This window comes from Staphylococcus sp. GDY8P67P (assembly GCF_017892545.1).
In the GTDB taxonomy this organism is placed as follows: Bacteria; Bacillota; Bacilli; order Staphylococcales; family Staphylococcaceae; genus Staphylococcus; species Staphylococcus ureilyticus.
Window position 1 is genome coordinate 1 of sequence record NZ_JAESLH010000027.1, and the last position, 57671, is coordinate 57671.

The 57671-nt window shown below is 31.7% G+C and carries 57 protein-coding genes (1 of these 57 running past the window's edge); 41 read left to right on the forward strand and 16 right to left on the reverse strand.

The features are described from left to right. Positions 1-354: 354 nt before the first annotated feature. Positions 355-915 carry an HAAS signaling domain-containing protein gene (locus tag KA833_RS10320; protein WP_210139554.1) on the forward strand — a complete coding sequence of 187 codons (561 nt, stop codon included), beginning with the start codon at positions 355-357 and terminating at the stop codon, positions 913-915. Then, positions 912-1763 (forward strand): DUF4097 family beta strand repeat-containing protein, encoded by an 852-nt coding sequence (locus KA833_RS10325; protein ID WP_210128664.1) that lies wholly within the window; start codon positions 912-914, stop codon positions 1761-1763. Before KA833_RS10320 ends, KA833_RS10325 begins: the two co-directional genes overlap by 4 nt. A gap of 191 nt (positions 1764-1954) precedes the next feature. Here the strand turns inward: KA833_RS10325 and KA833_RS10330 are convergent, their stop codons facing one another. Then, positions 1955-2995 (reverse strand): C45 family autoproteolytic acyltransferase/hydrolase, encoded by a 1041-nt coding sequence (locus KA833_RS10330; RefSeq protein ID WP_107365327.1) that lies wholly within the window; start codon positions 2993-2995, stop codon positions 1955-1957. A gap of 429 nt (positions 2996-3424) precedes the next feature. Here KA833_RS10330 and KA833_RS10335 point away from each other — a divergent pair, with 429 nt between their 5' ends. Further along, on the forward strand, positions 3425-3595 hold the full coding sequence (locus KA833_RS10335; RefSeq protein ID WP_019469577.1) for a hypothetical protein: 171 nt from the start codon (positions 3425-3427) through the stop codon (positions 3593-3595). 187 nt (positions 3596-3782) lie between these two features. Here KA833_RS10335 and KA833_RS10340 read toward each other — a convergent pair whose 3' ends face one another. Further along, entirely contained in the window at positions 3783-4208 is a 426-nt protein-coding gene (locus KA833_RS10340) for a YolD-like family protein (protein ID WP_064209731.1), read from the reverse strand. A 312-nt stretch (positions 4209-4520) separates the two neighbouring features. Between KA833_RS10340 and pglS the strand changes: the two genes are divergently transcribed. Further along, complete coding sequence (pglS, locus tag KA833_RS10345) at positions 4521-5558, forward strand: 6-phosphogluconolactonase (RefSeq protein WP_046207984.1); 1038 nt, start codon at positions 4521-4523, stop codon at positions 5556-5558. Positions 5559-5618: 60 nt separating this feature from the next. Here pglS and KA833_RS10350 read toward each other — a convergent pair whose 3' ends face one another. The 3 genes from KA833_RS10350 to KA833_RS10360 all read right to left on the reverse strand — a co-directional run bounded on the left by KA833_RS10350 (position 5619) and on the right by KA833_RS10360 (position 8682). Then, entirely contained in the window at positions 5619-6998 is a 1380-nt protein-coding gene (locus KA833_RS10350; protein WP_210128663.1) for an aldehyde dehydrogenase, read from the reverse strand. Positions 6999-7148: 150 nt separating this feature from the next. Continuing rightward, entirely contained in the window at positions 7149-8075 is a 927-nt protein-coding gene (locus KA833_RS10355; RefSeq protein WP_046207982.1) for a manganese-dependent inorganic pyrophosphatase, read from the reverse strand. A gap of 55 nt (positions 8076-8130) precedes the next feature. Continuing rightward, the gene (locus tag KA833_RS10360; RefSeq protein ID WP_046207981.1) at positions 8131-8682 is read right to left on the reverse strand and encodes a cysteine hydrolase family protein; all 552 of its coding nucleotides are present in this window, start codon (positions 8680-8682) and stop codon (positions 8131-8133) included. Between the two features lie 136 nt (positions 8683-8818). On the opposite strand from KA833_RS10360, the gene KA833_RS10365 reads away from it, so the two are divergent. Together KA833_RS10365 and KA833_RS10370 are read left to right on the forward strand one after the other, a co-directional pair. Then, on the forward strand, positions 8819-9901 hold the full coding sequence (locus tag KA833_RS10365) for a glycosyl hydrolase family 28-related protein (RefSeq protein WP_107525774.1): 1083 nt from the start codon (positions 8819-8821) through the stop codon (positions 9899-9901). A gap of 132 nt (positions 9902-10033) precedes the next feature. Next, a complete protein-coding gene (locus KA833_RS10370) occupies positions 10034-11587 on the forward strand; it encodes an SLC13 family permease (protein WP_046207979.1) in 1554 nt (517 codons plus the stop codon). A gap of 95 nt (positions 11588-11682) precedes the next feature. On the opposite strand, the gene KA833_RS10375 is transcribed toward KA833_RS10370, so the two are convergent. Further along, entirely contained in the window at positions 11683-12492 is an 810-nt protein-coding gene (locus KA833_RS10375) for a prephenate dehydratase (protein ID WP_046207978.1), read from the reverse strand. Between the two features lie 33 nt (positions 12493-12525). Next, positions 12526-13593 (reverse strand): nitric oxide synthase oxygenase, encoded by a 1068-nt coding sequence (locus KA833_RS10380; protein WP_046207977.1) that lies wholly within the window; start codon positions 13591-13593, stop codon positions 12526-12528. Positions 13594-13833: 240 nt separating this feature from the next. On the opposite strand from KA833_RS10380, the gene KA833_RS10385 reads away from it, so the two are divergent. From KA833_RS10385 to KA833_RS10430, 10 genes are all read left to right on the forward strand, one after another. Then, positions 13834-15303, forward strand: a complete 1470-nt coding sequence (locus KA833_RS10385; protein WP_210128662.1) for a nicotinate phosphoribosyltransferase — start codon at positions 13834-13836, stop codon at positions 15301-15303. Beyond that, a complete protein-coding gene (nadE, locus tag KA833_RS10390) occupies positions 15296-16132 on the forward strand; it encodes an ammonia-dependent NAD(+) synthetase (protein WP_070658295.1) in 837 nt (278 codons plus the stop codon). The genes KA833_RS10385 and nadE overlap by 8 nt, the downstream gene beginning before the upstream one ends. Positions 16133-16201: 69 nt before the next feature. Beyond that, entirely contained in the window at positions 16202-16780 is a 579-nt protein-coding gene (locus KA833_RS10395) for a DUF2179 domain-containing protein (protein WP_019469590.1), read from the forward strand. After that, positions 16777-16962 carry an NETI motif-containing protein gene (locus KA833_RS10400; RefSeq protein WP_046207974.1) on the forward strand — a complete coding sequence of 62 codons (186 nt, stop codon included), beginning with the start codon at positions 16777-16779 and terminating at the stop codon, positions 16960-16962. Before KA833_RS10395 ends, KA833_RS10400 begins: the two co-directional genes overlap by 4 nt. A gap of 327 nt (positions 16963-17289) precedes the next feature. Further along, a complete protein-coding gene (purB, locus tag KA833_RS10405) occupies positions 17290-18585 on the forward strand; it encodes an adenylosuccinate lyase (RefSeq protein ID WP_064209727.1) in 1296 nt (431 codons plus the stop codon). Positions 18586-18670: 85 nt separating this feature from the next. Then, a complete protein-coding gene (locus KA833_RS10410) occupies positions 18671-18973 on the forward strand; it encodes a YerC/YecD family TrpR-related protein (protein ID WP_046207972.1) in 303 nt (100 codons plus the stop codon). 295 nt (positions 18974-19268) lie between these two features. After that, a complete protein-coding gene (gene pcrB / locus KA833_RS10415) occupies positions 19269-19961 on the forward strand; it encodes a heptaprenylglyceryl phosphate synthase (protein ID WP_210128661.1) in 693 nt (230 codons plus the stop codon). Beyond that, the gene (pcrA, locus tag KA833_RS10420) at positions 19958-22162 is read left to right on the forward strand and encodes a DNA helicase PcrA (RefSeq protein ID WP_070039289.1); all 2205 of its coding nucleotides are present in this window, start codon (positions 19958-19960) and stop codon (positions 22160-22162) included. The genes pcrB and pcrA overlap by 4 nt, the downstream gene beginning before the upstream one ends. A 3-nt stretch (positions 22163-22165) precedes the next feature. Then, entirely contained in the window at positions 22166-24169 is a 2004-nt protein-coding gene (gene ligA, locus KA833_RS10425) for an NAD-dependent DNA ligase LigA (RefSeq protein WP_046207969.1), read from the forward strand. 12 nt (positions 24170-24181) lie between these two features. Continuing rightward, a complete protein-coding gene (locus KA833_RS10430; RefSeq protein ID WP_064209724.1) occupies positions 24182-25393 on the forward strand; it encodes a CamS family sex pheromone protein in 1212 nt (403 codons plus the stop codon). Between the two features lie 98 nt (positions 25394-25491). Here the strand turns inward: KA833_RS10430 and putP are convergent, their stop codons facing one another. Beyond that, positions 25492-27027, reverse strand: a complete 1536-nt coding sequence (gene putP, locus KA833_RS10435) for a sodium/proline symporter PutP (RefSeq protein ID WP_046207967.1) — start codon at positions 27025-27027, stop codon at positions 25492-25494. Between the two features lie 381 nt (positions 27028-27408). Between putP and gatC the strand changes: the two genes are divergently transcribed. The 7 genes from gatC (at position 27409) to dinB (ending at position 35503) form a co-directional block, all read left to right on the forward strand. Continuing rightward, complete coding sequence (gene gatC / locus KA833_RS10440) at positions 27409-27711, forward strand: Asp-tRNA(Asn)/Glu-tRNA(Gln) amidotransferase subunit GatC (RefSeq protein WP_019469599.1); 303 nt, start codon at positions 27409-27411, stop codon at positions 27709-27711. Position 27712: 1 nt separating this feature from the next. After that, positions 27713-29170, forward strand: a complete 1458-nt coding sequence (gatA, locus tag KA833_RS10445; protein ID WP_210139556.1) for an Asp-tRNA(Asn)/Glu-tRNA(Gln) amidotransferase subunit GatA — start codon at positions 27713-27715, stop codon at positions 29168-29170. A 12-nt stretch (positions 29171-29182) separates the two neighbouring features. Next, on the forward strand, positions 29183-30610 hold the full coding sequence (gene gatB, locus KA833_RS10450; protein WP_046207965.1) for an Asp-tRNA(Asn)/Glu-tRNA(Gln) amidotransferase subunit GatB: 1428 nt from the start codon (positions 29183-29185) through the stop codon (positions 30608-30610). Between the two features lie 447 nt (positions 30611-31057). Next, positions 31058-31975, forward strand: coding sequence for a diacylglycerol kinase (locus KA833_RS10455; protein ID WP_046207964.1), 918 nt, complete (start codon positions 31058-31060; stop codon positions 31973-31975). A gap of 137 nt (positions 31976-32112) precedes the next feature. Continuing rightward, on the forward strand, positions 32113-33474 hold the full coding sequence (gene rlmD, locus KA833_RS10460) for a 23S rRNA (uracil(1939)-C(5))-methyltransferase RlmD (protein WP_210128660.1): 1362 nt from the start codon (positions 32113-32115) through the stop codon (positions 33472-33474). 204 nt (positions 33475-33678) lie between these two features. Continuing rightward, positions 33679-34233: a DUF3267 domain-containing protein gene (locus KA833_RS10465; protein ID WP_046207962.1), complete on the forward strand. Its 555-nt coding sequence runs from the start codon at positions 33679-33681 to the stop codon at positions 34231-34233. 199 nt (positions 34234-34432) lie between these two features. After that, complete coding sequence (gene dinB / locus KA833_RS10470; protein WP_070039292.1) at positions 34433-35503, forward strand: DNA polymerase IV; 1071 nt, start codon at positions 34433-34435, stop codon at positions 35501-35503. Between the two features lie 38 nt (positions 35504-35541). Here dinB and KA833_RS10475 read toward each other — a convergent pair whose 3' ends face one another. Both KA833_RS10475 and KA833_RS10480 read right to left on the reverse strand, forming a co-directional pair. Next, positions 35542-36096: a 3'-5' exonuclease gene (locus KA833_RS10475; RefSeq protein WP_210128659.1), complete on the reverse strand. Its 555-nt coding sequence runs from the start codon at positions 36094-36096 to the stop codon at positions 35542-35544. A gap of 215 nt (positions 36097-36311) precedes the next feature. Then, a complete protein-coding gene (locus KA833_RS10480) occupies positions 36312-36818 on the reverse strand; it encodes a ferritin (RefSeq protein WP_046207959.1) in 507 nt (168 codons plus the stop codon). 168 nt (positions 36819-36986) lie between these two features. Between KA833_RS10480 and murT the strand changes: the two genes are divergently transcribed. Both murT and gatD read left to right on the forward strand, forming a co-directional pair. Further along, a complete protein-coding gene (murT, locus tag KA833_RS10485) occupies positions 36987-38306 on the forward strand; it encodes a lipid II isoglutaminyl synthase subunit MurT (protein WP_046207958.1) in 1320 nt (439 codons plus the stop codon). Further along, positions 38303-39028 (forward strand): lipid II isoglutaminyl synthase subunit GatD, encoded by a 726-nt coding sequence (gene gatD / locus KA833_RS10490; RefSeq protein ID WP_064209718.1) that lies wholly within the window; start codon positions 38303-38305, stop codon positions 39026-39028. Before murT ends, gatD begins: the two co-directional genes overlap by 4 nt. 84 nt (positions 39029-39112) lie before the next feature. Here gatD and KA833_RS10495 read toward each other — a convergent pair whose 3' ends face one another. After that, the gene (locus KA833_RS10495; RefSeq protein ID WP_064209717.1) at positions 39113-40099 is read right to left on the reverse strand and encodes an FUSC family protein; all 987 of its coding nucleotides are present in this window, start codon (positions 40097-40099) and stop codon (positions 39113-39115) included. Between the two features lie 176 nt (positions 40100-40275). On the opposite strand from KA833_RS10495, the gene map reads away from it, so the two are divergent. The 5 genes from map to vraR all read left to right on the forward strand — a co-directional run bounded on the left by map (position 40276) and on the right by vraR (position 43896). Beyond that, on the forward strand, positions 40276-41028 hold the full coding sequence (gene map, locus KA833_RS10500) for a type I methionyl aminopeptidase (protein WP_046207955.1): 753 nt from the start codon (positions 40276-40278) through the stop codon (positions 41026-41028). Positions 41029-41132: 104 nt separating this feature from the next. After that, a complete protein-coding gene (locus KA833_RS10505) occupies positions 41133-41519 on the forward strand; it encodes a hypothetical protein (RefSeq protein WP_019469613.1) in 387 nt (128 codons plus the stop codon). A 16-nt stretch (positions 41520-41535) separates the two neighbouring features. Beyond that, positions 41536-42237, forward strand: a complete 702-nt coding sequence (gene vraT, locus KA833_RS10510; RefSeq protein WP_064209716.1) for a cell wall-active antibiotics response protein VraT — start codon at positions 41536-41538, stop codon at positions 42235-42237. Further along, a complete protein-coding gene (gene vraS, locus KA833_RS10515; RefSeq protein WP_046207953.1) occupies positions 42234-43277 on the forward strand; it encodes a sensor histidine kinase VraS in 1044 nt (347 codons plus the stop codon). The genes vraT and vraS overlap by 4 nt, the downstream gene beginning before the upstream one ends. Beyond that, positions 43267-43896, forward strand: coding sequence for a response regulator transcription factor VraR (vraR, locus tag KA833_RS10520; RefSeq protein WP_019469616.1), 630 nt, complete (start codon positions 43267-43269; stop codon positions 43894-43896). Before vraS ends, vraR begins: the two co-directional genes overlap by 11 nt. Before the next feature lie 69 nt (positions 43897-43965). Here the strand turns inward: vraR and KA833_RS10525 are convergent, their stop codons facing one another. From KA833_RS10525 to KA833_RS10535, 3 genes are all read right to left on the reverse strand, one after another. Then, complete coding sequence (locus KA833_RS10525; RefSeq protein WP_046207952.1) at positions 43966-45054, reverse strand: YihY/virulence factor BrkB family protein; 1089 nt, start codon at positions 45052-45054, stop codon at positions 43966-43968. A 303-nt stretch (positions 45055-45357) separates the two neighbouring features. Then, entirely contained in the window at positions 45358-45642 is a 285-nt protein-coding gene (locus tag KA833_RS10530) for a YtxH domain-containing protein (RefSeq protein WP_046207951.1), read from the reverse strand. A gap of 7 nt (positions 45643-45649) precedes the next feature. Continuing rightward, entirely contained in the window at positions 45650-46114 is a 465-nt protein-coding gene (locus tag KA833_RS10535; protein ID WP_046207950.1) for a low molecular weight protein-tyrosine-phosphatase, read from the reverse strand. Between the two features lie 132 nt (positions 46115-46246). On the opposite strand from KA833_RS10535, the gene KA833_RS10540 reads away from it, so the two are divergent. The 3 genes from KA833_RS10540 to KA833_RS10550 all read left to right on the forward strand — a co-directional run bounded on the left by KA833_RS10540 (position 46247) and on the right by KA833_RS10550 (position 48379). After that, entirely contained in the window at positions 46247-46450 is a 204-nt protein-coding gene (locus KA833_RS10540) for a DUF1128 family protein (protein WP_046207949.1), read from the forward strand. A 14-nt stretch (positions 46451-46464) separates the two neighbouring features. Continuing rightward, a complete protein-coding gene (locus KA833_RS10545) occupies positions 46465-47703 on the forward strand; it encodes an aminopeptidase (protein WP_064209715.1) in 1239 nt (412 codons plus the stop codon). A 154-nt stretch (positions 47704-47857) separates the two neighbouring features. Beyond that, positions 47858-48379: an acyl-CoA thioesterase gene (locus KA833_RS10550; protein ID WP_046207947.1), complete on the forward strand. Its 522-nt coding sequence runs from the start codon at positions 47858-47860 to the stop codon at positions 48377-48379. A 119-nt stretch (positions 48380-48498) separates the two neighbouring features. Here KA833_RS10550 and yfkAB read toward each other — a convergent pair whose 3' ends face one another. Then, positions 48499-49659: a radical SAM/CxCxxxxC motif protein YfkAB gene (yfkAB, locus tag KA833_RS10555; RefSeq protein ID WP_176745331.1), complete on the reverse strand. Its 1161-nt coding sequence runs from the start codon at positions 49657-49659 to the stop codon at positions 48499-48501. A 176-nt stretch (positions 49660-49835) separates the two neighbouring features. On the opposite strand from yfkAB, the gene KA833_RS10560 reads away from it, so the two are divergent. From KA833_RS10560 to KA833_RS10590, 7 genes are all read left to right on the forward strand, one after another. Further along, positions 49836-50006 (forward strand): SE1561 family protein, encoded by a 171-nt coding sequence (locus KA833_RS10560; RefSeq protein ID WP_019469624.1) that lies wholly within the window; start codon positions 49836-49838, stop codon positions 50004-50006. Positions 50007-50095: 89 nt separating this feature from the next. Further along, entirely contained in the window at positions 50096-50614 is a 519-nt protein-coding gene (locus KA833_RS10565) for a type 1 glutamine amidotransferase domain-containing protein (RefSeq protein WP_210139558.1), read from the forward strand. A gap of 320 nt (positions 50615-50934) precedes the next feature. Further along, entirely contained in the window at positions 50935-51747 is an 813-nt protein-coding gene (gene sgtB, locus KA833_RS10570; protein ID WP_046207945.1) for a monofunctional peptidoglycan glycosyltransferase SgtB, read from the forward strand. A 350-nt stretch (positions 51748-52097) separates the two neighbouring features. Next, complete coding sequence (gene recX / locus KA833_RS10575; protein ID WP_046207944.1) at positions 52098-52916, forward strand: recombination regulator RecX; 819 nt, start codon at positions 52098-52100, stop codon at positions 52914-52916. Next, positions 52894-53208 (forward strand): YfhH family protein, encoded by a 315-nt coding sequence (locus KA833_RS10580; RefSeq protein WP_046207943.1) that lies wholly within the window; start codon positions 52894-52896, stop codon positions 53206-53208. The genes recX and KA833_RS10580 overlap by 23 nt, the downstream gene beginning before the upstream one ends. Positions 53209-53223: 15 nt before the next feature. Next, positions 53224-54756: an ATP-binding cassette domain-containing protein gene (locus KA833_RS10585; RefSeq protein WP_210128658.1), complete on the forward strand. Its 1533-nt coding sequence runs from the start codon at positions 53224-53226 to the stop codon at positions 54754-54756. A 9-nt stretch (positions 54757-54765) separates the two neighbouring features. Continuing rightward, positions 54766-55614, forward strand: coding sequence for a sugar ABC transporter permease (locus tag KA833_RS10590; protein WP_046207941.1), 849 nt, complete (start codon positions 54766-54768; stop codon positions 55612-55614). 82 nt (positions 55615-55696) lie between these two features. Here the strand turns inward: KA833_RS10590 and KA833_RS10595 are convergent, their stop codons facing one another. After that, complete coding sequence (locus KA833_RS10595) at positions 55697-56674, reverse strand: metal-dependent hydrolase (protein WP_046207940.1); 978 nt, start codon at positions 56672-56674, stop codon at positions 55697-55699. 123 nt (positions 56675-56797) lie between these two features. Here KA833_RS10595 and mutY point away from each other — a divergent pair, with 123 nt between their 5' ends. Next, positions 56798-57671 carry the 5' portion of an A/G-specific adenine glycosylase gene (gene mutY / locus KA833_RS10600; RefSeq protein WP_210139560.1) on the forward strand. It continues 173 nt past the right edge of the window, so only the first 874 of its 1047 coding nucleotides appear in the window; its start codon is at positions 56798-56800; its stop codon lies beyond the right edge, outside the window.

Sequence of the window (57671 nt, forward strand, 5' to 3'; positions counted from 1 at the left end):
CAGGAGTCTGGACTTGACTATGATTATGCTATATTAATTTAGTATGAATAGTGTAAAACAACATTGGATTACATAACTTTTTGATATTAGTTTTTAACTAATAATATTTAAACATTAAATTTATTATATTTAATCATTGAATCTTTGATATGTTAGATTATGTTTACTTAATAATCTTAACGCAACATTTAGATGATGAATATATTAAAGTGTTTGTTATACATAGAAATGATGAAATTAGAGCGTTGAAATTTGTATTATTAAATTTGGTAATGACATGCCTTATCGGTTTGCCATGTTTTGAATTGAAATAGAAATAGATGAAATCTTACAATTTGAATGGCGGTAGATAACTTGGATAAAATCACATTTTTAAATGCGTTAGAACAAGAATTAGAAAACCTACCTCGAAATGAACGAGATAAAGTGATGTATGAATATGAGCAGTATTTTTTTGAACAAGAAAACAATGGGAAAAATGAATACCAAATCATTGGAGCTTTAGAATCGCCAAAGCAGATTGGTAAACAGATAATGGCAAAAAATGCTATTGTATCTGCCGAATATAGACCAAGTACTAAAAATATTGTCAGAGCAATAATGGCTTCTCTAGGTATGGGGATTTTGTCATTAGTTATTATTTTGATACCTATGGTAATATTAGCTGTATTTATGTGTGGCTTATTACTCGTTGCGTTTTTCTTAACTATTAGCCCTATATTGTTAATTGTTCATGGATTATTGAATCACATGATTAGTCTTGCGATAAGTAATTATTTTTTTGCTTTTTCTTTTACAGGGTTAGGTATTTTTTTATTTGTAATTATAGCTAAACTAGCTCAACTTGTTTATCGTTTAATTTTAAAATATTTAAGATGGAATATCCGAACAATTAAAGGAAGTGTAGATTTATGAAGCGGTTATTTTTAGGTGGATTAACTTTATTTATAACGTGCTTTCTTTTAGGAAGTGTTACATGGTTCGGTTTTGAAAAGCAAAATGAAAAATTAAATAGTGTTAATAAAGTATTAGATTCTAAAGATATTAAAAATTTGGATGTTTTAACTGAAAATTGTAAAGTTTTAATTAAAGCTGGAGATAAAACGTCAGTGAGATATAAAGGTAAAAGAAATCTTGATATTAGCAATCATGATAAAACGTTGAAAGTTAAAGAGACTGAAAAACTAGAAAACCATTATGGTTTAAATTACAATCCTTTTAGAAACTTTGAGGATAACTTAATTATCACTTTACCTAAAGAAAAATTAAATGAACTGCATGTTTCAAGTAAATATAACACTATAACGGTTAAACAATTAAATGTAAATGATGCAGATTTTTCAAAAAAGCATAAAAATGGAGGTAAGGTGTTTGTAAATGAATCTAAGTTTGAAAAGTTAAGGTATAAAGGACTAAATTCAGCTATAACGTTTAAAAATAGTGAAATAAATAATGCTAATATTAAAACTGAAAATGCCAGAATAAATAGTGAAAATACTCTTATCCAAGCGTCTGTGTTATTAGTAAATAATGGAAGCATAAACTTATCTAATACAGAAATCGATTCAAATTTTAAGGCTTCTGCTAAAAAAGGTGATATTAATATTAGTTATAAAGCGGCGCCGAAAAATACACTTCTAAAGTTATATCCATTTCATGGAGATGAAAAAGTTAACAATAAGCATTTTGTGAATCAAAAAATAGGAAATGGGGATAATATTTTAGAGTTATATACCACTGACGGAGATATAGTGATTGATTAATTACTTTTATAGAATCTGGGACATCATTGACTCGTCCCAGATTTTTTCATATTGTTAGTGAGCCTTATGTATAAGATTCAGCCCAGGCACTCATTTTGTACTTTTTTTCGATTTTAATCATCATTGCTAGGAGAGAGACAATAAAATCTTTTTAATAAAATTAGATCTCTGTTTCACTCCTTTTGTATAGTCTAATAAGTTGCAAAGGTTAATTCGGTATCTAATTGACCAAAAAGTGTGTCTGCAGATAAAGCTTGTCCATTAAGCCAGTTTGCAAAGTTTATTTTGGTCGGATGTTTATTTTCACCGATTGCAATATATGCAGTTAAAGTCTGTGGTTCATACATACTCGTATGTATTGTTCCTGACCAACTTCTAAAAAGCTTGCTATAAATGTTATATTGAGGGTTATTAAATAATTTAAAAGCTTCTGCTTTATTTAGGTGTGCTGGTTTATGTTTAATAAGCCGTTCTAAACGCGCCTCTGATTCTGCTGTATAATTTCTATTTTCATGTGTTAATAATTTAAAGTGATTCGTACAAGTTTGGTCATAGCGCACGTTAATTGAACGGGGTGTAACTTCAATAATTGCATGATCTAGATTTTTATCCATAACAATGTAGCTAAATGAACTTCTATGTGGGATTTCCTTTAATAGTTGTATTGCTTCTGGTACAGTTTTACAATACTGTAGAATAATTCTACCTATCATATAACATACAAAACCGTCTCCAGGATGTTTACGGTGCATGAAATTGTAACCCATAGACAGCCCAGCTTCGTTCATTCCATCCATTCTTCCAGTTACACGCGAAGTTGGCCCAACCTGTGCTAAACCACCATCATTTGGTTGAAATAATAAATATCGTCCATCATAAGTGGCAGGATGGTAGTCGTAATTGCGTACCATGTAATCATTTCCTAAAAAGACAGTGCAACCGCTATTTTTTAATGGTGTAAAACGGTAATGTCCGAAGTTTAATATCATTTGTTTGGTAGGGAGATTCAAAACTTCTTGCATACCTTTTATTTCTTCCCAAATTTGTGGGGCATATATTTGGAAAATTTCATATGTTTCTTTAATATTTATATCAAATCTAGGCATGCGTTTTTTCCATTCTTTTTCTCTATTTTTTAGCATTGGTGTTTGCTGCATCCATTTAGCAGTTTTGACGCCTAAATCAAAATGTGATCCTCGGTGCGTTAAAATATCTGATTGTACTTTTTGCATAAAAAAACTCCTATGTTAAGTGTAACCTTACAATAATGTTATCTCATTGTAACGTCATGTTAATTGTATTACTGTTCTGTGGAAGTTATCATAAAATTAACTTTTAAAACTAAATCTTAATTTAGTTGAATGAGGTGATGATTATGTTAAATTACTATGGACAATTAAGAGATGCTCTATCAACTTGGTGGGGTAATTAATATCTAATGATTATTTTATAGTAGTATCATGTTTACTTCAAATGGTTATTAAATTCCAATTCTTTTCAAACTATTTAAGTTATAATGGTTATTTAGTATATTTATAATGTAATTTTATATTATGAATCCTTAGAATAATTTATTTGAAAAAGGGTATATATTTATTGATGTCTTTAAGTATGCTATCATAATTGTTAGACATGTTAATAAATTATTGAGGTGAAACAGAATGTGGAATTTTATTAAAGGTTTATTTAAATTTGTATTCGGTACAATTCTTACTGTATCTTTAGCAGCAGGAATAGGTGCTGTTGTATTCGCTTATATCTTCAAAAAAGACTTTGAAGATATCGAAAATAAAACAAAAGAAATCGTTTCAGACATCGAATCTAATAATTAATTACTGATAGAACACTTTTAAGTGTTCTATTTTTTTTTAGCCTCCGTTCATCTGCCGAAAGCAGATGCTACGGAGGCTTATGCAGTCGGAAGACTGCGAACCAAAGTAAAAGAGCTGCCGAAAGCAGATGCTACGGAGGCTTATGCAGTCGAAGGACTGCGAATGACATGTGTGCAATAACTGACTTTTAGTACGATGTTGGTTGATGCTTTAGGTTTATGTTTGTGATATCAAAAAGTGATAGCTTTATTGTGTTTGAATTGGCAAGTGGATATCCCTCTAAGTACATATGAAGCATATCAATATTTTTAATTTCCAATGTGATATATTCTAGCCAACCATTCTTATAATATTCGATATCCACTGGTATATTTGCATGTAGTGCTTGATGTAGTTGAATATTAAGTTCATTTAATTGATCGTCTGATAAAATAGGACGGTCAATTTTATTTTGATCAATGATATGTTGTTGTACTGCCTCAAATTGTTCGGGTAACGTTGCAAATGGTGCCCACTTAACCATTCCGCGTCCTTGTGGAATATTAGGATTTAATTTTTCCCTAGGTATTTTTCTATAATCAGTTTCTTTATTATTATATTCATTTGAAAGCATCTAATCACCTCAATTCAATAATAGAACATTTGTTCGTATTATTGCAAGTTATTTTTCAATATTTAATAAAATGTTAGCGTAACGTCTGAAAACTGACCTGATTTATAAAAGAAAGCAGATAATAATTAAAGTGAAAGCTAGAAAATGATATGTTTAATTAAGATAAATTAGTTTAATAAAAGTAAAAGTTATTTTTGTCATATAGGTTACAATGAGATGATGTATAATCGCGTATTAGCACTAAAACCATTATATTGTCATTTAGCATTAATATTTATTAAAATGAAAGTATCATTATATGGAGGGGTTTACATGACTACAGTAGGATATATCGGTTCATATACGAAAAAAGAGGGGAAGGGCATTTACCGTTTCGAATTAGATGAACAAACAGGAACGATTGTTGAGGTAGAAACAGGTTATGAATTAGAAGCATCAACATACGTGAATCAGCATGACTCATTTTTATATGCTGTCACACGTGAAGGCGAAGACTGTGGTATCGCAAGTTTTAAAATAGACCAAGATGGCAAAATTAGCTTTATTAATAAATGTTTAGCTTCAACAAAAGGTAGCGGATGTTATGTTTCAGTTTCGCCAAATGGAAAATACATTTTTGAAGCAGTTTATGGTGCAGGACTGGCTCGTATTTATGAAGCGAATCCGACTACTGGTGAAGTTATTCGTTTAATTCAAGAGTTAACACATGATTACCCAACAGGTCCTTTAGAAAGACAAGAACAACCTCATGTCCATTACCTTGGTATAACACCAGATGAAAAATATGTGGTGGCTATGGATTTAGGGACAGATAAGATTGTAACGTATGAATTTGGAGATAATGGATACAGTGAATATGCAGTATATGACTTTGAGCCAGGAGATGGACCACGGCATATTGCTTTCCATGAAAATGGGAAAATCGCTTATGTTGTACACGAATTATCAAATATTGTAAGTGTTATGGAATACGAAAATGGTGAATTCTCAGAAATTGAGCGCCATGCAACAATACCCGAAAATTTTGAAGGTGCAACCAAGTTAGCTGCAGTAAGATTATCTCACGATCAAAAGTTCTTATATATTAGTAATAGAGGACATGATAGTATTGCTATCTTCAAACTTGGAGACAATGGCTCAACAATTTCACTCGTAGATATAGTAGCAAGTGGAGGAGCATTTCCTCGTGATTTTAATATTACTGGATCAGATGACTTCTTAGTTTGCGCCCATCAAGAGGGTGATTATGAAGTTGTTGTATTTAAGAGAGACAAAGTTACTGGAAAATTAGAGAAAGCAGATGACAACAAAAATGCACCAGAAGGTGTTTGTGTTCAGTTTTTAAAATAAAATAAATGATAAAAATCCCGAAAACTTAGCTTAGTTTTCGGGATTTACTATATTAAAATATTATTTGTTGAAGAATGCTTTAATATATTTAAATTTTCCTTTGTAAGGAGGGAACAATAGGCTTGATTCCAACCTTGTAGATTTAAAAATATATGATTTATCATGACTAAAAGTATCAAAAGAATATTTTCCATGGTATTTTCCTATACCGGAAGCACCAACACCACCAAAAGGTAAATTAGGGTTTACTAAATGCATTAAGGTATCATTGATTGCACCACCACCAAAGGATAATTCATTTAGTATTCTCTCTGAACTGTTTTCATCTTCACTAAATAAATAAAGGCTAAGTGGTTTAGGTTTAGTACGTATTAAATCAATTGCTTCGTCAAAATCATCGTAAACTATAATAGGTAAAATTGGTCCGAAAATTTCATTTTCCATAATTTTTGAATCGAAAGTAGTACCGTCTAAGATAGTAGGTGCAATAAAATTTTCATCAATATCAGTTTGACCACCAAAAGTAATCTCAGGGTGATGAATATTTAACAATTCATTTAAACGGTGATAATGTTTTTTGTTTACAATACGTCCAAAGTCTGGACTATCTTGAATATTTGTACCATAAAATTCAGTTATTGTCTTTTTTAATGCACTGATGAGCTCATCTTTTACTTTACGATTTACCAGTAAGTAATCCGGTGCAACACAAGTTTGTCCAGCATTTGTAAACTTACCAAAACAAATACGTTCACTTGCAACTTTAATATTTGCACTTTCGTCAATGATTGCAGGTGACTTTCCACCTAATTCTAAAGTTACAGGCGTTAAGTTTTTGCTTGCAGCACTATATACGATGCGTCCAACTTGCTCACTACCTGTGAAGAAAATATAATCAAAAGGTAAATGAAGTAAAGACTGAGTTATATCAGCATTTCCTTGAATGATATTAATATACTCAGGATCAAAGGCGTCGGAAATGATTTGCTGTATGACATCAGATACATTCGGTGTGAATTCAGAGGGTTTTAGTATTATAGTGTTTCCTGCAGCAATTGCACCAATCAACGGTTCTATTAACAATTGGAATGGATAATTAAAAGGTCCAATAATTAGCACTGTGCCATAAGGTTCTTTCATAATGTAACTTTTGGTAGGAAACATAAATAAGGGTGTATTGACTTGTTTGGTTTTGGCCCAATTTTTTAGTTCTTTACGAGCTGATTTAATATTTTTTAATGTAAAGCCAATCTCAGTTGCGTAGGCTTCTACTTTATTTTTACCTAAATCTTTTTGAAAAGCTTCAAGTAAGTCATTTTCATAATTTTTAATACTCTTACTTAACTGTTTGAGTTGTTTTTTTCTAAATTTAAGTGATTTGGTTTCATGAGTATTAAAATATTGTTTACTATTGTGGAAAGATTGTTCTATTGAATTCAAATATTATTCCTCCTAGTATATTGATGATTTAGATAGTTTAAAAAGATGGATAAAAAACTGGAACATAATTATTATTATGTCCCAGTTTTTCTATATAGTAAACTATTTAAGTTTTTACTATATAGTGTTATATATTGATAAAGTATGAGATTAGCTTAAAGCTTCTGTAATTTGTGGTACAACTTGTTTTTTACGAGATACAACACCTGGTAAAAATGCAGTATTATTGTCTAGTTTAACGTTGAATGCGTTGCCTACTTTATCTTTTTCAGCACCAACAACTAAAATTTTAGAATCACTGTTGATGATATCAGTTACAAGAAGTACAAATAAATCATATTTTTCATTTGTACTTACTTCTAACATTGCTTTTTCTAACTCTTCTTGACGTTGGAATACTTCATCAATATCTACAGTATTAACTTGACCGATACGTGTAATATAGTCACCCATATTAAATGATTTTGCATCCATATTTAATAGCTCAGATGCAGTTTTGTCAGTTGTTGAAGCACCTGCTTTTAACATTTCTAAACCATAAGATTCTAAGTCAACATCTGCAATTGATTTTAAAGCTTCAGCAGCGTCAATATCTTCTTGTGTACAAGTTGGTGATTTAAATAGTAAGCTATCTGAAATGATAGCAGAAATCATTAAACCAGCAATTTCAGGTTTGATTTCAAAACCACGTTCTTTGTACATTTTGTATAAGATTGTTGCAGTACAACCTACTGGCTCAGCACGGTAATATAATGGTCCTGCAGTTTCAAAGTTTGAAATTCTATGATGGTCAACGACATGTTGAATTGATGACTTATCAATTGTATCAGCACTTTGTTGGAATTCATTATGGTCAACTAAGATAACATTTTGATTATTTAAATCATCACTAAGTAATTCTGGTGTGTCTACATTAAAATGATTTAATGCATATTGAGTTTCAGGTCCTACTTCGCCTAAACGATAAGGTGTTGCGTCTGTATTTCCTGTTTGTTGTTCAAAATCTGCCATAATAATAGCTGATGAGATTGCATCTGTATCTGGATTTTTATGACCGAAAATATAAGTTTTTGCCATGTTTTAATTCTCCTTAATTTTTTAGTTAATTTTATTTTATCATGATTTTCTATTGTTATTCTACTTCAGCACCTAATGAATTTTTAAAATGATCTAATGCCCATTGATGCCCTGTTGGATTAAAAGAAGCGACACCCTTATGAGAAATTGAAATAGCATATCCCAAATTGTAAGCAGAGATTGCGGTGTGCAGCACGCAAATATCTGTACATACACCAACAATTTCTAAATGCGTAATGTTGCGTTCACGTAACATAATGTCTAAGGGCGTACCACAAAATGAATCATAACGTGTTTTATCTAAATAATGCACATGATCATTAAATAAGATATTTTGATAAATATCATTTACTTTACCATAAAGTTCTCTTCCAGTGGTATCAATTATATTATGAGGTGGAAAAAGATTGTTTTCTGGATGATAGCTATTTTCTTCATAATGTAAATCCATAAGAAAAAAGATATTAGCCTGTTTCTTATTATATGCTTCAATTCTTTCAACAATATAACTTTCAATTTGTTGACCCGGAAGGCCACAAGTTAATTTACCATTATCAGCAACAAAATCATTTGAATAGTCAACAATAATAAGCGCGCTATTTTTCATCTAATGTAACACTCCCAAAATTAAGATTATAGTTATTATATACTAAGTACATAAATCATTAAAGGTGCATTTAAAGCGTTTGAAAAACGAACTATTAGTTTATTATAAAGTATTAAGTGAGGAGGAAGAATTACTAATGATAATTAATGCAATGCAGTTCGGCCTAAAAGGTAAGCATAGATGGGCAGATACACGCGCGATTCAAAAAGCGTTAAAATACGCTAGAAAACATAAAAACATAACAATTTATATTCCCAAGGGAGAGTATCATATTCGTAGACCGTTGGTAATATATGATTCAACTACTTTGATAATGGACGACGAAGCAGTATTAAAAAGAGTAGGCAAAGATACTTTATTGAAAAATGGTAGATGGCTGAAATCTTATTATGGATATGAAGGTAATAGTGAAATCTGCATTGCTGGTGGAACATTGGATATGAATGGTTATGAGTATCCATATAACAATACAGCAATGTGCATGGGGCATGCTCAAAATATTCAAATTTTAGGTGTAACATTTAAAGATGTTGTTGGAGGTCATGCAATAGATGCATGCGGCATTAATGGCCTATATATAAATGGTTGCGAATTTTTAGGATTTAAAGACGATAAAGGAGAAAGGTTATTTTCAGAAGCGGTACAAATTGATATACAAGTAAAAGGTGCTTTCCCAAAATTTGGTGCCACGGATGGTACGATAACTAAAAATGTAATAATTGAAAATTGTTATTTTGGAAATTCAAAGACACCAACGATGGGTGCTTGGAATAGAGCAATTGGATCTCATGCGAGTAGATTTAATCAATTTTACGAAAATATACACATTCGTTTTAATACATTTGAAGGTATCAACCAATACGCACTGACCCCTTTAAAATCAAAAGATACTTTTATCCATGATAATATATTTAAAAATTGTGGAGGAGGGATTCGATTTTTAGCAGTGAAAGATGGAAAAAATGCACAAGATCTCACAGGTAAGGCAAGACCAACGCAATCTGGAAGTAATTTAAATATTTATCATAATCACTTTATAGGTCATATGTCTAAAGATGCCATTCGAGTGCAAAGCTATAATAACGTAAAACACAACAATATATTTATAGCACAGAATTATTATGACAATAAGCAGCAAAGACTTTATTTAAAAGATATAGAAGATTTGTATCTCTCAAATCAGGAAAATATAAGCGTTAAAAAAATAAATATAAAATAATGATTCTTTATTTTAGTAGTTCTGAATTAAAACACAATATAAAACATATTGTAATTTAATAGAAATTATATTATGTTAAAGAGTAATAAAGTAAGAAAATTCAGAAAGTAATTGAAATCGGGGGGAATCATTATGAATAATATAAACAAAGGGGAATATAGGCGTTCGCAGTATTTAACATTTTTTTCTAAAAAAAATAAATCTTATAATGCAGGACAGCTTACAGGGTTGATTTTAGGGCCACTACTATTTATTTTGACATTGTTAACTTTTGAACCTGAAAATTTATCGTATAAAGGCGTTTTTGTATTAGCGATTACTATTTGGATCGCTATTTGGTGGATTACTGAAGCAATACCAATTGCTGCAACTAGTTTGTTGCCATTAATTTTATTGCCTGTTGGACATGTACTTAGCCCAGAAGAAGTATCTGCTCAATATGGTAATGATATTATTTTTCTATTTTTAGGTGGATTTATATTAGCTATTGCTATGGAAAGATGGAATTTACATACACGTGTTGCCTTAACAATCATTAGTATTCTAGGTACAAGTACTGGAAAGATTTTATTAGGTTTTATGATAGCGACAGGATTCTTATCTATGTTTGTTTCTAATACTGCAGCTGTGATGATTATGATACCGATAGGTTTAGCGATTATTAAAGAAGCAAATGATTTAAAAGGGGAAGAAATGAATGCTACAAGCATCAGTAAATTTGAACAATCGCTAGTGTTAGCCATTGGGTATGCAGGAACCATTGGTGGTTTAGGAACTTTGATCGGAACGCCTCCACTTATTATCCTTAAAGGCCAATATCAATCTGCATTTGGTGAGGAAATAAGCTTTGCTAAATGGATGGTCATTGGCGTACCTACAGTCATTGTACTATTGATTTTAGTATGGTTGTATCTACGTTATGTTGCATTTAAACATGATATGAAAGAACTGCCAGGCGGTCAGAACTTAATTAGGAAAAAATTAGATGAGTTAGGAAAGATGAAATACGAAGAAAAAGTGGTACAAGCAATTTTTATATTAGCAAGTTTGTTATGGATTAGTAGAGAATTCTTATTGAAAAATTGGTCGTTCACCTCAGAAGTGGCAGACGGTACAATTGCCATGTTTATAGCTGTATTATTATTTTTAATACCGGCTAAAAATAAAGAACAACATACGCGAATTATTGATTGGAATGTTGCCAAAGACTTGCCATGGGGCGTACTCATTTTATTTGGTGGAGGTTTGGCACTTGCTAAAGGTATCTCAGAGAGTGGCTTAGCGAAATGGTTAGGTGAACAATTAAAGTTGATTGAAGGCGTTAGTCCATTAATTATCGTTCTTGTCATTACAATATTTGTGTTGTTTTTAACAGAAATAACTTCGAATACAGCTACTGCGACTATGATTTTACCTATACTTGCAACACTTTCAGTTGCAGTTAATGTACATCCGCTACTACTCATGGTACCTGCTGCTATGGCCGCTAATTGTGCTTATATGTTACCAGTTGGCACACCACCAAATGCTATTGTATTTGGAACTGGAAGGATTAGCATTAAAAAAATGGCGTCAGTTGGATTTTGGGTTAACCTGTTGAGTATTATTGTTATTGTGTTAGTAGTTTATTTCTTAGTACCACCAGTATTAGGTATAGATATTACCAAACCATTACCATTAAAATAAATCAAAAATAATAGAGCCCGAGACAATTAAATGTCTCAGGCTCTATTATTTTTGAAGTATCATATCATGATAAGTTTTTGAATTTTACTTTCTGATTAATCGTGATTTAACTTATTGAAAGATCCAATGATTGTAACTTGAAAATCTAAAGTGTTCAAGATTTTAATGACTTTCGATAACGCTTCTGTTAAACCAGTATCTGCTTGGACGAAAAAATGATACATGCCCAGCTGTGTTTTTAAAGGTCTAGACTCAATCCAAGATAAGTTGATGTTAAAAAGCACAAAAGTGTTTAAAATACTTGCAAGTAAACCTGGTTTATCAAATTGTGGTGTAATGAGTAACATTGTGTCACTAGCATTGTCCGAATGTTGTGGCTGGTTACTTACGACTAAAAAACGTGTGACATTGTGAGGGAAGTCTTGAATGTTTTGTTCTATAGGTTGAAAGCCATAAGTTTCCCCACTACCTAAAGGTGCGATTGCACCCACTTGGTTGGTTATTTTTTCTAAACTTTGTATCGTGCTATCTACATAATCATATGTGAACTTATGTTGTTGTATATATTGGCTCGTTTGACTAATTGCTGGGCTTATTGAATAAACTTTTGATATATCATTGACTGTTGCATTTTCAGGGCCATATAAAGCAAATTGTATATCTAAATGTATTTCTCCCTGTGCATAAATATTTTGTTGTGTTAAGGCATCGGCAACAATATTGATTGTACCTTCAATTGAATTTTCGATGGGCACGACAGCAATACTATGATTATCTTCTGAGACAGCAGTAACGACTTCATACAAATTAGATTTAGACGTATATTCGAACTCAGATTCTGATAGATATTGTTTTGCCGCTAAATATGAAAATGTTCCTTTTGGACCTAAATAATATAATTTCATGTGACGTTACCCCTTGTATATATGTGTTAAAAATTAATGGAAAGGACACCCAGAAACAGATGATTGTTTTTTATAAAAGAAATTCGGTTCTTTCATCTCATTTTTATACCCGTGATGGTAATTAGATACTAAAGTTGGAGATAAAGATGGTGCCAACCAAGACCATTTTCCGGTTACATCTCTTCCATTTTTCCGTTCGTTTTTTTCAAATCTTTCAAATTGTTTTGACGCAGTTAGATGATCAACCATTGATACGCCTTCATTTTTAAAAGAATGATATACTGCATAATTCAATTCGACTAACGTTCTATCTTTGTTAAAAGAATTATTCTTTAGTGTATCAAATTCAAAAGCTTCTGCAACGGTTTCTAGTAAATTGTAGCGATATGAATCAGTAAAATTTCGCACCGCAATTTCATTTACCATGTACCAGCCGTTGAACGGCGCGGTTGGATATGTGATTCCACCAATTTTTAAGTCCATGTTAGATATAATTGGTACGGCATACCATTTTAGCCCAAGCTTTTCTAATTTTGGAAAACGATCATGGGTAATAGGCACTTCTTTTATCATTTCAGGTTGATAATTGTAAAACTTTAACGATTCACCAGGAATTTTATAAATTAAAGGTAAAATGTCAAAATCTGTATGTTTGCCTTGCCAACCTAAATGTTCGGCTAATTGTGTGATTTTTAGTTCGGAAGGGTCACCTACGTCTTCATAACCTGCATATCTGATAAGTTGATTATTATATATTTTTGGAGGATGTTGAGCATCAAAAATAGTGATACATGGTTTTATTTTCCCTCCATTTGTAGCGAATTGAATATGATTTTCTATTGCATCTAAAAATTCTTGTTCAGTCTGGATATGTCTTGCATCATTGACGGTTAATGAGTCCCAGAATGCACGGCCTATACAACGATTTGAATTTCTCCAAGCCATCTTAGCACCATATACAAGTTCCTCGTTAGTATGTTTATACGTACCAGTTAAGTTTATTTGTGTTTCTATCTGATTAATTCGTTTTAAAATAGTATTTTCGTTATAATTTAATTCTTTATACATTGTTTGAATAAATGATTTAGCTTCATTTAACATATAAAACACCTCGCACACATTATACGGTATTTTTTCTATTTTTAATGTTTAATTATAGAATTGTCATGATTTTGTCGCTACTATTTTGAATTTACTACTAACTAAATAATAATTAAATAACAAAATTATATTTAATATTATGATGCGTTATGTTTGAAGTAATATGGATAAATTCATTTCAGATATAAACGTTTAATTTTTTGTGTTAAACTAATGAAAAAGCCGATAGGAGAGATAGCGGTGTACCAATTTGAGGATGATACATTAGTATTACATAATGATTTATATCAAATAAATATGGCGGAGAGTTATTGGAATGACGGGATTCATGAAAGAAATGCTGTATTTGATTTATATTTTAGAAATATGCCTTTCAACAGCGGATATGCAGTGTTTAATGGATTGAAACGAGTGATTGCTTATATCAATAACTTTCATTTTTCAGAATCGGATATTAAATATTTAAAATCCATTGGTTATCAAGAAGACTTTTTAGAATATTTAAAAGATATGAAATTTACTGGTAATATTCGTTCTATGCAAGAAGGAGAATTATGTTTTGGTAATGAACCTTTATTAAGCGTAGAAGCACCACTTATCCAAGCACAATTAATTGAAACGATGTTGTTAAATATCGTGAATTTTCACACGCTAATTACTACGAAAGCAAGTAGAATAAAACAAGTAGCGCCAAATGACACATTAATGGAATTTGGAACAAGACGTGGACAAGAAGCAGATGCTGCTTTGTGGGGTGCAAGAGCAGCATATATTGGTGGATTTGATTCAACGAGTAATGTGCGCGCTGGAAAACTTTTTGGCATACCAGTATCAGGAACGCATGCGCATGCAATGGTTCAAACTTATGGTGATGAATATATTGCATTTAAAAAATATGCAGAACGCCATAAAGATTGCGTGTTCTTAGTTGATACTTTTCATACTTTGAAATCTGGTGTACCAACAGCGATAAAAGTTGCTAAAGAGCTTGGTGATGAAATTAACTTTGTTGGTATACGTTTAGATTCTGGTGATATCGCTTATTTATCAAAAGAAGCACGTCGCATGTTAGATGATGCAGGATTTACTGAAACTAAAATTATTGCATCAAATGATTTAGATGAACAAACGATTACAAGCTTGAAATCGCAAGGTGCAAAGGTTGATTCATGGGGTGTTGGTACTAAATTAATTACTGGTTACGATCAGCCTGCCTTAGGTGCAGTATACAAACTTGTGGCAGTACAAGATGCTTCAGGGAATTATGTAGACCGAATAAAGCTATCAAACAATGCAGAAAAGGTAACTACACCAGGAAAGAAAAACGTCTATCGTATTATTAATAAGAAAACAAACAAAGCTGAGGGTGACTATATCACGTTAGCGCATGAAGATCCTTATGATGAGTCTCCGCTTAAATTGTTCCATCCTGTACATACGTATAAGATGAAATTTATAAAATCCTTTATAGCCAAGCCGTTACACCATGATATTTTTAAAGACGGTGAACTCGTTTATGATTTACCAGATGAAAAGGAAGCACAAAATTATTTGACTAAAAGTCTTTCGTACTTATGGGATGAGAACAAGCGTCATCTTAATCCTCAGGAGTACCCAGTTGATTTAAGTACAGAATGTTGGGAAAATAAACATAAACGTATATTTGAAGTGGCAGAACATGTGAAGGAGATGGAAGAAGAAAATGAGTGAAATTCAAGATATTATCGTAAGAGAAATGAAAGTCAAGCCCAGCATTGATAGCAAATTAGAAACGCGCAATATTATTCAATTTATTAAAAATTATATCCAGTCTCATTCATTTATTAAATCATTGGTTTTAGGTATTTCAGGTGGGCAAGATTCGACTTTAGCTGGCAAGCTATGTCAAATTGCGATAAATGAATTAAAAGAAAAAGATATTGATTGTCAATTTATTGCAGTTAAATTACCATATGGCGAACAAAAAGATGCCGATGAAGTTGAAGATGCTTTGAAGTTTATACAACCGGATCGAACAATTACAGTCAACATTAAACCTTCAGTAGATCAAAGTGTAGAATCGCTAAAAGAATCTGGAATTGTGTTGACGGATTTCCAAAAAGGGAATGAAAAAGCGCGTGAACGTATGAAAGCACAATTTTCGATTGCATCCAATCAACAAGGAATTGTTGTGGGTACTGATCACTCAGCGGAAAACTTGACTGGATTTTTTACAAAATATGGCGATGGTGCAGCAGATATCGCACCGTTATTTGGTTTAAATAAACGTCAAGGGCGACAAATATTAGCATATTTAGATGCTCCAGCACATTTATATGAAAAAGTACCAACTGCTGATTTAGAAGAAAACAAACCACAATTACCAGATGAAGATGCACTTGGTGTTAGTTATGCTCATATAGATGATTATTTAGAAGGAAAACAAGTGCCAAAAGAAGCAAAAGCTATCATAGAAAATCATTATATTAAAAATGCACATAAAAGAGAATTAGCTTACACAAGATATACATGGCCGAAAAATCAAACAGATTTCGAATGATTTTAGTGACAAAATAATAAGTTACTGATAAAATAATTTGAATTTAATGAGAAAGAAAGGGAAATGAACATGTCAGTAATTACTTCTAATCCATGGTTAATGGTTTTAGCTATTTTTATTATTAATGTTGCTTATGTAACTTGTTTGACAATGAGAACGATTTTAACACTCAAAGGTTATCGTTATGTTGCAGCAGTGGTAAGTTTCTTAGAAGTTTTAGTATACGTTATCGGTTTGGGAATGGTTATGTCTAGTTTAGATCAAATTCAAAATGTCTTTGCATATGCATTTGGGTTTTCAATCGGTATTATTGTAGGAATGAAAATTGAAGAGAAATTAGCGCTTGGCTATACAGTTGTGAATGTTACTTCATCTGAATATGAATTAGATTTACCAAAGCAATTGAGAGATTTAGGTTATGGCGTTACACATAATACTGCTTATGGCAGAGATGGCACGAGATTAATTTTACAAATATTAACACCAAGACGTTTTGAGCTGAAATTGATAGAAACCATTAAGCAAATTGATGAAAAAGCGTTTATCATCGCATATGAACCAAGAACAATTCACGGTGGTTTTTGGGTTAAAGGTGTGCGTAGCAAGAAACTTAAACAATATGATCCAGATAAAGTGGAAAGTATATGAAAAAGCAGCAAAAGTTTAAAGTAGAAGAAAACGAAACGATACAAGCTTGTTTGCAACGTATGCGAGATGCTGGATATATGCCTATTAAACGCTTTGAAAAACCAATTTATAAAGAAAATAAAGATGGTAAATATGAAGTATACAGGCAAGAAATTCAATTTGTTGGAAAATTAATAGAATAATCGTTTAAAACAGATACTTAGTGTTAGATATATAAATGTAATCGTTGGCAGAGATAGAAATCTCAGGTCAACGATTTTTTTATCATATAATCGCAAATTAATATAAAATGATAAATCTTGAGGAGAATAAGGTTTTTATGCACGGCTTTTGATAAAACGTGTTAAAATTTCTATAAAGAAGATAGAAAAGACTTATACATTTATGATCAATTCTGTTAAACTAATAATGACAAGAATAAACACGAACTTTAATTGTATTTTTTGATAGAATGTACATGTTTTTGGAGTTTGTGAACTAAAACTTACGCAAGATAGGAGCTTATTTTAATGATAGAACGTTATTCTAGAGAAGAAATGTCAAATATTTGGACGGATCAAAATCGCTATGAAGCTTGGTTAGAAGTAGAAATACTAGCATGTGAAGCTTGGAGTAAATTAGGAGATATACCTGCTGAAGATGTATTGAAAATTCGTCAGAATGCAAAGGTTGATGTTAACCGCGCAAAAGAAATTGAGGAAGAAACACGACACGATGTCGTTGCATTTACAAGACAAGTATCAGAGACATTAGGTGAAGAGCGTAAATGGGTACACTACGGGTTAACATCAACTGATGTAGTTGATACGGCATTAAGTTATGTCATTAAACAAGCAAACGATATTATTGAAAAAGATTTAGAAAGATTTATTGATGTTTTAGCACAAAAAGCTAAAAATTATAAATATACTTTAATGATGGGACGAACTCATGGTGTACATGCGGAACCAACAACATTTGGTGTCAAAATGGCATTATGGTATACAGAAATGAAACGTAATTTAGAGCGTTTTAAGCGTGTGAGAAAAGAAATAGAAGTTGGTAAAATGAGTGGTGCAGTAGGGACTTTTGCAAACATCCCACCTGAAATTGAAGCGCATGTCTGTGAAAATTTAGGTTTAGATACAGCCGCTGTTTCTACTCAGACGTTACAACGTGACCGACACGCATATTATATAGCTACTTTAGCGTTGATAAGTACTTCTATGGAAAAATTTGCAGTGGAAATACGCAACTTACAAAAAACTGAAACAAGAGAAGTTGAAGAAGCTTTTGCTAAAGGCCAAAAAGGTTCGTCAGCGATGCCACACAAACGTAATCCAATTGGCTCAGAAAATATTACTGGTATTGCTCGTGTTATCAGAGGATACATTACAACTGCATATGAAAATGTAGCTTTATGGCATGAAAGAGATATTTCACATTCATCTGCAGAAAGAATCATGCTGCCAGATGTAACGATAGCTTTAGATTACGGGTTAAATAGATTTACAAATATTGTAGAAAGACTTACTGTATTTGAAGATAATATGTTAGCAAATATCGATAAAACTTTTGGTCTTATTTATTCGCAACGTGTATTATTAGCATTGATAAATAAAGGTTTAGCACGTGAAGCAGCATATGATAAAGTACAGCCAAAAGCGATGGAGTCTTGGGAAACAAAAACACCATTTAGAACATTAATTGAACAAGATTCATCTATTACAGATTTATTGAGCACTGAAGAATTAGATGAATGTTTCAATCCAAAACACCATTTAAACCAAGTTGATACGATTTTTAAACGTGCAGGATTAGAATAATTGAAATTTATTTATGAAATCGTTACACTTTAATGTATTAGCACGTTGAATTAAGATTAAAATGAAAGTACAGGGGTTGTTTTTAATGCAAATAGAAAAATTAAGAGGAAAAGCATTAGATGAATTATTTGATGCAATTCTTACATTAGAAAACAGAGAAGAATGTTACCAATTCTTTGACGATTTATGTACAGTAAATGAGATTCAATCGTTATCTCAACGATTGCAAGTCGCAAAAATGATTAAGCAAGGATATACTTATGCGACGATTGAACAAGAGTCTGGTGCTTCAACTGCAACGATTTCTCGTGTTAAGAGATCTTTACAATGGGGAAATGATGCTTACACAATGATTCTAGACCGCATGAATATTGAAACGGCCGATTAATTAATAATTCTATATACTGTAGCGAAGTGTAATTTTAATGATTTCATTAGTAAAGCTGTTAGTAAAGAAACTTTCTTTGCTGACAGCTTTTTATGTTGTTAATTTAAAGTGTATTGATAAAATAGAGACGAAGCGATTATTTTTCTGAAAAATTTTGAATATATTTAATGAGAAACATGATTAATTTACCATTGATATGTCATGTTAGAATTCATTATAAAATCCTATATCATTTTAGAACTCAGTAGTTAAAAATGATATAATCAAAAGTATGCTAAAAAAGGAGTAACATATCATGTATGACATTAAAAAATGGAAACATATTTTTAAATTAGATCCTGCTAAGTCGATTTCTGACGATGATTTAGAGGCGGTATGTATGTCTCAAACCGATGCAATTATGATAGGTGGCACAGATGATGTTACTGAAGATAATGTTATTCAATTGATGAGTAGGGTGAGAAGATACCCTTTACCTCTCGTTTTCGAAATTTCCAATATCGAAAGTGTTATGCCTGGTTTTGATTTTTATTTTGTACCGACTGTATTGAATAGTACAGATGTAAAATATCATAACGGTGTACTTTTAGAAGCATTGAAATCATTTGGACATGTCATAGATTTTGAAGAAGTTGTTTTTGAAGGATATGTTGTCATGAATCCTGAAAGCAAAGTAGCACAAGTTACACAAGCTGAAACAAATTTAACAGATGAAGATATCGAAGCATATGCTCAAATGATTAATGAAATGTATAAATTACCAGTTATGTACCTTGAATATAGTGGTGCATACGGAGAAGTTGAAAAGGTAAAGACAGCTGCAAATATGTTAAGTGATACACAATTATTTTATGGTGGTGGCATTAGTAATCAAGAAGAAGCTGAAGAAATGGCTTCGATTGCTGATACGATTATCGTTGGTGATATTGTTTATAAAGACATTAAAAACGCATTAAAAACAGTTAAGATAAAGGAGTCACATAAATGAATGCATTAGTAAATAAGATGAATGATGAACAAAGTTTAGCAGTACGCACTACAGAAGGACCATTACTTATTATGGCGGGTGCGGGTTCAGGCAAAACACGTGTTTTAACTCATCGTATAGCTTACTTGCTTGATGAAAAGGACGTATCCCCATACAACATTCTAGCGATTACTTTTACAAACAAGGCAGCAAAAGAAATGAAAGCACGTGTGGAAGCTTTAGTAGGAGAACCGGCTCAAGTTATATGGATGTCAACATTTCACTCAATGTGTGTAAGAATACTGAGAAGAGATGCGGATAGAATTGGTATTGAACGTAATTTTACTATAATTGATCCTACTGACCAAAAATCAGTTATCAAAGATGTGTTGAAAAATGAAAATATAGATAGTAAAAAGTTTGAACCAAGAATGTTTATAGGTGCTATAAGTAATTTGAAAAATGAATTGAAAACACCAGAGGATGCACAAAAAGATGCTGAAACATATCATGAACAAATGGTTGCTACAGTGTATAAAGGATATCAAAGACAGTTATCAAGAAATGAAGCGTTAGATTTTGATGATTTAATCATGGTTACAATTCGATTATTTGAACGTGTGCCAGATGTGTTAGAATTTTATCAAAATAAATTCCAATACATTCATGTCGATGAGTACCAAGATACAAACAAAGCACAATATACATTAGTAAATCTTTTAGCATCTAAATTTAAAAATTTATGTGTAGTTGGTGATTCTGATCAATCTATTTATGGTTGGCGTGGTGCTGATATTCAAAACATACTTTCCTTTGAAGAAGATTATCCTGAAGCTAAAACGATATTTTTAGAACAAAATTATCGCTCAACTAAAAATATATTAAATGCAGCTAACGAAGTAATCAAAAATAATTCAGAGCGTAAACCCAAAGGATTATGGACAGGTAATACATCTGGAGAAAAAATTCACTATTATGAAGCTACTACTGAGAGAGACGAAGCGGAATATGTAGTTAAGGAAATTATGAAACAACAACGTAATGGAAAAAAATATAAAGATATGGCTATCTTATACCGTACCAATGCTCAGTCTCGTGTGTTGGAAGAGACATTTATGAAATCTAATATTCCATACACAATGGTTGGTGGTCAAAAATTCTATGATCGTAAAGAAATTAAAGATCTACTTAGCTATTTGAGAATAATAGCCAATAGCAATGATGATATCAGTTTACGTCGTGTAATCAATGTACCAAAACGTGGCGTAGGTCCATCGACAGTAGATAAAATTCAGGCATATGCTGCTCAAAACGAGATAAGTATGTTTGATGCACTAGCAGAAGTAGACTTTATAGGCTTATCTAAAAAAGTAACACAAGCATGTATTTCATTTTATGACATGATACAGAACTTAATTAAACAACAAGAATTTTTAGAGATTACAGAAATCGTTGAAGAAGTATTGGTGAAATCAGGTTACCGTGAGATGTTGGAACGAGAACAAACATTAGAATCAAGAAGTAGATTAGAAAATATAGATGAATTTATGTCAGTCCCTAAAGACTACGAAGAAAACACGCCATTAGAAGAACAGTCGTTAATCAATTTTTTAACAGACTTATCTTTAGTTGCTGATATAGACGAAGCGCAAATAGATGATGGCATAACGTTGATGACAATGCACTCAGCCAAAGGATTAGAGTTTCCTATTGTATTTATTATGGGCATGGAAGAATCATTATTTCCACATATAAGGGCGATAAAAAGTGATGATGATCATGAAATGCAAGAAGAAAGAAGAATTTGTTATGTAGCGATTACACGTGCTGAAGAAACGTTATATTTAACGCATGCGACATCAAGAATGCTTTTTGGAAGACCGCAGTCCAATATGGCTTCAAGATTCTTAAATGAAATACCTGAAGATTTATTAGAAAACGAAAATAAATCACGAGCAACTACACAAGGAAATCGATTTAAATCTGCAACCAAACAACCTGAAAAAAGAGGATATAGTAAACGTGTGACATCCTCGAAAAAAGCACAACAATCGACGGATTGGCATGTTGGTGACAAAGTTATTCATAAATCATGGGGTGAAGGTATGGTAAGTAATGTTAATGAAAAAAATGGTTCGGTTGAATTAGATATTATCTTTAAATCTGAAGGACCTAAACGTTTGCTTGCTCAATTTGCACCTATTGAAAAGAAAGGGGAATAAAGCGTGGCTGACTTACAATCGCGTGTCGATGTATTACATCAATTACTAAATCAATATAGTTATGAATATTATGTACAAGACAACCCTTCAGTACCAGACAGTGAATACGATAAACTTTTACATGAATTGATAGATATTGAGGCGAACAATCCAGAATATCGAACAGCTGATTCACCTACAGTAAGAGTGGGTGGCTCAGCTCAATCAACTTTTGAAAAAGTGAATCATGATACACCGATGCTAAGTTTAGGGAATGCTTTTAATAAAGAAGATTTAAAAAAATTTGATCAGCGTATACGTGAACAAATTAATCATGTGGAATACATGTGCGAATTGAAAATAGATGGTTTAGCAGTTTCTCTCAAATACGAGAATGGTAAATTCGTACAAGGTTTGACACGTGGTGACGGTACTACTGGTGAAGATATCACCGAAAACTTAAGAACGATACATGCAATACCATTAAAGATTAATGAAGCTAGAACATTTGAAGTTCGTGGTGAAGCATACATGCCCAGAAAATCATTTTTTGATTTAAATGAAGCTAAAGCACAAAATGATGAGCAACCTTTTGCCAATCCAAGAAATGCAGCTGCTGGTTCACTTCGACAATTAGATTCCAAACTTGCAGCAAAGAGAAAGTTAAGTGTTTTCTTATATAGCGTAAATGACTTTACACAATTTCATGCACATACACAAAGCGAAGCTTTAGATGAATTAGATAAATTAGGTTTTAAAACAAATAAAGAAAGAGAACGTGTCCAAACTATAGAAGAAGTATTCGATTATATTGAAAAATGGACTGAAGCACGTGAACAGTTACCTTATGATATCGACGGCATTGTTATCAAAGTAAATGATTTAGACCAGCAAGATGAGCTCGGATATACACAAAAATCTCCTCGTTGGGCAATTGCGTATAAGTTTCCTGCTGAAGAAGTCATAACAGATTTATTAGATATTGAACTGAGTATTGGTAGAACAGGCGTCGTTACACCTACGGCTATACTTGAACCAGTTAAAGTTGCGGGCACTACAGTTTCTAGAGCTTCTTTACATAATGAAGATCTAATACATGAAAAAGATATTCGAATTGGTGATAGTGTTGTAATTAAGAAGGCGGGAGACATTATACCAGAAGTCATAAAAAGCGTATTAGATCGTCGACCACAAAATGCTGAAGTTTATCACATGCCTACACATTGCCCTAGTTGTAGTCATGAACTTGTAAGAATTGAAGGAGAAGTGGCTTTAAGATGTATCAATCCAAAATGCCAAGCACAACTTGTTGAAGGTATGATTCATTTTGTATCACGACAAGCAATGAATATAGATGGTTTAGGTACTAAAATTATTCAACAACTTTATGAAAATGAAAAAATAAAAGATGTTGCTGATATATTTTACTTAACTAAAGACGATTTGCTACCATTAGAGAGAATGGGTGAAAAGAAAGTAAACAATCTATTAAATGCGATTGAAGATGCTAAATCAAACTCATTAGAACATTTGCTATTTGGTTTAGGGATTAGACACTTAGGTGTCAAAGCGAGCCAAGTCATTGCTGAAAAATATGGAACCATGGATGATTTATTTAATGTTACAGAAGAGTCATTGATTGAAATCTATGATGTGGGTCAAAAATTAGCACAATCATTAGTCACTTATTTAGAAAATGAAGATATCCGTGCACTTATTAATAAATTAAAGAAAAAACATGTTAATATGACTTATAAAGGTGTCAAAACAACAGAGTTAGAAGGGCATCCAGAATTTATTAATAAGACCATTGTTTTAACTGGAAAGTTATATCAAATGACAAGAAATGAAGCTTCAAAATGGTTAGAGATTCAAGGTGCTAAAGTTACAAACAGTGTTACAAAAAAGACAGATTTAGTAATTGCTGGAGAAGACGCTGGTTCAAAACTTACAAAGGCTGAACAATTTGGTACAGAAGTTTGGACAGAAGATGACTTTGTCCAGAAACAAAAAGAAATAGAGGGATAGAGGAGATAATGCATGAAAAGAACGATTATACTATTCATCTCAGCAATTTTTCTATTATCAGCATGTGGAAATGAGGATAATGAAAAAAGTAAAGAACAATCTAATGACAATAAGCAGCAAGAAAAATCAGGTTCAGTTAAAGAAATTGCCACCGATAAAAATGTTCAAGGCAATAATTATAGAACGATTTTACCATTTAAAGAAAGTCAAGCACGTGGTTTATTACAAGATAATATGGCAAATAGTTATAACGGTGAAGATTTTGAAAACGGGCTTTTAGAATTGAGTAAAGAAGTTTTTCCAACTGACGATTATTTATATCAAGATGGTCAATACTTAGATAAAGATACGATTAACGCTTATTTAGACCCGAAATATACCAAATCAGAAGTAGATGCAATGGATGAAGATGAACGAAAAGAAAAGAAAGCAAATGAGAATTTAGGTTTAAATCCATCACATAATGGTGAAACAGATCCAGAAAAAATTGCGGAAGATTCACCTGCATATCTTTCTAATATTTTGGAACAGGATTTTTATGCGAGTGGTGATACTAAAGGGAAGAAAATTAAAGGTATGACCATTGGGCTAGCAATGAATAGTACGTATTACTATCAAAAAGAAAAAGATGGCGAGACCTATAGTAAAGATTTAGATGATAAAGAAATTAAGAAACAAGGAAAGCAAATGGCAGGCGAAATTTTGTCAAGAGTCAGAGAAAATAAAGCTTTGAAAGACATACCTATACACTTTGCAATTTATAAACAAACTGGCGAAAATTCAATTGTACCAGGAGAGTTTATTGCTGGTACGACAGTTGAAGATGGTAAGACACGTATTAATGAATGGAAAGATATTAATCAAACAACAGCATTGTTACCTTCTGATGAAGCAAGTAAAATTGATGAAAATTTAAATAATAATTTCAAACAATTTAATGATGATTTACAGACGTATTTTAATAACTTTACTCAAGCAGTAGGGACAGTTAAATTTGATAATAAAAAAGCGAAGCAACTAACTGTTGATGTACCGATTGATTATTATGGCGAAGCAGAAACAATTGGTATCACACAATATATCACTGAACAAGCAGAGAAATACTTTGATGATATTGACGAATATGAAATTCGTATAAAAGATGGTAACAAGGCAAAAGCTTTAATCAGTAAAACTAAAGATGACAAAGACCCACAAGTCCATATTTATAAAAACAATAATTAATAAGCATATACACATTAAAAGCCACACTTGTAATCAAGATATGTATTACAAGTGTGGCTTTTTTAGTGTTAATTTATAGTGAAAGAGTTATTACACGATTATTCTTTGACAATCTCTTTTACTTTATTTAAATCGTTATTTACAAATTCACCGGGCTTTTTCGTAATTTTACTTACTAGATAAGTAACGATCACACTGGCTAGGAAACCAGGAATTATTTCATACATACCGAAGATTTCATTTATTGATGCTAATGGTTTAATCCAAGCAATCCATACAATAACGACTAAAGCACCGGTAATCATACCGCTCAAAGCACCAGCGTGAGACAAACCCTTCCAGTAAAGTGAGAAGATTACTAACGGACTAAATGCCGCGCCAAACCCTGCCCAAGCATTACCTACAAGGTTTAAAATTGTATCATTTGGAGACCAAGCAATCCAAATTGCAATAATTGCTACTAGTAAAACAGATAGTCTTCCTATCATTACAAACTCTTTTTCGTGTGTTTTTGCTTTCGATTCACCGCGAATAAGTTTATAAAAATCTTCAGTCAGTGAACTAGAAGTTACTAATAACTGAGATGAAATTGTGCTCATGATAGCTGCCAATATAGCTGCTAATAAGAATCCACCAACGAGTGGATGGAATAAAATTTGGCTCATAATGATAAATAGTGTTTCTGGATCTTCCATTTTAATATGGTATTGAGGTATAAATGCGATACCTGTTAACCCTACAGCAACTGCACCTAAGAGCCCTACAACCATCCAGCTTATACCTAAACGTCTAGCTTTTGGTAAAAGTTTATGTGTTTTAATGGACATAAAACGAACGATGATATGTGGTTGTCCAAAATAACCTAAACCCCAGGCAAATAAGGAAATAATACCTAAAAATGTAGTCCCTTTAAACAAGTCCATATTGGTAGGTTTCATAGCTGCTACCTCACTAAATGTATCCAAACCGTTGAGTTTTATAAGTGCTACGATAGGGACCATGACCATAGCAATTAACATAATTACACCTTGAAAGAAATCTGTAATCGATACAGCTAAATATCCACCAAAAAACGTATAAAAAATAACGATTGCTGCAACAATGATAAGCCCCCAATGATAGTTCAAGCCAAAAGCACTTTCAAATAATTTACCACCAGATACAAACCCAGAATGTGTATATAAAGTAAAAAACACAACGATGATTAGACCTGAAATTATTTTTATGTAATTTTTGCGGTCGTTGAGTCGATTTTTAAAAAAATCTGGTAAGGTAATAGCATCTCCTGCAATTTCAGTATAAATACGAAGTCGAGGTGCGACTACAAAATAGTTAACATAAGCGCCAAGCGATAAACCAATTGTAATCCACATTGCAGATAATCCAGTACTATATACAGATCCAGGAAGCCCCATAATCATCCATCCACTCATATCAGATGCACCTGCTGATAGGGCAGTTACATAAGGGCCAATACTTCTACCTCCAAGCATAAATTCACTTAAATTACCTGTGGATTGCTTATAACCGTAATAGCCAATAACTAATAAAATGATAAAATAAATAATAATCATGATATACGTTTGCCAAGTAGCGTGAACTTGATTCGCTAAAGATGTGCCTAGAATAAACATAATACTTCAACTCCCTTATCCCCAGAATATTAAATTGTGTTACATGAATTATTATACAATGAAATTTATAAATAGAGTAGAAATATTTTTTGTTTTTCAAAATAATTAGCTCAATGACAAAAATGAAAAAGCTTACATTAAATGAAATAATATTACACTATTTATAAAAAATATGGTTTATTATGCAATGATTGATATAAATGCTGTGATACTTAAGTAGATTATGTTCAAAATATATTTAAGTCACATAATTCCAAAAGGTTGAGCAAAAGGAATTAAAATAAACAGGGTTATTTATTGTTATTGGTGAAAAGTTTAGATTTTTGCTTGGAATTTTGATACAATTTTATAATGAATGAGTAAAAAGGAGGCTTTTATTTAATGGCTAAAGTTACACGTGAAGAGGTAGAGCATATTGCTAATTTAGCTAGACTTCAAATATCAGAAGAAGAAACAATTGAAATGCAAGATACATTAGAAAGTATTTTAAATTTTGCTAATCATATAGATACAGCAGACACTAGCTCAATTGAGCCAACTTATCATGTATTAGATTTACAAAACGTGTTAAGAGAAGACAAAGCAATCGAGGGCATTCCTCAAGAGCTTGCATTAAAAAATGCTAAAGAGACGGAAGATGGACAATTCAAGGTGCCATCTATCATGAATGAGGAGGACGCTTAAGATGACCATCCGTTATGAATCTGTGGAAAATTTAATTACATTAATAAAAAACAAAGAAATTAAACCTTCACAAGTAGTAAACGATATCTACGATGCAATTGAAGAAACTGATCCAACAATCAAATCATTTCTTGCATTAGATAAAGATAATGCTATTAAAAAAGCACAAGAATTAGATGAGTTACAAGCCAAGGACCAAATGGAAGGCAAACTTTTTGGTATTCCAATGGGAATTAAAGATAATATTATTACTGAAGGTGTAGAAACAACATGTGCTAGTAAAATGCTAGAAGGATTTGTACCTATCTATGAATCCACAGTTATGAATAAATTACGCAACGAACAAGCGGTTTTAATTGGAAAATTAAACATGGATGAATTTGCAATGGGAGGTTCTACAGAAACTTCTTATTTTAAAAAAACGTTAAATCCATTTGATCACACAGCTGTTCCTGGTGGTTCATCTGGTGGTTCTGCAGCAGCAGTTGCAGCAGGATTAGTTCCTTTTAGTTTAGGCTCTGATACTGGTGGTTCAATTCGTCAACCTGCAGCTTATTGTGGAATCGTAGGCTTAAAACCAACTTATGGTCGTGTATCACGTTTTGGTTTGGTAGCATTTGCGTCTTCATTAGACCAAATCGGACCGTTAACACGCAATGTTAAGGACAATGCATTAGTATTAGAAGCAATCACTGGTTTAGATGAAAATGATAGTACAAGTGCACCAGTAGAAGATGCAGACTTTACATCTGATATTGGTAAAGATATTCAAGGACTTAAAGTAGCATTACCAAAAGAATATCTTGGCGAAGGTATATCTGACGAAGTGAAAGCATCTGTGAAAAACGCTGTTGAAACATTGAAAGAATTAGGTGCTACAGTAGAAGAAGTTTCATTACCAAACACGAAATATGGCATTCCTTCTTATTATGTAATCGCATCATCTGAAGCATCATCAAATTTATCGCGTTTTGATGGTATCAGATACGGTTATCATTCACCAGAAGCAAATTCACTTGAAGAATTATATAAAATGTCAAGAAGTGAAGGATTTGGTGAAGAAGTTAAGCGTCGTATTTTCCTTGGTACATTTGCGTTAAGTTCGGGTTACTATGATGCGTTCTACAAAAAATCACAAAAAGTTAGAACATTAATTAAAAATGATTTCGATCGTATTTTTGATAACTATGATGTTGTAGTAGGACCAACAACACCAACAACTGCATTTAATATAGGTGAAGAAATCGATGATCCACTTACAATGTATGCGAATGACTTACTAACAACACCAGTTAACTTAGCTGGTTTGCCAGGTTTATCTATTCCTTGCGGTAAAGCGAATGGACGTCCAATTGGTTTGCAATTTATTGGTAAACCATTTGATGAGAAAACATTATATCGTGTCGCTTTCCAATATGAAACAAAATTTAATTTGCATAATGAATACGAAAATTTATAAGGAGTGGAAATCATGCATTTTGAAACAGTTATTGGACTAGAGGTCCATGTTGAGTTAAAAACAGAATCTAAAATGTTTTCTCCATCACCAGCACATTTCGGAGCAAAACCTAACTCAAACACAAACGTCATTGATTTGGCTTATCCTGGTGTATTACCAGTTGTCAATAGACGTGCGGTTGATTGGGCGATGAGAGCATCAATGGCATTAAATATGGATATTGCAACAGAATCAAAATTTGATCGTAAAAACTATTTCTATCCAGATAATCCTAAAGCATATCAAATTTCACAATTTGATCAGCCAATTGGTGAAAATGGTTATATTGATATTGAAGTAGATGGTGAAACGAAACGTATAGGTATCACACGTTTACACATGGAAGAAGATGCTGGTAAGTCAACGCATAAGGATGGTTATTCACTAGTTGACTTAAATAGACAAGGTACACCATTGATTGAAATTGTATCTGAACCAGATATTCGCTCACCACAAGAAGCGTATGCATACTTAGAAAAATTGCGTTCAATCATACAATATACTGGTGTCTCTGATTGTAAAATGGAAGAAGGATCATTGCGTTGTGATGCTAATATTTCTTTACGACCATATGGTCAAGAAGAATTTGGAACAAAAGCAGAATTGAAAAATTTAAACTCATTTACTTATGTTCGTAAAGGGTTAGAATATGAAGAAAAACGTCAAGAAGAAGAATTATTGAACGGCGGAGAGATTTTACAAGAAACGAGACGTTTTGATGAAGCTACAGGTAAAACGAATCTTATGCGTGTAAAAGAAGGTTCTGATGATTACCGTTACTTCCCAGAACCAGATATTGTGCCTTTATATGTTGACGATGAATGGAAAGAACGCGTACGTCAAACAATACCTGAATTACCAGATGAAAGAAAAGATAAATACGTCAATCAATTTGGTTTACCAGCATATGATGCACATGTGATTACATTGACAAAAGAAATGTCTGATTTCTTTGAAGGTGCAGTAGCTGAAGGTGCAGATGTAAAATTAACTTCAAACTGGTTAATGGGCGGCGTTAATGAGTATTTAAATAAACATCAAATAGAATTATTAGATACTAAACTTACACCACAAAATCTTGCAGGTATGATTAAGTTGATTGAAGATGGCACAATGAGTAGTAAAATCGCTAAAAAAGTTTTCCCAGAACTAGCTGAAAATGGTGGAGATGCCAAACAAATTATGGAAGATAAAGGCTTAGTTCAAATCTCTGATGAAGCAACACTGCTTAAATTTGTAAATGAAGCGTTAGACAACAATCCACAATCCGTTGAAGATTATCAAAATGGTAAGGGTAAAGCTATGGGCTTCTTAGTTGGTCAAATTATGAAAGCTTCCAAAGGTCAAGCTAACCCACAATTAGTGAACCAATTATTAAAACAAGAATTAGATAAAAGATAACATCATCATTCATTTTTAAACAGTTTTAATCTAATTAAAGAAAAACCTGAGACTGAAGCATCTTAAATTAAAAATAAACGTCAATTTCTATTACAAATATAGGAATTGGCGTTTTTTGTTGGTGTAACATTCAGGAATATATCATTATCATCTTTTTTCAGCGATTTTGGCAATTATTGACGCCAAGAGGATCATTTAAAAGGAGCAAATGAGGATAAGGTATATTCATGTAAAATGTAGCACAATCAAAACTTTAAACATTTTAATGTGATAGCAATTCTTAATTATGGATTAATGCTTATGTTTTAAGCATAGGTATGGATGTTTCAAGAACTTTAATATTGAGTAGTATATTATATTTTCTTTTTAAAAATAGCCTAAATGCTTTTATCATTTAACTAAATCATTTAATATATATACTGAGTATAAAAAGTTGAGGGATAAAATATGAGAAAACGAGCTAGAATCATTTATAACCCAACATCTGGTAAAGAATTGTTTAAGCGAACATTACCAGATGTGTTAATAAAATTAGAAAAGGCCGGTTTTGAAACGAGTGCCTATGCGACTGAAAAAATTGGAGATGCTACCACTGAGGCGAAGCGTTGTTTAACACAAGATTATGATGTTTTAATAGCTGCAGGTGGTGATGGGACACTCAATGAAGTCATCAATGGCATAGCAGAACATCCGAATAGACCTAAGATTGGCATTATCCCAATGGGAACTGTAAATGATTTTGGGCGTGCTTTGCACTTACCTAATGATATTATGAGCGCGATAGATGTCATTATTGAAGGTCATTCAACACGCGTTGATATCGGGAAAATGAACAGTAGATACTTCATTAATTTAGCTGCAGGTGGACAATTAACACAGGTATCTTATGAGACACCAAGTAGATTAAAATCAATTGTCGGCCCTTTTGCATATTATATTAAAGGATTTGAAATGTTGCCTCAGATGAAAGCTGTTGATTTACGTATCGAATATGATGATGAGGTTTTCCAAGGAGAGGCGCTCTTATTTTTATTAGGTTTGACCAACTCTATGGCAGGATTTGAAAAGTTAGTGCCTGATGCCAAATTAGATGATGGCTATTTTACCTTGATTATAGTTGAAAAAGCTAATTTAGCAGAATTAGGACATATTATGACGCTTGCATCTCGAGGTGAACATATTAAACATCCTAAAGTACATTATAAAAAAGCCAAATCGATTAATATTTCTTCATTTATAGATTTGCAATTGAATGTGGATGGTGAATATGGTGGCAAGTTGCCTGGTAACTTTTTGAATTTAAAACAGCATATTGAAGTCTATACACCAAACGATATTAAAAACGAGGAGTTAGTTGAGCAATAATAGACAATATATTAAAATAAAGCATCATCGTGAACGAGATTAATGAATAAGATAAAATGAATCTTCCAAAATGTTAATAGACAACGAGGTTAGGTAAAACTACAAATAGCCTAACCTCTTTTATATGGGGTGACAAAATGAGCATAATACAAAAAAATGAAATTATAGAAGGACGCGTAATTGATTTAACACATGAAGGACATGGCGTTGTAAAGTTAGACCGTTATCCTGTGTTTGTCCCTAATAGTTTAATAGATGAAACGATTAAATTTAAAGTGATCAAAGTAAAAAAGAATTTTGCGATAGGTAAATTAATAGAAGTTAAAGAACAAAGTAGTGAACGTGTCGAGCCACCCTGTGTATATTATTACAAATGCGGGGGCTGTCAATTACAACATATGACATACCAAGCTCAATTGAATATGAAGAAAGAACAAGTGGTTAATTTGTTTCATCGAAAAGCAGATTTTAAAGAAACGATAATTAATGAAACAGTTGGTATGGAAAACCCCTGGTATTATCGAAATAAATCACAAATACCCGTTGGAAAGAATAAAGAAGGAGAGATTATCTCAGGTTTTTATAGACAAAGAAGTCACGATATTATAGATATGGAAACATGTTTAATTCAAGACCAATTGCATCAAAAAGTTATGAACCAACTTAAAGTTTGGTTTAACGAATTAAATATTAGTGTTTATAATGAACAAAAAAAACAAGGGCTTATGAGACATGTTGTTATACGTACTGGACACCATTCAAGAGAATTAATGGTTATTTTTGTGACAAACGGCAGGAAATTTAAACAAAGTGATTTACTTGTACAAAAATTAATTGATACATTTCCTGAAATCACGAGTATTAAACATAATATCAACAATACACATTCCAATGTGATATTAGGAGCCGAGTCTAATACCTTATATGGTGAGACAACAATTAATGATAAATTATCAGACGTTACTTTTAAAATAAGCGATCAATCTTTTTATCAAATTAATTCGATACAAACTGAAAAATTGTATCAGCTTGCGATTGAATATGCAAACTTAAATCAAGATGATATTGTCCTGGATACATATTGTGGTATTGGAACAATAGGTTTATATATGGCACCAAAAACAAAACATGTTTATGGAGTAGAAGTCGTGCCAGAAGCCATTGAAGATGCACAACAAAATGCGACTATAAACCAATTTGAAAATACTACTTTTGTCTGTGGTAAGGCAGAAGAGGTTATATTAAAATGGAAATCACAAGGAATTAAACCAGATGTAGTGATGGTTGACCCACCTAGAAAAGGCTGTGATGAAACATTTTTACAAACATTATTAGAATTAAATCCAAGAAAAATTGTCTATATTTCATGTAATCCATCTACACAGCAACGTGATGCGCAATATTTAGCGCAACATTACAAACTAACGAAAATTACACCAGTAGATATGTTTCCACATACAACACATGTTGAAACGGTTGCACAATTCAACCGTATTTAAAAATAGCTTAATAGATAAGTGTTATTCAATAAACATTGTGTAAAGTTAATTAACTTGTTATTTACTCAGTATTGCAGTTTATTTCATTCTAAGAAGATTTGTTAAAATTCAATTACAAGTCATTAACTTTGTTCAATAGCTCTTTCTAAGTGGATAAAATCATTGTATACTCTAGGTAACAACAAAGCATTTGGAGGGTTGCTAATGTTTAAAATTGAGTTGTTTTCTAATAAAAAGTTATTAGAAGGATTTTTACTATTCCAATTGACAATAGTAATGATCAGTATATTGCTATCGTATAAATTTGCTTATTTATTTGCTTCAGTTATAGAGCAAAATATCTTATTTAATTTAATCTATGGTATTTTAGGTTTTACAATTGTTTATTTCATACATGAATTGATTCATAACTTAATGTTTCGCATTTTATCAAAAGGTCAAAAACCAATTTATCGAGTTAAATATGGTTTGGTAAAGTCACATATGCCACAAGTTTATTTTAAAAAATGGCAATATAGCTTGATTATGTTAGCCCCTTTAATTGTTATATCATCCATTTTATTTATCGTATTTTTTATTACGCCTTATTCATCTATCATATTTATAGCAAGTTTTCACATTGGCTATTGTGTTATGGATTTATATTTACTTTCCGGCGTATTAAATGACAAGGTTGAAGTGATAGAAGACACTGAGGATGGTATTAAATATTATACAAAAAACCCTTCAAATGAATTGCAAACTGAACCAAAATCATAAAAAATAATTAATCTGAGTTAGTATTACTACTATATACGCAGTTGCTTTTATGGATCATTGCGTGTTAAAAAAGTGGTTAGCTAACTCTTTTTTTTATATGCTTTTTGTTATGAGCATATATTATGTAACAAAATCATTTAGATTGTAAGATAAATATCAAAAGCATCATAATATGAATTTTAAAAGGGAGGTGTGTGCATTGTCAGAAAGAAGGATTATTCATATAGATATGGACTATTTCTTTGCTCAAGTAGAAATAAGAGATAATCCAAATTTGGAAGGGAAGCCAGTCATCGTCGGTGGAAAGGCAAGTGGTAGAGGCGTGGTGTCAACAGCTTCTTATGAGGCAAGAAAATATGGTGTTCATTCTGCAATGCCCACCGCACAAGCTCATAAATTATGTCCGAATGGTTTTTATGTATCACCTAGATTTGAAGCCTATAAAGAAGCATCAAATACAATTATGAATATTTTTAAAAGTTATACTGAAATTGTCGAACCATTGTCATTAGATGAGGCTTATTTAGATATTACGCATTTAGTGCGACCTGATTTACCGGCGTCTATGATTGCACAATATATTCGCAGAGATATATACGAAGCAACTAAGTTAACATCCTCTGCAGGTGTCTCATACAATAAATTTTTGGCGAAGTTAGCGAGTGGTATGAATAAGCCTAATGGTCTAACTATTATTGATTACAAAAATGTACACGATATATTAATGGGATTAGATATTGGAGATTTTCCAGGGGTGGGTAAAGCTTCAAAAGAAAAAATGCATGAACATAAAATTTATAATGGTCAAGATTTGTATAATCAAAGTGAACGTGAATTAATTCGTCTTTTTGGAAAACGCGGTTATGGGTTGTACAATAAGGCAAGAGGTATAGACAATAATGAAGTGAAAGCTACAAGAATTAGAAAATCCGTCGGCACAGAACGTACTTTTGCAACCGATATTAACGATGATGATCAAATTCTGCAAAAAATATGGGAATTAAGTCATAAAACAGCTGAACGCTTAGCCAGAATTCAAAAATCTGGCAAAACTGTTACTGTTAAAATTAAAACTTTTAAATTTGAAACCTTGTCAAAACAAAGAAGTTTGAGAGATCCAGTAAGAAATGAGACGGATATTTATAACATTGCTTATAGTTTATATACTGAACTAAAAGATTCAGAAACACCAATTAGATTGGTCGGTGTGACAGTGGGTAACCTAGAAAAGGCGACCTATGAAAATATGACAATTTACGACTATATTTAAGTGAAATACAAAGGTAATATAGACTGATTTTAAATCCATTAATCTTTATCTTTTAACTGTTTACCAAATATTGATAACATACTGTTTAAATCATCATAGTGTTGTAATAGTCTAAAGGTAATCATTGCACATGCTTTCGCATCATTTAAAGCATCGTGATGACCATGAAAATCTAGATTGTAATAATTCATCATTTGGCTCAACCCATAACGATGACTATTTATTGTTTTTCTAGACAGTTGTAGTGAACAAAAATAAGTAATTGTTGGCGTTTCTTGTCCAATTTGTTTAATACTGTCATACAACACATTCATATCAAAGGCTGCGTTATGAGCAACTACTGGTAAACCATCAATGAATTGCATCATATATGGATATACTGATTCAAATGTCGGTGCATCTTTCACATCATTTGGATTAATACCATGAACTGCAATGTTTTGTTTTGAAAAATAGTCATTTGGATTAACTAGTGTGTAAAAAGATTCTGTAATTTGATGATTGATCACTTTGACCATTCCCACTGAACATATACTCGTTCTTTTTCCATTTGCAGTTTCAAAATCTAAAGCAATATAAGCATTGGCTGTCATCAAGCAAGAATCCTTTCTCTTATAGAATATGTTATGACTTTATATAATTCTCTTTTCGAAGTCAAGTGAGTAAAACTCAATGAAACAAATAGTTGCATCTGCTAGTCTTTGCTGCTGACTCATAAATACTTAAAAAGCATGCCAACATTATTGGCATGCTTTTGTATAGTCATTAATAATTATATAGAAATAAGTAGTGAGTTACTACACTAACTCTATGCTTCATCTTCATTAAATGAACGTGAGGCTAATTCTTTCTCATATAAATATAAAGTATTACTATCATCACCGATACGTTTTAAGTAATCAATATGTGTATCAAACATTGATTCTTCTTCGACTTGTTCATCTAGGAACCAATTTAAAAATGAAATCGTAGCATAATCTTTATCTTTATTAGCTAAATCAGATAAGTTATAAAATCTGCGTGTTACGTCTTGTTCTTGAGCTAAGCCATCTTCAAAGGTTTCTAAGATACTTGTGAATTCAGATTTAGGTGCTGGTATCGAATTAAAGATTGCTTGTTCACCACGATCATTGATGTAATCATAAATTTTCTTACCATGAAATCTTTCTTCTTTTGCTTGCTGGATATAGAAATTAGCAAAGCCTTCGTAGGATTTGCTATCACAATATGCAGCCATTGCCATATAGGCGTGTGCAGCAAAATATTCGTGATTCATTTGTTCATTTAATGCATCTAATAATTCTTTATTCAACATAAGTCAAAGCCTCCATGTATCATTTTTTATTAGTATAGCAAATTTATTCTCATTCGTAAATAATAATTATTCTAATCTGGGAGGTTGATATATATTTGCATTGAGAATTGTTTGGAATACAACTTAATCGTGTTATAATATTTGAGTGAATAGTAGAGGAGGAAGTAGATGAGACAATGGACTGCAACACGCCTAGCGAGATTGGCAAGACAAGTAAGTCGTACTGTTGGGAAAAAAGGAACAGACTTACCAGGTCAAGTCGCTAGAAGAGTGGATAAAAATATTTTAAGAGAATTAGCATCTCATGTTGATGAGATTGTATTTATAAGTGGTACAAATGGGAAAACGACTACATCAAATTTAATAGGTCATACGTTAAAAGCAAACCAAATTGAAATCATACATAATAATGAAGGTGCAAATATGGCTGCTGGAATTACATCAGCTTTTATTTTGCAACTTAAAAAAAATACTAAAATTGCAGTTATTGAAATTGATGAAGGTTCTATACCAAGAGTACTAAACGAAGTTACACCTACAATGATGGTCGTCACTAATTTCTTTCGTGACCAAATGGATCGATTTGGGGAAATCGATATTATGGTAAATAATATTGCAAAAGCAATTGATAATAAAGGTATAAAATTATTATTAAATGCCGACGATCCTTTTGTTAGTAGATTAAAGATAGCAAGTGATACTGTTACTTATTATGGTATGAAAAAGCATGCGCATGATTTTGAACAAAGTTCTATGAATGAAAGTAGATATTGTCCTAATTGTGGTCGTTTATTACATTATGATTATATTCATTATAACCAATTAGGCCATTACTATTGTGAATGTGGTTTTAAACGAGAAAAAACAAAATATGAAGTATCTCAATTTGATTTAACTCCATTTCTTAACTTAAATGTTGGTACTACAACATTTAATATGAAAATTGCAGGCGATTTTAATGCATATAATGCAATTGCTGCTTATACCGTGCTCAGAGAACTTGGATTAAATGATGCGTCAATTCGAAAAGGGTTTGAAACTTATACTTCTGATAATGGCAGAATGCAGTATTTTAAAAAGGGTACCAAAGAAGCTATGATCAATCTAGCAAAAAACCCTGCCGGTATGAATGCAAGTCTCTCGGTCGGTGATCGAATAGAAGGGAATAAAGTTTATGTAATCAGTTTAAATGATTATGCTGCGGACGGACGTGACACATCTTGGATTTACGATGCTGATTTTGAAAAATTAGTGAATCAACAAATAGAAGCTATTATAGTTACAGGTTCACGAGCGGAAGAGCTACAATTAAGATTAAAACTTGCAGAGATTAATGTACCGATCATATTAGAAAGTGATATCTACAAAGCGACTGCGAAAACAATGGAATATACAAATAGCTTTACTGTAGCAATACCTAACTATACTTCACTTTCCCCTATGTTAAAGCAATTGAACCACTCTTTTGAGGAGGACAAAGTAAAATGAATGAGTTGACGGTCTATCACTTTATGCCCGATAAATTAAATTTATATAGTGATATAGGAAATATCATTGCACTTAAACAACGTGCTAAACGCCGTAATATCGAACTAAAGGTAGTAGATATTAATCAGACAGAAAATGTTACTTTCGATGAATGTGATATCTTTTTTATTGGTGGCGGTAGTGACAGAGAACAAGCATTAGCTACACAAGAATTAACTAAAATTAAAAGCAAGTTGAAAGATGCGATTGAAGATGGCTTACCCGGTCTAACTGTGTGCGGTGGTTACCAATTTTTAGGACGTAAATACGTTACGCCAGATGGTACAGAATTAGACGGTTTAAATATTTTAGATTTTTATACAGAATCTAAAAAAGATCGTTTGACAGGAGATATTGTAATCGAAAGTAATACTTTTGGCACAATAGTTGGATTTGAAAATCATGGGGGACGTACTTATCATAATTTCGGGACTTTGGGAGAAGTTACGCATGGTTTTGGTAATAATGATGACGATGCCAAAGAAGGTATTCATTACAAGAATTTATTAGGTACGTATTTACATGGCCCCATACTACCTAAAAACCATGAAATTACAGACTATCTATTAGAAAAAGCGTGTGAACGCAAAGGCATTGTATTCGAACCGAAAGAATTAGATAATACTGAGGAAGAAGCAGCTAAGAAAGTCATTATTGAACGCGTTTCTCAACAGAAAAAATAGAATTCCGACTTTATTAAAATATAAAAAATAGCCTAGGACCTTTGTCCTAGGCTATTTTTTATGTTACGTATTTAATGTTATTCTTTAAGCAAATCGACTATTTAAAATTCTATAAATTAATAGTATTTCATAGACAATATGACTTTTTAATTGGTTTTTATCAAACTCATCTAAACCTTTGACCGTGGATTTAAGTAATGACGCTGATTCAGGATGACGTTCAAAATGTCCGGTACTATGTATATTATTTATACTGTCAGCAATATTCAGCATAGCAAGTTGCTCTTCTTTAGTAAAGGTAACCTGCGTGTCTTTTGGCAAATAAACTAAGTTAGATAGGTGAGTTATGAATAAGCGATTTGTATGTGTACGTGTAGTTAAAGACTTTAAACGAATCCATTCTGAATGATGATGTTTATGATAACTGAGTTCGTCTTTTTGATAAGAAAGCAACGTTTCGACTTTTTGATTTAAATTTAATAAAGTGGCAAGTTGTTGATTGGTCGATCCATTATAAAATTTACCAACAACTAGTTGGCGTATACGCTTATGAAATAGTGCATACATTTTTTCTTCTGTTAAATTAATAGCATCATCCAGTTGATCATAATATTTGGGTGGTAAGACAATAAAGTTTACTAATCCAGCTGTTACTAATCCAATAATAGCTGTTAATAGTCTGGAAAAGAAATTAAAATAATAAGCATCATGTATACCAGGAATCATAGCCATTGCGGTTAATGTTGCTACAGTAGTACCAACTTGTAAGTTCAATTTTGTACATAAAATAATGGTGAATGTTGCACTAAATGCATAGGCAAAAGCAGATTGATCACCAAAAATAAAAGTGAAAATCACGGCAAATAATGCACCAATAATTGTAGCAGGAAGTCTTCTATACCCTTTTATTAATGAAGCCTTAGCGGTTGGTTCAATTGTGACTATAGCTGTTAATATAGCGAAAATTGGGTTTAAATTTAAGGCTAAACAAAAAAGAGCAGTTAAAAATGTAGCTAAACCTGTTTTTATTGTACGTGCACCAACAATATTTTTATACCAAGAATCATTCATATTAAAACTCCTATATAAATAAACGTTTAATGATTTAACCAGAATTGTAAAACTGGTTATGTCATTACTTCGTTAAAATGTTAAACTATATATGATAAAAATTTTCTAATTTATTATATCAAAAAAAGTCTGCTATAATAAGAAGGAATATAATTTACAAAAAGGAACGGGATAAAATGATTGTAAAAACAGAAGAAGAATTAACAGCACTAAAAGATATTGGATACATTTGTGCACTTGTCAGAGACAAAATGCAAGAAGCTACTAAACCTGGTATTACTACAAAAGAACTTGATGATATTGCAAAAGATTTATTTGAAGCACATGGAGCTATTTCTGCGCCAATTCATGACGAAAACTTTCCAGGCCAAACTTGTATCAGCGTAAATGAAGAAGTGGCACATGGTATTCCTGGAAAACGAAAAATTCGTGAAGGCGACTTAGTAAATATTGATGTTTCTGCCTTGAAAAATGGCTATTATGCGGACACAGGGATTTCATTTGTAGTTGGTGAAGCGGATAATCCATTGAAACAAAAAGTTTGTGATGTTGCATTAGAAGCATTTGATGCAGCTATGACCAAAATCAAGCCTGGTGCGAAGCTAAGTCAAATTGGTAAAGCAGTCCATGCGACGGCACGTAAAAATGATTTAACTGTGATTAAAAATTTAACAGGTCATGGTGTAGGTCAGTCATTACATGAATCTCCAAGCCATGTGATGAATTATTATGATCCAAAAGATAAAACATTGCTTAAAGAAGGCACTGTAATTGCTGTTGAGCCATTTATTTCTTCAAAAGCAACATTTGTCACAGAAGGTAAAAATGAATGGGCTTTTGAAACGCAAGATAAAAGCTTTGTTGCTCAAATTGAACATACCGTTATAGTAACGAAAGAAGGACCAGTTTTAACTACTAAAATAGATTAGAATAAGTTTCGGTCTAAAGTCCTAATATAAGATGGTTCCGGAGCCTATACTAATGGTTCCGGATATTTTTTATAATAGAATCTAATCAATCATGAGGTGATTCTATGAATTATATTACGACTTATTTAGAAAAAATGACCAAACAAACCTTTTATTCAAGCTTAATTGAGTATAGACAATATCTTGATAAAAAATTAAGAAGTATAGAAATGTACATAAATTATCTATTTGAAAGAAAAACTTATGTAGCTAGGCTAATAGATCATTTAACATTATCTTTAGAAAATAAATATATCGACATTTTAGATGAATCTGATATTGAATGTGCACAGGAAATTGAGCACTATGATATAGAAAAAATTAAAAATGATTTGAATGAAATGGAAGCAGACTACGCACGTATTGTAGCCGATTTATCACAACAAGCTAAAGAAAAAGTAAATGTTGAAACAGAATGTGATTTAATCGAACAAATTAGTTTAGTCGCTTGAAGAAAGGTGGCGAAACATGACTCATAAATATATATCAACTGAGATGTTGATTGTGTTTACAGCATTAATGATAATAGCTAATTTCTACTATATTTTCTTTGAAAAAATTGGCTTTATTTTTGTATTATTATTAGGCTGTATATTGGTTTATGTAGGATATTTATATTTTCATAAAATACGAGGTTTATTATCATTTTGGATAGGGGTATTACTTATTGCTTTTACCTTATTATCTAATAAATACACGATTATTATATTATTTATATTTTTAATTGTGTTAATAGTGAGATATATCTTTTATAGATTTAAACCGTTGAAAATTATTGCGACAGAAGAGGCAGTAGAATCTCCAGAATTTATTAAACAAAAGTGGTTTGGTGAGCAACGTACACCTATTTATGTTTATAAATGGGAAGATTTACAAATACAGCATGGTATTGGTGATATTCATATAGATATGTCTAAAGCTGCTAATATTAGAGAACATAATACGGTAGTAATCAGACATTTTTTAGGTAAAGTGCAAATTATTGTGCCTTTAAATTACAATATAAAATTACATTTTTCAGCACTTTATGGCAATGCATACGTCAATGAAACATCATATAAAGTTGAAAACAACAATATTAAAGTTATTGAAGAAACAAAAGAAGATAATTATGCTGTTAATGTCTATTTGTCAACATTCATAGGAGATGTTGAGGTGATTTATAAATGAATCACTACATAAGAGCAATAGGGTCGATGTTGATATTAGTTTATAGTACATTTTTCGCTATGTTTTTTATAGATAAAGTATTTGTGAATATTATATATTTTCAAGGTATGATTTATACACAAATCTTTGGTATTCCAGTTTTACTATTTATTAATTTATTAGTTATATTACTATGCATCATAGTTGGCTCAGTATTAGCATATAAAATCAACCAACAAAATCATTGGTTACAAGATCAAATTGAACGTTCTATTGAAGGACAAACAGTTGGTATCAACGACCAGAATATAGAATTATATAATGAAACAATTGAATTATATCAGACACTTGTACCGCTCAATCAAGAAGTTCATAAATTACGTTTAAAAACACAAAATTTAACGAATGAATCATATAATATGAACGATGTGAAAGTTAAAAAAATAATTGAAGATGAAAGGCAAAGACTGGCTCGTGAGTTACATGATTCCGTTAGCCAGCAACTATTTGCAGCAAGCATGATGCTCTCTGCCATTAAAGAAACTGATTTGAAAGCACCTTTAGATCAACAAATTCCAGTATTGGAAAAAATGGTCCAAGATTCACAATTAGAAATGCGTGCCTTGCTATTACATTTAAGACCAATTGGCTTGAAGGATAAATCACTTGGCCAAGGTATCAAAGATTTAGTAGTTGATCTACAGAAAAAAGTGCCAATGAAAGTCGTACATGATATTGAGGATTTCGACGTTCCTAAAGGCATTGAAGATCATTTGTTTAGAATTACACAAGAAGCAATTTCAAATACATTAAGACATTCAAAAGGTACAAAAGTTACAATTGAATTGTTTAATAGAGAAGAATATTTATTATTACGTATACAAGATGATGGTAAAGGCTTTAACGTTGATGATAAGGTAGAACAAAGCTATGGGTTAAAAAATATGCGTGAACGAGCACTTGAAATTGGCGCAACATTTCATATAGTATCACTGCCAGATTCAGGAACACGGATTGAAGTTAAAGCCCCATTAAATAAGGAGGATTCGTATGCCGATTAAAGTATTATTTGTTGATGATCATGAAATGGTCAGAATTGGTATTTCTAGTTATTTATCTACTCAACCAGATATAGAAGTAGTCGGAGAAGGGCAATCGGGGAAAGATGCAATTGAAAAAGCACATGAACTTAAGCCTGATTTAATTTTAATGGACTTACTCATGGATGATATGGATGGTGTAGAAGCTACAGAACAAATCAAGAAAGATTTGCCACACATTAAAGTTGTTATGCTAACCAGTTATATTGAAGATAATGAAGTATACCGTGCTTTAGATTCTGGTGTAGATAGTTATATTTTAAAAACGACAAGTGCCAGCGATATCGCCGAAGCGATACGTAAAACATATCGTGATGAATCTGTGTTTGAAGCAGAAGTGTTGGTTAAGATGAGGAATCGTATGAAACAACGCGCTGAATTATATGAGATGTTAACTGAACGTGAGATGGAGATATTATTATTAATCGCTAAAGGATACTCAAATCAGGAAATTGCTAGTGCTTCACATATTACAATCAAAACAGTTAAAACACATGTCAGTAACGTGTTGAGTAAATTAGAAGTACAAGATAGAACTCAAGCTGTAATTTATGCATTTCAACATAATTTAATACAATAAAAAAAGCTAAAACCTAAGCAAATAATGTGTGCCTAGGTTTTAGCTTTTTAAATTTATATATAAAGAAAATTAAGTCGTTTCATTTACATCGTTATTTTTTTCTTCTTCAAGTTGATCAATGGTAATTTCTTCTGGTGTCTTACCTGCAACAACTTTTCTTTGATGCATAATAGCATTGATTTCAGCACCAATGATGATGATAAAACCAGTGATATAAAGCCATAGCATTAATATAATGATACCGGCAATACTACCATATGTTTTAGAATAATTAGCAAAGTTTGAAATATAAATACCAAATAAATAAGAGCCGCCTAAAAATACGATAGTTGCAAAAATAGCACCGGGTATAACTGAAAGCATTTTAATTTTAACATTTGGCGCTAATGTGTATAAAACCATAAATGCAATTAGAACGACAATAACGGGCAATACAAAACGTACTGTATCAAATACCCATTTCACTTGTTCACCAAGTCCAATAGGCCCAAATAATAGATCGCCAATTTGTTGACCAAATGTAGGTAAAACAAGCGCAACTGGCATTACGATTATCATTGCTAAGGTGAATAACACGCTATATAGTTTAGAAACTACAAAGTTTCTACTATCTTCAACATCATATGCGACATTGAACGAATTCATTAATGCAGTCATACCGTTGGATGCAGACCATAATGCTGCGATTAACCCAATAGATAGTAAGCCACCACTAGCATTGTCCATAATATCACCGATAATAGATGATACTTGTGGTGCGTAATCTTGTGGTACATGTTCCTTAATCATGCTTCTAATTGAACCTTGTTTAATACCGAGATATGGCACAATAGATAACAAGAAAAGTAACATAGGAAATAGTGACAGCATAAAATAATAGGATAATTGTGCTGATAATCCTGATGCATCGTCTTTTCCTATTCTATATACTAAATAAGAGAAAAAATTTGAATCTTTAGTATATTTTGCTGGTTTATTGATACGTGAGACAAAAAATTCTTGATTATCTTTTTTTGGTGATTTCGATTTGAATTCATTTGGTGTTATGTATATGCGATCACGTTCAATTTGTTCGTGCTTATCTTTTTTGTTCTTTTGTTCTTCAACTTCTTTAGTTTCATTCAGAAAATTAGAAGATGTTTTTTCATTTTTAGACATATCAAATCTCCTTGTATACTGATATTTTACGTATACAGTTTAATATACTGTAAAATCTATTAAAGGTAAATATGTGTTGCCACATTCTTTTGAAATAAAGTATCTTTTGAGAAATAAAATATCAGATAATAAATCAAAAATAAAGAGGGTAGGAAAGAAATCATAACTAACAAGTTGATTTCCAATTCCCACCCCCGCTAAGTTGACTATGTTATATTTCTGCTAGTCATCTTTGACGATTCACTTCAATTTATAAATATGAAATAGATAAACATTTATAATGTTCATTAGTAAAGCTGTTCCTTAATTTTTCAAACGATTATTTTTGCGTTCAACAAATGTATCCTTTGCATCTTTTAAAGAGCGTTCTAACTCAGGATTATTACGTCTAATTTCTTCAATTGCATCTTTCCAATATGAAACTTCATCTTTAATGTTAGAAAATGCTGAAGGCTTTTGTGAACGATTACCTTCTTTAATATCTTTAATTGATTGTTTTAATGATTGGCGTGTAGATTTGTCAGCAAGTGTTGCTGCGCCTCCTATTACAGCACCTAATAATATACCTGGAATTAATTTGTTTTGCATGATGTTGTTACCCCTCTCTTAAATTAGCATCTTTAATAATGAAATCAATTAAATTATCACAAGACGATTGTACCATTTTATACACGCCTTCGAAATTGTTTGTATAATAAGGATCTGGTACATCAGTTTCAGTCATATCACTGAAATCTAACAATTTAAATAATTTTCCTTTAATATTTGGATTAATACTTTGAATATCATCAACGTTGCTTTGATCCATAGCAATAATATAATCAAAGTCGTCGTTAGAATCAAATAGTTCACTAATCATCCCATCAAATGGAATATGATGTTCAGTTAATATTTTTTGTGTCCCTTCGTGAGGTGATTGACCAAGATTCCATTTACCTGTACCTCTTGAAGTGACTTCTATACCATCGATACTTCTATCTTTTAATCTTTGGCGCATTATAGCTTCTGCCATAGGTGAACGACAAATATTTCCTAAACAAACAAATGCAACTGTAATCATATATTGACCTCCAAATTATATAATCCTATTTCCCATTTTAATGTTTTTTTAATCATTTCTAAAGAGGAATTATGATAAAAGTTTTACAAGGTTAGCAAATTTGATAAAATAAATTAAAAAGAGGTGAGAGTTGTGACTAAAAATAACGAAGAAATGATTGAAGAAATTCGTGATCGTTTAAATCTAGTTAATCAAAGTTTAATCAATCCCGAAAAATATAAATCTGCTGATGCGCAAGAAGTAAAAGAGGTATATGATTATGTAACTTCGAAAGCCTCATTTACGCCAAGTGAAGCTTCAGCAATTGCAGATGCGCTTGGACAAATTCGTAAATAAGGGAGAGTTTAAATATGGGGCAATTACAACATAAAATGAAACAGTACGCTGAATTATTAGCAGGCATTGGCATGAACGTACAAGAAGGCCAACCAGTATTCATCCGTTCAAGCGTAGATGCTTTAGAATTGACACATTACATAGTTGAAGCAGCATATAAAAGAGGGGCTTCAGATGTGAAAGTAGAGTATAGTGATGATCGTTTAGCACGTCTTAAATTTGAAAATGAAACAGTTGAACATTTTGAAAAAAATGAAGTTAAGACATACGAGGTAGCTAAACGCATGGATTATGTTAACCGTGGTGCAGCAAATCTAGCATTAATTACTCAGGATCCAGATTTATTAAATGGTATAGATAGTGATAAATTAGCCACGTTCCAAAGACAATACGCTACAGCATATAAAGGTTATATGGAAGCAAGTCAGAAAAATCAATTTCCTTGGTGTGTAGCTGCATTTCCATCAAAAGCGTGGGCAGCACGTGTATACCCAGAATTAACTGTAGAAGCAGCATATGAAAAATTTATTGATGAAGTCCTAGACATTGTACGTGTAGACGGAAATGATCCAGTGGTAAATTGGGAAAAGCATATTGCAAATTTAAGTAAACATGCAGATAAATTGCAACATAAAAGCTATGAGGCTTTGCATTATATCTCTGAAGGAACTGATTTAAAAATTGGACTTCCAAAAGGGCATATTTGGGAAGATGCAACGAGTTATACAGAGAATGGTCAAGCATTTGTTGCTAATATTCCGACAGAAGAAGTATTCACAGCACCGCATCGATTGAAAGTGAATGGATATGTAACGAATAAATTACCATTAAGCCATAACGGTAATATTATTGATGGATTTACACTTACATTTAAAGATGGTGAAGTAGTAGACTTTAAAGCCGAACAAGGTGAAGAAGTGCTACGTGATTTACTGAATACAGACGAAGGAGCCAAACACTTGGGTGAAGTGGCTTTAGTACCAGACGATTCCCCAATTTCTAATCGGAATACAATATTTTATAACACGTTATTTGATGAAAATGCCTCTTGTCATATTGCATTAGGTTCAGCTTATGGCTTTAATATTGAGGGTGGCACAACGATGACTACTGAAGAAAAATTAGCACATGGATTAAACGATTCACTGGTTCATGTCGACTTTATGATTGGTAGTTCTGATTTAACGATTTATGGAATCACAGCAAGTGGCGAGCAAGAACTGATTTTTGAAAATGGTAATTGGGCTAATTAATCATTTTAAAATAAAAATAGTTTAATCATTAGATATTTTCCAATTAAAATCATCATTTTCGGGGTGGGACGGCGAAATCTTTTTAATAAAAATAGGTTTCTGTCCCACTCCTAATTTATATTTGCTTAAGTTTAAAAAAGGGAAGGAATATATTATGGGAACTACTAAAATGAAATCGATGTCTGAATCGAGAAGTGTTAAAGCAAGACAAGTATTTCCGCAAGATACGAATCATCATCATACGATGTTCGGTGGAATGTTGATGGCTAACATTGATGAAATAGCAGCAATTACAGCAATGAAGCATAGTAACGCACAAGTTGTTACGGCATCTACAGATTCTGTTGATTTTTTAAAGCCAATTAAAACGGGCGATATCGTATCATATGAGGCAATGGTGTCATATGCAGGTACATCATCAATGGAAGTATGTGTACAAATTACAATTGAGGATGTTTTGAAAAATGAAAGGCACCTAGCAGCACTGAGTTTTTTGACTTTTGTTGCACTGGACAATGAAGGTAAACCATCAAATGTACCACAAGTGTATCCAGAATCAAAAACTGAAAACTGGTTTCATGAAACAGCGTTAGCGAGGGTTAAACGCCGTAAAGAAAGAAGACAAGAAAGTAAAGAAACAATTGAGTTTTTAGCTAGTGTGCAGCATATTGAATAAAGATAAGGAATGTCTATTCCGAATATGATGATTGAAATCTTAGTTTTGACTAAGGATATTCATCTTATTTGAAAATGACATTCCTTTTTTGATTGAATTATCAAATTTAATAGAGATGATCAATGCATAGGATAACGTCGATGCATATCTATTTCATTTTGTTTGAAATTTGTATCAGGATAATACATATTTTTTACGAGTACATTTGGTCCTAAGCAATTAAATTTAGGGCAATGGCAGTTTAATGATTGTGCTAAAGGTGTCTTTAACCATGCATCAAAAACATCTGTGAGTTTATCATTTTTAATATTTGATAAAGTACCATTTTCATCACCAAAATCAGTCACTATAATGTTTCCAGAGAACACATTCACATTTAATCTATTTCTACCATCTGGATCATTTCGCATCGTAACATTTTTGGAATTTCTTAATCTATGTAGTAATGCTTGATCATCTTCGTTGGAAATACATGGATAAATGGGTAATGTACCAAAAAGCATCCATATATCTGGATGTCGAATATCTAGTAAGTGATGAATTGCTTCTTTGATTTCAGCTAATGATAACACCTCTAATTGACTAGCAAAGTCAGAAGGATACATCGGATGAATTTCATGTCTTTGACATTTCATATCATTAACAATTTCATTATGTATTTTATTCAGATAAGGTCTTGTACTTTTGTTTAACATTGTTTCAGCAGAAATGAACATGCCTTGTTCAGAAAGTGTTTGAGCGTTTGATAACATTTGATCATAAAGTCTCAATTTTGCTTTCAATGGTGGCTGTTTTTCCATTGCTCCAAATCCAACTTCTGTAAATTCATCTATCGTTCCCCAATTATGTGAAATATGCATTACATCAATATATTCAGCTATATCTAAATATCTGTCGATAGGTAATGTAAGATTTGAATTCATTTGAACATAAATCCCGCGTTCATAGGCGTATTTCAATAGTGGTTTCACAACATTTTTAATAGATTTCTTTGAAAACATAGGTTCACCACCAGTGATGGACATCGTTTTTAAATTTGGGATTTCATCCAAACGTCGATAAATTAAATCTATTGGTAAAGGAGAAGGGTCTGCAGTTTGAAGTGTGTATCCTACCGCGCAATGACTGCAACGCATATTACAGAGATTCGTCGTGGTGAATTCAATATTACTTAAAGTTAATGCATTATGTTCTTGAATATCATTATAGGTTTCCCATGGATCATTAAATATAGATATAGGTTTTTTAATACTAGATAATATAGATTTTTGATATGTCATTTAAAACATCCTTTTATTAAAGCTTGGTTTAGGTTTAAATATATGAAATGGTTAAACATATAGAAATTATTCTAATTTTGTTAAATTATTTCAGTTTATAATTATTAAGACTTTAGCAAAATTTGTCAAATCCATGTTAGTATAATAATATCTGAAAAAAAGGAGTTACTAATACAATGGATGACAATCAAACAATAGATCAAATAAAAAAGAGATTAGAAAAATTTATGAATGATATCGATCATGTGAACCCAAATGAAGTAAAAGTAGAAGACATAGACGAATGGATTGGCTTATTAGATCAATTAGAAGAAAAAGTTAAATCAGTTTCGAAATCATCAGATTAAATTTCGGAGTATTGAAAGTTTTTATGTTTAAAAAACTCTAGTTTCGTCTATACAGAGTATATAACATAAATATGGAAAGGTGATAATTCATGGCTAAAAAAGTAGCAATTATTGTAACGAATGAATTTGAAGATGTAGAATTAACAAGTCCTAAAGAAGCAATTGAAGAAGCAGGACACGAAACTGTTGTTATTGGAGATGAAGCCAATAGTGAAGTTGTTGGGAAACATGGTGAAAAAGTTTCTGTGGATGTAAGTATTGCTGATGCAAAACCAGAAGATTATGATGGATTATTAATTCCAGGTGGTTTCTCACCTGATCATCTACGTGGTGATTCTGAAGGCAGATACGCTACATTTGCTAAATACTTTACCAAAAATGATGTCCCAACGTTTGCAATTTGCCATGGACCACAAATTTTAATAGATACAGACGACTTATCAGGTAGAACAGTAACTGCAGTACTAAATGTTCGTAAAGATTTAGCGAACGCTGGTGCACAAGTTGTTGACGAATCTGTAGTTGTTGATAAGAATATTGTAACTAGTCGTACACCTGATGATTTAGATGACTTTAATAAAGCAATCGTAGATCAATTAAATGCCTAATCATTTGTGGTACGTCAATTTTAAAAAATGGTATTAATGAAATAGTTGTCTATGTTTTAGATGAATTTACTTTGAATGTGCTAAAGTGGTTCATTATAAAATATAGGCAACTTTTTTGTTTCTTATTAGCATTGAATTTTAAATTCAAACCGTATTTTGGTATTGAGATATTATAAATTTTAAAAGCTTTGATCATAATGCCATGATAGGAGTTACATATACACCCTTGGACCGATTTTTATGATTTACTATAGATAAAAATTCCAACAATTGATAAACTCACTTATAATGATATGAGAGCAATATAAAGGAGCTACCGCATGAAAAGAAGCGATCGTTATAAGCAAACAACCAAAAAATCTCAAGCTGATACTGTAAACGAACCTCAATATAATACTTATTTTCAGCCAGTAACAAAAACAAAAAAACAGAAAAAAGGAAAAGGACTTTTCTTCAAATTGCTTATTCCTATTTTAATTGTTTTAGGAATATTTATTGCTATAATGTATGCTTTGAGTACGCGCGCAGATATTGATGAATTAAAAAAAATAGAAAATAAGAATTCGTTTGTATCTGTCTCAAACATGCCAGAATATACTAAAGGTGCATTTATAGCTATGGAAGATGAACGCTATTATAGGCATCACGGATTTGATATAAAAGGAACGTCAAGGGCACTTTTTTCGACATTAAGTGATAAAAATGTACAAGGTGGAAGTACAATCACGCAACAGGTAGTAAAAAATTATTTTTATGATAATGAACAGTCTATTACACGTAAAGTTAAAGAATTGTTTGTAGCTCATCGCGTTGAAAAAAACTACAGTAAAGATGAAATACTTAGTTTTTATATGAATAACATTTATTACGGTAGTGATAATTATTCAGTAGAATCAGCTGCAAATTATTACTTTGGGGTTACGACAGATAAAAATAATCAAGAGTTGCCACAAATTTCAGTTTTACAGAGTGCCATTTTAGCAAGCAAAATTAATGCACCTAGTGTTTATAACATCGATGATATGTCGGATAATTTCATAAATCGAGTGAAAACGGATTTAGAAAAAATGAAACAACAAGAATTTATTTCAGATGAACAATACAAAAATGCATTATTAGAATTAGGCGTATGATTATAGTAATATCAGCAAGTATCACGAGAAGTATAAGATAAGTTGTCAAAGAGAAGTCCCTGCCTTAGTAGTCATGAAAAAATGAATGCTTGGAAGGGGCTTTTTTAAATATTTTAAAAATACAAAATACGTTAATTTCAACTGTGCAATGAAGGTTTTTTAAATGCTTGTTAAGTACTATAAAATATATTGAAATTTGTAGATTAACGATGTCATTTTGTGAAAGGAATAAACCTTGAACCATGATATAATTTGTATATAAAAATAATGAAGTTGAAGTTTGCAAATAAAAATCACTATAATTCCATTCATAAACAATATAAGTTATTCTTATAAGTGGAGTGAAGATAATGCCGAAAATCACAAAAATAGAAGTTCAAAAAAACAATAAAGAACGTTTTAATTTATATTTAGATGATGAATTTGAGATGGGTATTGATATTGATACTTTTGTCTATTTCAATCTTAAAAAGGGACAACTTGTTGAAGCAGCTGAAATGGAAAAAATTCAAAAGTATGAGCAATATAGACAAGCGATTAATATAGCGATTCAATATCTGTCATATAGAAAAAGAACTGAGCACGAAGTGGCACAGCATCTAGCAAAGAAAGATATTTCAGAAAGTGTTATTGCAGATGTATTAGATTATTGCCATAAGCAAAATTTAATAGATCATAAAGACTACGCGAATAGTTTAAAAAACACTATGATTTTAACTACGGATAAAGGACCTGAAATTTTCAAACAAAAATTACGCGAAGCTGGTATAGAGCAAAATATCATTGATGAATATGCGCTTTTATATAATGAAGAACAACCTTTAGACAAGATTATAAAATTAGCAAATAAAATATTGAAACAAAAAAAAGGACCACAAATAAAGCGTGAAGAAAAGTTGAAACAATCTTTGATGCAAAAAGGTTATACATTTGAAACGATTAACATTGTGATGGAAGAATTAGATTTTTCACAATCAGAAGAATCATTAGACATGTTATTACAAAACGATTTAGAAAAAGCGTATACTAAGAGTTCGAAAAAGTATACAGGTAGAAAATTAGTCAATAAAACGATTGAAACACTTATGAGAAAAGGCTATCAATATGATAAAATAAAATCTAAACTAGAAGAGAGTGGAATTGAGAATGGAACGGAAGAAATTGAGTGAAATGAGTGAAATAGAATTACGTCATGAAATTCAAGGGTATAAAGAACAAATGCGCAAAGCAGAAATGAATGGTATTTATAACGAGTATGACGTATATGCAAGTAAAGCAATCATAGCAGAAAGCTATTTAGTAGATAGAAATAAAGTAGAACTTGGCAAAATTTATCAACTGAATGATGGTACAAAAAGTTATTTTAAGGTAGAACGACTTAAAGGTATTTTTGCATGGGGATTCAGAATCAATAGTTCAGAGCCAGAAGAAGGTTTGCCCTTAGCATTATTAAAACTGTAGAAGGATGAAGATAGTATGGGTAGTTCAATTATTTTAAAGTTACTTAATGTAACACATTACTATAGAAATAAAAAATCAAAAAAGTGGTATCAGCCTTTTGGTTATGATGCAGATAACATAGAGTTAAATAATATTAATCTACATATCTATCAAGGTGAATCACTTGGCATCATCGGTGAGCCTGCGTCTTCAAAATCTCTTGTAGGTCGGATATTAAGTGGTGAAATTAAACCTGATAAGGGAAGAGTTGTGCGCAAAACAGATTTGTTTTATGCAGATATAGACGATAAATATGCTCAAAATATATCGGTTGAAGATTACATATCTAATGCAGTTACATTATTCCCATACAAAGTCAATACGCATAAAGTTGAACAAGTTCTAAAATATGCACATGTCAAAGCGCAAAGTGATACGCCTATATGTGAATTACCAGATGAAGTATATGCCCGCATACTTTTTTCACTTGCCAGAACATCTAAAGCAAGTATTATTATTTTTAATAAAATACTGCAAAATTTAACGGATGAATATTTTGAAAAAGCAATTGAACTATCAGATGAATACATAAATAATAATTTAACCATTGTTATGATAGATGACAATGTTGAAAGAGTTAGTAAGGCAAGTAATTATATAGCGTGGGTTTCGCATGGTCAACTTAGAATGGAAGGTTCTATTAAACAAGTCATTCCTGTATTTAATGAACATGAGAGAGATAGAGCATCTTTAGAAAGTGATGAAGAAAAACGAAATTTTGATTTAGATTGGAAAAAAAGTAGAGCGCGTACGCCTGAGTTAACTTATAATTTCAAACGAATTGAAAGATATAACCACGTTAAACCACCGGTTGTACTAGTTAGATTCTGGACATTTATAACTATTTGTATGCTAGGTGTGCTTTTAACAGCAGTGTTAATATTTAATGATATTGGTAAAATTAACATAGGACAAAATGAAGACCAAGCCACTATTCAAAACCAACCTAAAAATCCTTACGAAGTTAAACTATCATACGGAATCGTATTAGATGATTCAGTTAAATTAAAGAACCTAAAAAAAGGAAAAGAGTTAAGTCCTAGCAAGTACGCTTTGCTTACCATTACTGGTGAAAACACAAAAAATTATCGTGTTAGTGTCGATAATCAGTCTTATAAAGTCGGAAAAAAAGATATTCGTTATTTTGATCCAGCAGGTTTATTTGAAGAACATAGTGGGGATGCACTCGCGCCATTTATGAGTAAAAATTATAGTAATTATTTTGAATTTTTTAATAGTCACTTACATAAAAAGCATGGTACTGTGACAGATTCACTAGTTCCAGAAGAAGGGAAAAATGATCGCTTTATTGTACCTATCGTTCAACAACCGATTGCAATGATATTTAATGATCAAAATAAACTTTCCGGGTTTACAATTCCGATGAAAGATAAAGCGAAGTTAAAAGAGAAATTTAATATTGATAATAACTTCTGGATTACTAAATCAGGTGATGGTTATTTCATGGCAGATTTTAAAAATGATAAATGGATATATATTGAATTGTAGGTGTAGTAAATGATAGATAATTTAATTAATTTTTATAAGAATGCACCATTTTTAAGTAAACACTTGTACCATCGATTAAAGGGGCAATGGAAATGGTTTGTAATACCATTTATTATTAGCATCCTGTTATTATGTCTGCTAATGTTCATATTTAATGTGAATGGTACAGAAGAAATAAAACAAGCACGTGGTTATTTTAGATTAGCAGCATTAATAAGTTTTTCATTTATCTGGATAGCTATTTATCAAAGTTATCAATTGTTTAAAAAAGAGTATTTTACTGCTAAAGTTTTTAATTTGAATCCAATTTTTCAAACGATTATGATAGCTATTATTTCTAATTTATTAATGTTTATTGCGTTAATGATGATTATATTAATGACACCAGTTAATATAGAGAGTTCCATTCCATCGACAATATACTTTGTTATAATGTCAATTATCTTTGTCGTAGTTATTTCTACAGTATTTGGTTTACTAACTATTACCAAAAATAATGTAGATATCATATTTTATATATTATCAGTCATTATGTTTTTTCTCGTACCAATTGTGTATATTCCGTCCAGTAATTCAACAGTAATTTCTCATATTTTAATGTTGAACCCGTTATTTTATCTTATAGAGGGAATCTCACAGTCTGTTGTTTTAGGTGCATTAAGCTTAAATAATATACCATACCATTTTTATTTTATATTTTTAATGGCGACAGCTTGTGCATTGATATTTGCTCTGTTTAGAACGACAGCATATCAGAAATTTAGAGTTGCGCATGAGAAAAAGGATACTGATGACAAATTAAAAAATGATTCAAATCATAACGAAAATGTAATTGCTCAAAATACAAACCATAAATAATGATTTTAGTCATTTTCAATCTTATTAGTAAAGGCTGAGACACAATCTTGTGTCCCAGCCTTTGTTACTACCAATAAAATTTTTACTTTGCAAATAATTTTTTTTGTAATTTATCTTCACTAAACACCCAACCAATATAAGAATGATCAATATTCATAAATTCGTCTAGATGTGCGATTGCTACAAAAGAATAGTGACCATTTTTTAGATAGCGTAAATCGATTAGTCTAATTTCTGTCGTGTCATCATCTAGCTTTCTAGCTTGCCAGCGATATATAGATGAAAAGTTAAGGAAAGTTTTTATGTTTTTATCATCTTTAACAAATTGCATTAAATCATTACTAGGAAAAGGATGACGCTCAGATTTATCACTAAAAACGATATTTCTACCATAACTGCGTCCAACATAATCGTGATTTTCTGTTTGAATAGCAACACGCCATTCCATAAATCGCATGGTAGGTGCAACAAAAACTTTAACAGGGTTATGTTCTTGCTTTATTTGTTTAAGCGCTTGTTGTTTAATGATGGCTTGCATCCTAAACCGAATAATATAATAAACAACAAGAATACCAAAAATAGGGAAAAATGAAAGGTATGGATGTAAGCCTAATACCCAAAGCAAAATGCCGACACACCAAAGGATGAATATGATTGGGTCAAATGTATTGATGACACTGAGTTGAATCCATTTATTTGTGATGGGTCTGAGCGCTTGGGTTCCATATGAATTAAATATATCAACAAAGACATGAAGAAAGACCGCAAGCTGAGCCCATAACCAGATATGGCTAGCATCAATATTTTTAAAAAATGTAAATATAAATAAAGTTATAAGTAATGGCCACAGAATCGTAAAAGGTATTGAATGTGTTATACCTCTGTGATTTGATATATAAGTGGCATTATCCTTAAGTTTTAAAACTGTGTCTCCATCTGGTATCAGAGAACCGATGATTAGAGTAGTTGCAGTTGCTGCAAATGAACCAGTCATCGCTGGGTCTTGTGTTGCCAAAGCGGTTAATCCAATACCCATGACAATATGCGTACCTGTATCCATAAGTATCCTCTCATTTCATTTCAATATTATTTCTATTATAATCTAATATACTAAATAATAAAATTAACATACTAAAATGAAGAAAAAAAGTTTTAGAATCACGTAGAGAAAGAGATGTATAACATGTATAACGAATCAGAATTTAAAAATAATCTCGTAAAATGGTTTGAGAAAAATCAAAGACAAATGCCATGGAGAGAAACTAAAAATCCATACTATATTTGGTTAAGTGAAGTAATGTTACAACAAACTCAAGTGAAGACGGTTATCGATTATTATCATAAATTTGTAAGTAGGTTTCCAACAATAACTGATTTAAGCAACGCACATGAAGATGAAGTGCTAAAATATTGGGAAGGACTCGGCTATTATAGTCGTGCACGTAACTTCCATAATGCAATCAAAGATGTAGCGGTAAATTATAATGGTGAGGTACCTAATGATCCGAAGCGTTTTGGAGAACTGAAAGGCGTTGGTCCATACACCAAAGCAGCAGTCATGAGTATTGCTTTCAACCTTCCATTAGCAACAGTCGATGGTAACGTTTTTAGAGTGTGGTCAAGACTAAATAATGATCATCGCGATACCAAATTACAAACTACGAGAAAAGCATTTGAAAAAGATTTAGAAACATATGTTCAAGAAGATTCAGGTACTTTTAATCAAGCGATGATGGAACTAGGCGCATTAATTTGTACACCAAAAAATCCGTTATGTTTATTTTGTCCTGTACAAGAACATTGTGAATCCTTTGAACAAGGAACAGTTGAGCAGTTACCTGTAAAAACGACTAAAGTGAAGAAAAAACATATAAAACAAAATGTCTATATAGTGCGTAACGAAAAGGGTGATTTACTTATTGAAAAAAGAACTCAAAAATTATTAAATAATATGTGGGAATTTCCTATGTATGAAGCGGAAAGCAACGAAAATATTAATACACAATTATTTACAGAAATTGAATTTCAAGCTAATCCTGTTTATTCTTTAAAACATC

What these genes read in the sequence shown, in the direction of transcription:
- KA833_RS10550 (WP_046207947.1), top strand. Translation starts at nt 47,858, where the DNA reads ATGGGAACTACTAAAATGAAATCGATGTCTGAATCGAGAAGTGTTAAA.
- KA833_RS10580 (WP_046207943.1), top strand. Translation starts at nt 52,894, where the DNA reads ATGGAACGGAAGAAATTGAGTGAAATGAGTGAAATAGAATTACGTCAT.
- vraR (WP_019469616.1), top strand. Translation starts at nt 43,267, where the DNA reads ATGCCGATTAAAGTATTATTTGTTGATGATCATGAAATGGTCAGAATT.
- KA833_RS10335 (WP_019469577.1), top strand. Translation starts at nt 3,425, where the DNA reads ATGTGGAATTTTATTAAAGGTTTATTTAAATTTGTATTCGGTACAATT.
- KA833_RS10355 (WP_046207982.1), bottom strand. Translation starts at nt 8,075, where the DNA reads ATGGCAAAAACTTATATTTTCGGTCATAAAAATCCAGATACAGATGCA.
- KA833_RS10395 (WP_019469590.1), top strand. Translation starts at nt 16,202, where the DNA reads ATGTCAGTAATTACTTCTAATCCATGGTTAATGGTTTTAGCTATTTTT.
- gatA (WP_210139556.1), top strand. Translation starts at nt 27,713, where the DNA reads ATGACCATCCGTTATGAATCTGTGGAAAATTTAATTACATTAATAAAA.
- recX (WP_046207944.1), top strand. Translation starts at nt 52,098, where the DNA reads ATGCCGAAAATCACAAAAATAGAAGTTCAAAAAAACAATAAAGAACGT.
- KA833_RS10495 (WP_064209717.1), bottom strand. Translation starts at nt 40,099, where the DNA reads ATGAATGATTCTTGGTATAAAAATATTGTTGGTGCACGTACAATAAAA.
- KA833_RS10455 (WP_046207964.1), top strand. Translation starts at nt 31,058, where the DNA reads ATGAGAAAACGAGCTAGAATCATTTATAACCCAACATCTGGTAAAGAA.
- putP (WP_046207967.1), bottom strand. Translation starts at nt 27,027, where the DNA reads ATGTTTATTCTAGGCACATCTTTAGCGAATCAAGTTCACGCTACTTGG.
- KA833_RS10480 (WP_046207959.1), bottom strand. Translation starts at nt 36,818, where the DNA reads ATGTTGAATAAAGAATTATTAGATGCATTAAATGAACAAATGAATCAC.
- KA833_RS10595 (WP_046207940.1), bottom strand. Translation starts at nt 56,674, where the DNA reads ATGGATACAGGTACGCATATTGTCATGGGTATTGGATTAACCGCTTTG.
- yfkAB (WP_176745331.1), bottom strand. Translation starts at nt 49,659, where the DNA reads ATGACATATCAAAAATCTATATTATCTAGTATTAAAAAACCTATATCT.
- KA833_RS10535 (WP_046207950.1), bottom strand. Translation starts at nt 46,114, where the DNA reads ATGATTACAGTTGCATTTGTTTGTTTAGGAAATATTTGTCGTTCACCT.
- KA833_RS10330 (WP_107365327.1), bottom strand. Translation starts at nt 2,995, where the DNA reads ATGCAAAAAGTACAATCAGATATTTTAACGCACCGAGGATCACATTTT.
- KA833_RS10370 (WP_046207979.1), top strand. Translation starts at nt 10,034, where the DNA reads ATGAATAATATAAACAAAGGGGAATATAGGCGTTCGCAGTATTTAACA.
- vraT (WP_064209716.1), top strand. Translation starts at nt 41,536, where the DNA reads ATGACTCATAAATATATATCAACTGAGATGTTGATTGTGTTTACAGCA.
- KA833_RS10525 (WP_046207952.1), bottom strand. Translation starts at nt 45,054, where the DNA reads ATGTCTAAAAATGAAAAAACATCTTCTAATTTTCTGAATGAAACTAAA.
- KA833_RS10560 (WP_019469624.1), top strand. Translation starts at nt 49,836, where the DNA reads ATGGATGACAATCAAACAATAGATCAAATAAAAAAGAGATTAGAAAAA.
- KA833_RS10465 (WP_046207962.1), top strand. Translation starts at nt 33,679, where the DNA reads ATGTTTAAAATTGAGTTGTTTTCTAATAAAAAGTTATTAGAAGGATTT.
- pglS (WP_046207984.1), top strand. Translation starts at nt 4,521, where the DNA reads ATGACTACAGTAGGATATATCGGTTCATATACGAAAAAAGAGGGGAAG.
- KA833_RS10530 (WP_046207951.1), bottom strand. Translation starts at nt 45,642, where the DNA reads ATGCAAAACAAATTAATTCCAGGTATATTATTAGGTGCTGTAATAGGA.
- KA833_RS10375 (WP_046207978.1), bottom strand. Translation starts at nt 12,492, where the DNA reads ATGAAATTATATTATTTAGGTCCAAAAGGAACATTTTCATATTTAGCG.
- KA833_RS10475 (WP_210128659.1), bottom strand. Translation starts at nt 36,096, where the DNA reads ATGACAGCCAATGCTTATATTGCTTTAGATTTTGAAACTGCAAATGGA.
- KA833_RS10430 (WP_064209724.1), top strand. Translation starts at nt 24,182, where the DNA reads ATGAAAAGAACGATTATACTATTCATCTCAGCAATTTTTCTATTATCA.
- rlmD (WP_210128660.1), top strand. Translation starts at nt 32,113, where the DNA reads ATGAGCATAATACAAAAAAATGAAATTATAGAAGGACGCGTAATTGAT.
- KA833_RS10360 (WP_046207981.1), bottom strand. Translation starts at nt 8,682, where the DNA reads ATGAAAAATAGCGCGCTTATTATTGTTGACTATTCAAATGATTTTGTT.
- KA833_RS10400 (WP_046207974.1), top strand. Translation starts at nt 16,777, where the DNA reads ATGAAAAAGCAGCAAAAGTTTAAAGTAGAAGAAAACGAAACGATACAA.
- KA833_RS10590 (WP_046207941.1), top strand. Translation starts at nt 54,766, where the DNA reads ATGATAGATAATTTAATTAATTTTTATAAGAATGCACCATTTTTAAGT.
- pcrA (WP_070039289.1), top strand. Translation starts at nt 19,958, where the DNA reads ATGAATGCATTAGTAAATAAGATGAATGATGAACAAAGTTTAGCAGTA.
- KA833_RS10340 (WP_064209731.1), bottom strand. Translation starts at nt 4,208, where the DNA reads ATGCTTTCAAATGAATATAATAATAAAGAAACTGATTATAGAAAAATA.
- KA833_RS10505 (WP_019469613.1), top strand. Translation starts at nt 41,133, where the DNA reads ATGAATTATATTACGACTTATTTAGAAAAAATGACCAAACAAACCTTT.
- vraS (WP_046207953.1), top strand. Translation starts at nt 42,234, where the DNA reads ATGAATCACTACATAAGAGCAATAGGGTCGATGTTGATATTAGTTTAT.
- pcrB (WP_210128661.1), top strand. Translation starts at nt 19,269, where the DNA reads ATGTATGACATTAAAAAATGGAAACATATTTTTAAATTAGATCCTGCT.
- gatB (WP_046207965.1), top strand. Translation starts at nt 29,183, where the DNA reads ATGCATTTTGAAACAGTTATTGGACTAGAGGTCCATGTTGAGTTAAAA.
- nadE (WP_070658295.1), top strand. Translation starts at nt 15,296, where the DNA reads ATGAGTGAAATTCAAGATATTATCGTAAGAGAAATGAAAGTCAAGCCC.
- purB (WP_064209727.1), top strand. Translation starts at nt 17,290, where the DNA reads ATGATAGAACGTTATTCTAGAGAAGAAATGTCAAATATTTGGACGGAT.
- gatD (WP_064209718.1), top strand. Translation starts at nt 38,303, where the DNA reads ATGAATGAGTTGACGGTCTATCACTTTATGCCCGATAAATTAAATTTA.
- KA833_RS10380 (WP_046207977.1), bottom strand. Translation starts at nt 13,593, where the DNA reads ATGTTAAATGAAGCTAAATCATTTATTCAAACAATGTATAAAGAATTA.
- KA833_RS10545 (WP_064209715.1), top strand. Translation starts at nt 46,465, where the DNA reads ATGGGGCAATTACAACATAAAATGAAACAGTACGCTGAATTATTAGCA.
- KA833_RS10365 (WP_107525774.1), top strand. Translation starts at nt 8,819, where the DNA reads ATGATAATTAATGCAATGCAGTTCGGCCTAAAAGGTAAGCATAGATGG.
- sgtB (WP_046207945.1), top strand. Translation starts at nt 50,935, where the DNA reads ATGAAAAGAAGCGATCGTTATAAGCAAACAACCAAAAAATCTCAAGCT.
- KA833_RS10585 (WP_210128658.1), top strand. Translation starts at nt 53,224, where the DNA reads ATGGGTAGTTCAATTATTTTAAAGTTACTTAATGTAACACATTACTAT.
- KA833_RS10565 (WP_210139558.1), top strand. Translation starts at nt 50,096, where the DNA reads ATGGCTAAAAAAGTAGCAATTATTGTAACGAATGAATTTGAAGATGTA.
- KA833_RS10325 (WP_210128664.1), top strand. Translation starts at nt 912, where the DNA reads ATGAAGCGGTTATTTTTAGGTGGATTAACTTTATTTATAACGTGCTTT.
- murT (WP_046207958.1), top strand. Translation starts at nt 36,987, where the DNA reads ATGAGACAATGGACTGCAACACGCCTAGCGAGATTGGCAAGACAAGTA.
- KA833_RS10410 (WP_046207972.1), top strand. Translation starts at nt 18,671, where the DNA reads ATGCAAATAGAAAAATTAAGAGGAAAAGCATTAGATGAATTATTTGAT.
- gatC (WP_019469599.1), top strand. Translation starts at nt 27,409, where the DNA reads ATGGCTAAAGTTACACGTGAAGAGGTAGAGCATATTGCTAATTTAGCT.
- map (WP_046207955.1), top strand. Translation starts at nt 40,276, where the DNA reads ATGATTGTAAAAACAGAAGAAGAATTAACAGCACTAAAAGATATTGGA.